The sequence below is a fragment of the Pseudoxanthomonas sp. 3HH-4 genome (genome assembly GCF_006716465.1).
Taxonomy (GTDB): Bacteria; Pseudomonadota; Gammaproteobacteria; order Xanthomonadales; family Xanthomonadaceae; genus Pseudoxanthomonas_A.
Genome location: NZ_VFPB01000004.1, coordinates 426,504 through 482,193, shown reverse-complemented (window position 1 = coordinate 482,193; position 55,690 = coordinate 426,504). Strand labels below are relative to the sequence as shown.

At 65.3% G+C, this 55,690-nt stretch carries 46 protein-coding genes and 1 pseudogene; 18 read left to right on the top strand and 29 right to left on the bottom strand.

The window, feature by feature from the left end:
* The 7 genes and pseudogenes from FB548_RS14380 to FB548_RS14350 all read right to left on the bottom strand — a co-directional run.
* Positions 1–155: pseudogene (locus FB548_RS14380) on the bottom strand (xylose isomerase); the annotation flags it as partial.
* A gap of 42 nt (positions 156–197) precedes the next feature.
* Positions 198–1,691 carry a xylulokinase gene (xylB, locus tag FB548_RS14375; RefSeq protein ID WP_142125453.1) on the bottom strand — a complete coding sequence of 498 codons (1,494 nt, stop codon included), beginning with the start codon at positions 1,689–1,691 and terminating at the stop codon, positions 198–200.
* A gap of 205 nt (positions 1,692–1,896) precedes the next feature.
* The gene (locus FB548_RS14370; protein WP_142125452.1) at positions 1,897–2,595 is read right to left on the bottom strand and encodes a DUF6445 family protein; all 699 of its coding nucleotides are present in this window, start codon (positions 2,593–2,595) and stop codon (positions 1,897–1,899) included.
* An 18-nt stretch (positions 2,596–2,613) separates the two neighbouring features.
* Positions 2,614–4,143 (bottom strand): tryptophan halogenase family protein, encoded by a 1,530-nt coding sequence (locus FB548_RS14365; RefSeq protein ID WP_142125451.1) that lies wholly within the window; start codon positions 4,141–4,143, stop codon positions 2,614–2,616.
* 17 nt (positions 4,144–4,160) lie between these two features.
* Entirely contained in the window at positions 4,161–5,180 is a 1,020-nt protein-coding gene (locus FB548_RS14360; RefSeq protein WP_142125450.1) for a cupin-like domain-containing protein, read from the bottom strand.
* A 4-nt stretch (positions 5,181–5,184) separates the two neighbouring features.
* Positions 5,185–5,943, bottom strand: coding sequence for a SapC family protein (locus tag FB548_RS14355; RefSeq protein WP_142125449.1), 759 nt, complete (start codon positions 5,941–5,943; stop codon positions 5,185–5,187).
* 155 nt (positions 5,944–6,098) lie between these two features.
* Complete coding sequence (locus tag FB548_RS14350; RefSeq protein ID WP_142125448.1) at positions 6,099–9,239, bottom strand: TonB-dependent receptor; 3,141 nt, start codon at positions 9,237–9,239, stop codon at positions 6,099–6,101.
* Between the two features lie 624 nt (positions 9,240–9,863).
* Here FB548_RS14350 and FB548_RS14345 point away from each other — a divergent pair.
* Complete coding sequence (locus tag FB548_RS14345) at positions 9,864–10,937, top strand: LacI family DNA-binding transcriptional regulator (RefSeq protein ID WP_142125447.1); 1,074 nt, start codon at positions 9,864–9,866, stop codon at positions 10,935–10,937.
* A 198-nt stretch (positions 10,938–11,135) separates the two neighbouring features.
* Here the strand turns inward: FB548_RS14345 and fdhD are convergent, their stop codons facing one another.
* Positions 11,136–11,945 carry a formate dehydrogenase accessory sulfurtransferase FdhD gene (gene fdhD, locus FB548_RS14340; protein ID WP_142125446.1) on the bottom strand — a complete coding sequence of 270 codons (810 nt, stop codon included), beginning with the start codon at positions 11,943–11,945 and terminating at the stop codon, positions 11,136–11,138.
* On the bottom strand, positions 11,935–14,244 hold the full coding sequence (locus tag FB548_RS14335; RefSeq protein WP_142125445.1) for an FdhF/YdeP family oxidoreductase: 2,310 nt from the start codon (positions 14,242–14,244) through the stop codon (positions 11,935–11,937). The genes fdhD and FB548_RS14335 overlap by 11 nt, the downstream gene beginning before the upstream one ends.
* A 183-nt stretch (positions 14,245–14,427) precedes the next feature.
* Here FB548_RS14335 and FB548_RS14330 point away from each other — a divergent pair, with 183 nt between their 5' ends.
* Both FB548_RS14330 and hemN read left to right on the top strand, forming a co-directional pair.
* Positions 14,428–15,675: an MFS transporter gene (locus tag FB548_RS14330; RefSeq protein WP_142125495.1), complete on the top strand. Its 1,248-nt coding sequence runs from the start codon at positions 14,428–14,430 to the stop codon at positions 15,673–15,675.
* A 45-nt stretch (positions 15,676–15,720) separates the two neighbouring features.
* Positions 15,721–17,127 carry an oxygen-independent coproporphyrinogen III oxidase gene (hemN, locus tag FB548_RS14325; RefSeq protein ID WP_185742118.1) on the top strand — a complete coding sequence of 469 codons (1,407 nt, stop codon included), beginning with the start codon at positions 15,721–15,723 and terminating at the stop codon, positions 17,125–17,127.
* 10 nt (positions 17,128–17,137) lie between these two features.
* On the opposite strand, the gene FB548_RS14320 is transcribed toward hemN, so the two are convergent.
* Positions 17,138–17,581: a DUF4124 domain-containing protein gene (locus tag FB548_RS14320; protein WP_142125444.1), complete on the bottom strand. Its 444-nt coding sequence runs from the start codon at positions 17,579–17,581 to the stop codon at positions 17,138–17,140.
* 155 nt (positions 17,582–17,736) lie between these two features.
* Between FB548_RS14320 and FB548_RS14315 the strand changes: the two genes are divergently transcribed.
* On the top strand, positions 17,737–18,111 hold the full coding sequence (locus FB548_RS14315; RefSeq protein ID WP_142125443.1) for a DUF4345 domain-containing protein: 375 nt from the start codon (positions 17,737–17,739) through the stop codon (positions 18,109–18,111).
* Between the two features lie 10 nt (positions 18,112–18,121).
* On the opposite strand, the gene FB548_RS14310 is transcribed toward FB548_RS14315, so the two are convergent.
* The 9 genes from FB548_RS14310 to FB548_RS14265 all read right to left on the bottom strand — a co-directional run bounded on the left by FB548_RS14310 (position 18,122) and on the right by FB548_RS14265 (position 28,151).
* Positions 18,122–19,636 carry a transporter gene (locus FB548_RS14310; RefSeq protein ID WP_255470566.1) on the bottom strand — a complete coding sequence of 505 codons (1,515 nt, stop codon included), beginning with the start codon at positions 19,634–19,636 and terminating at the stop codon, positions 18,122–18,124.
* 53 nt (positions 19,637–19,689) lie between these two features.
* Positions 19,690–20,193 carry a hypothetical protein gene (locus FB548_RS14300; RefSeq protein WP_142125442.1) on the bottom strand — a complete coding sequence of 168 codons (504 nt, stop codon included), beginning with the start codon at positions 20,191–20,193 and terminating at the stop codon, positions 19,690–19,692.
* Position 20,194: 1 nt separating this feature from the next.
* On the bottom strand, positions 20,195–20,899 hold the full coding sequence (locus FB548_RS14295) for a C39 family peptidase (RefSeq protein WP_142125441.1): 705 nt from the start codon (positions 20,897–20,899) through the stop codon (positions 20,195–20,197).
* Complete coding sequence (locus FB548_RS19025; protein ID WP_255470565.1) at positions 20,896–21,393, bottom strand: hypothetical protein; 498 nt, start codon at positions 21,391–21,393, stop codon at positions 20,896–20,898. Before FB548_RS19025 ends, FB548_RS14295 begins: the two co-directional genes overlap by 4 nt.
* Positions 21,394–21,434: 41 nt before the next feature.
* Positions 21,435–22,961, bottom strand: coding sequence for a hypothetical protein (locus FB548_RS14285; protein ID WP_221625967.1), 1,527 nt, complete (start codon positions 22,959–22,961; stop codon positions 21,435–21,437).
* A 202-nt stretch (positions 22,962–23,163) separates the two neighbouring features.
* A complete protein-coding gene (gene crcB / locus FB548_RS14280; RefSeq protein ID WP_142125440.1) occupies positions 23,164–23,577 on the bottom strand; it encodes a fluoride efflux transporter CrcB in 414 nt (137 codons plus the stop codon).
* Between the two features lie 22 nt (positions 23,578–23,599).
* Complete coding sequence (locus FB548_RS14275; RefSeq protein ID WP_142125439.1) at positions 23,600–24,967, bottom strand: replication-associated recombination protein A; 1,368 nt, start codon at positions 24,965–24,967, stop codon at positions 23,600–23,602.
* A 47-nt stretch (positions 24,968–25,014) separates the two neighbouring features.
* The gene (gene lolA / locus FB548_RS14270; RefSeq protein ID WP_142125438.1) at positions 25,015–25,638 is read right to left on the bottom strand and encodes an outer membrane lipoprotein chaperone LolA; all 624 of its coding nucleotides are present in this window, start codon (positions 25,636–25,638) and stop codon (positions 25,015–25,017) included.
* Positions 25,639–25,787: 149 nt separating this feature from the next.
* Complete coding sequence (locus FB548_RS14265; protein WP_142125437.1) at positions 25,788–28,151, bottom strand: DNA translocase FtsK; 2,364 nt, start codon at positions 28,149–28,151, stop codon at positions 25,788–25,790.
* Positions 28,152–28,439: 288 nt separating this feature from the next.
* Here FB548_RS14265 and trxB point away from each other — a divergent pair, with 288 nt between their 5' ends.
* The 6 genes from trxB (at position 28,440) to FB548_RS14235 (ending at position 33,092) form a co-directional block, all read left to right on the top strand.
* Positions 28,440–29,393: a thioredoxin-disulfide reductase gene (gene trxB / locus FB548_RS14260; RefSeq protein ID WP_142125436.1), complete on the top strand. Its 954-nt coding sequence runs from the start codon at positions 28,440–28,442 to the stop codon at positions 29,391–29,393.
* Positions 29,394–29,417: 24 nt separating this feature from the next.
* A complete protein-coding gene (locus tag FB548_RS14255) occupies positions 29,418–30,305 on the top strand; it encodes a metallophosphoesterase (RefSeq protein WP_142125435.1) in 888 nt (295 codons plus the stop codon).
* 11 nt (positions 30,306–30,316) lie between these two features.
* Positions 30,317–31,444, top strand: a complete 1,128-nt coding sequence (locus FB548_RS14250; RefSeq protein WP_142125434.1) for a GNAT family N-acetyltransferase — start codon at positions 30,317–30,319, stop codon at positions 31,442–31,444.
* A gap of 41 nt (positions 31,445–31,485) precedes the next feature.
* On the top strand, positions 31,486–32,232 hold the full coding sequence (gene aat / locus FB548_RS14245) for a leucyl/phenylalanyl-tRNA--protein transferase (RefSeq protein WP_142125490.1): 747 nt from the start codon (positions 31,486–31,488) through the stop codon (positions 32,230–32,232).
* Between the two features lie 87 nt (positions 32,233–32,319).
* Positions 32,320–32,538: a translation initiation factor IF-1 gene (infA, locus tag FB548_RS14240; RefSeq protein WP_055943174.1), complete on the top strand. Its 219-nt coding sequence runs from the start codon at positions 32,320–32,322 to the stop codon at positions 32,536–32,538.
* 191 nt (positions 32,539–32,729) lie between these two features.
* Positions 32,730–33,092 (top strand): hypothetical protein, encoded by a 363-nt coding sequence (locus tag FB548_RS14235; RefSeq protein WP_142125433.1) that lies wholly within the window; start codon positions 32,730–32,732, stop codon positions 33,090–33,092.
* A gap of 68 nt (positions 33,093–33,160) precedes the next feature.
* On the opposite strand, the gene clpA is transcribed toward FB548_RS14235, so the two are convergent.
* Both clpA and clpS read right to left on the bottom strand, forming a co-directional pair.
* Complete coding sequence (clpA, locus tag FB548_RS14230; RefSeq protein WP_142125432.1) at positions 33,161–35,440, bottom strand: ATP-dependent Clp protease ATP-binding subunit ClpA; 2,280 nt, start codon at positions 35,438–35,440, stop codon at positions 33,161–33,163.
* 150 nt (positions 35,441–35,590) lie between these two features.
* Positions 35,591–35,911, bottom strand: coding sequence for an ATP-dependent Clp protease adapter ClpS (gene clpS, locus FB548_RS14225; protein ID WP_142125431.1), 321 nt, complete (start codon positions 35,909–35,911; stop codon positions 35,591–35,593).
* A 98-nt stretch (positions 35,912–36,009) separates the two neighbouring features.
* Here clpS and FB548_RS14220 point away from each other — a divergent pair, with 98 nt between their 5' ends.
* Genes FB548_RS14220 through hflD form a run of 4 tightly spaced genes read left to right on the top strand, consistent with a single transcriptional unit; the run spans position 36,010 to position 38,677 of the window.
* Positions 36,010–36,492, top strand: coding sequence for a hypothetical protein (locus tag FB548_RS14220; RefSeq protein WP_142125430.1), 483 nt, complete (start codon positions 36,010–36,012; stop codon positions 36,490–36,492).
* Positions 36,493–36,954: an NUDIX hydrolase gene (locus FB548_RS14215; protein ID WP_142125429.1), complete on the top strand. Its 462-nt coding sequence runs from the start codon at positions 36,493–36,495 to the stop codon at positions 36,952–36,954.
* A complete protein-coding gene (gene mnmA / locus FB548_RS14210; RefSeq protein ID WP_142125428.1) occupies positions 36,951–38,069 on the top strand; it encodes a tRNA 2-thiouridine(34) synthase MnmA in 1,119 nt (372 codons plus the stop codon). Before FB548_RS14215 ends, mnmA begins: the two co-directional genes overlap by 4 nt.
* Entirely contained in the window at positions 38,066–38,677 is a 612-nt protein-coding gene (gene hflD, locus FB548_RS14205) for a high frequency lysogenization protein HflD (RefSeq protein WP_142125427.1), read from the top strand. Before mnmA ends, hflD begins: the two co-directional genes overlap by 4 nt.
* 57 nt (positions 38,678–38,734) lie before the next feature.
* Here the strand turns inward: hflD and acnB are convergent, their stop codons facing one another.
* From acnB to FB548_RS14190, 3 genes are read right to left on the bottom strand one after another with little or no spacing between them, the layout of a single operon-like run.
* Positions 38,735–41,326: a bifunctional aconitate hydratase 2/2-methylisocitrate dehydratase gene (acnB, locus tag FB548_RS14200; RefSeq protein ID WP_142125426.1), complete on the bottom strand. Its 2,592-nt coding sequence runs from the start codon at positions 41,324–41,326 to the stop codon at positions 38,735–38,737.
* 52 nt (positions 41,327–41,378) lie between these two features.
* Positions 41,379–41,780, bottom strand: a complete 402-nt coding sequence (locus FB548_RS14195; RefSeq protein ID WP_142125425.1) for a type II toxin-antitoxin system VapC family toxin — start codon at positions 41,778–41,780, stop codon at positions 41,379–41,381.
* Positions 41,777–41,983 (bottom strand): AbrB/MazE/SpoVT family DNA-binding domain-containing protein, encoded by a 207-nt coding sequence (locus tag FB548_RS14190; protein WP_142125489.1) that lies wholly within the window; start codon positions 41,981–41,983, stop codon positions 41,777–41,779. Before FB548_RS14190 ends, FB548_RS14195 begins: the two co-directional genes overlap by 4 nt.
* A gap of 228 nt (positions 41,984–42,211) precedes the next feature.
* On the opposite strand from FB548_RS14190, the gene acnA reads away from it, so the two are divergent.
* Together acnA and FB548_RS14180 are read left to right on the top strand one after the other, a co-directional pair.
* Positions 42,212–44,980: an aconitate hydratase AcnA gene (gene acnA / locus FB548_RS14185; protein ID WP_142125424.1), complete on the top strand. Its 2,769-nt coding sequence runs from the start codon at positions 42,212–42,214 to the stop codon at positions 44,978–44,980.
* Positions 44,981–45,215: 235 nt separating this feature from the next.
* The gene (locus tag FB548_RS14180; protein ID WP_142125423.1) at positions 45,216–45,695 is read left to right on the top strand and encodes a hypothetical protein; all 480 of its coding nucleotides are present in this window, start codon (positions 45,216–45,218) and stop codon (positions 45,693–45,695) included.
* On the opposite strand, the gene FB548_RS14175 is transcribed toward FB548_RS14180, so the two are convergent.
* Positions 45,696–46,088 (bottom strand): nuclear transport factor 2 family protein, encoded by a 393-nt coding sequence (locus FB548_RS14175; RefSeq protein WP_221625966.1) that lies wholly within the window; start codon positions 46,086–46,088, stop codon positions 45,696–45,698.
* Positions 46,089–46,252: 164 nt separating this feature from the next.
* Between FB548_RS14175 and FB548_RS14170 the strand changes: the two genes are divergently transcribed.
* A complete protein-coding gene (locus tag FB548_RS14170) occupies positions 46,253–47,932 on the top strand; it encodes a long-chain fatty acid--CoA ligase (protein WP_142125421.1) in 1,680 nt (559 codons plus the stop codon).
* Positions 47,933–48,197: 265 nt separating this feature from the next.
* Positions 48,198–49,064, top strand: coding sequence for a crotonase/enoyl-CoA hydratase family protein (locus tag FB548_RS14165; protein WP_142125420.1), 867 nt, complete (start codon positions 48,198–48,200; stop codon positions 49,062–49,064).
* A gap of 181 nt (positions 49,065–49,245) precedes the next feature.
* Here the strand turns inward: FB548_RS14165 and FB548_RS14160 are convergent, their stop codons facing one another.
* From FB548_RS14160 to prfB, 4 genes are all read right to left on the bottom strand, one after another.
* On the bottom strand, positions 49,246–51,438 hold the full coding sequence (locus FB548_RS14160) for an ATP-binding protein (RefSeq protein WP_142125419.1): 2,193 nt from the start codon (positions 51,436–51,438) through the stop codon (positions 49,246–49,248).
* Positions 51,439–51,441: 3 nt separating this feature from the next.
* Positions 51,442–52,581 (bottom strand): two-component system response regulator, encoded by a 1,140-nt coding sequence (locus FB548_RS14155; protein WP_142125418.1) that lies wholly within the window; start codon positions 52,579–52,581, stop codon positions 51,442–51,444.
* Between the two features lie 356 nt (positions 52,582–52,937).
* Positions 52,938–54,449, bottom strand: a complete 1,512-nt coding sequence (lysS, locus tag FB548_RS14150) for a lysine--tRNA ligase (protein ID WP_142125417.1) — start codon at positions 54,447–54,449, stop codon at positions 52,938–52,940.
* A 102-nt stretch (positions 54,450–54,551) separates the two neighbouring features.
* Positions 54,552–55,677, bottom strand: a protein-coding gene (gene prfB, locus FB548_RS14145; protein WP_142125416.1) for a peptide chain release factor 2 whose coding sequence is annotated in 2 segments (ribosomal slippage) — positions 54,552–55,601 and positions 55,603–55,677 — 1,125 coding nt in all. Because the reading frame shifts where the segments join, the coding sequence is not laid out codon by codon here.
* Between the last annotated feature and the right edge of the window lie 13 nt (positions 55,678–55,690).

Sequence of the window (55,690 nt, the reverse complement as noted above, 5' to 3'; positions counted from 1 at the left end):
AAGCGCAGGTGCTCCTGCATGGTCTTGCCGCCGATGGTCTTCTGCGCGTCGTAGACCTTGAACGCCAGCGGGTTGTCCGAGCCACGGCCTTCGAACGGGATGCGGCCGATGCCGGGGAAGTATTCCTGGGCGCCGATGAAGGGCTGGGTGCTCATGGTGCGGGGTCCTGTGGTTGTGCGTGATGTACGTGGGGGACGTCAGCCGCGCTGCAGCGGCGTAAGGGCATCGAGGTGCTGCAGGAAGCGGCGGTAGGCCGCGGCATAGGCCTGCGTGCGGGTGGGATCGGGGGTGACGGACAAGGCCGGGTCGGTGGCGACATGGGCGCGTGCGATGTCCGCGATGGACGCGGCATCGTCATTGACACGGCCGACCGCCCACAACGCCTGCAGTGCCGCACCGAAGGCCGCACCCTCGGCCTGCACGGGCACATCGACCGGCAGGCCGAACACGTCGGCCACCAGCTGGCGCCAGGCCGCGCTGTTGCTGCCGCCGCCGGTCAGCACGATGCGCTCGAAGCGCATGCCAGCGCGCACGAAGGCATCGAAGCCGTACTTCAGGCTGTAGGTGGCGCCCTCCATGGCCGCGCGGTAGACATGGGCCGGGGTGAAGTTGCTCGTATCCAGGCCGGCCAGCACGCCCTTGCCCCGCGGCAGGTCCGGGGTGCGCTCGCCGTTGAGGAAGGGCAGCATCACCAGCCCGTCCGCACCGGGCGACGTGGCGTGCAGGTGCGCATCGCCGTCACGCGTGCTGAAGCCGAACAGCATGCCCACCTGTTCGGTCGCCACGGTGCAGTTCATCGTGCAGATCAGCGGCAGCCAGCCGCCGGTGGAGGAGCAGAACGCGGCCCAGGCACCGTCCGGGTCGACCACGGGAGTGTTGGAGTAGGCGAACAGCGTGCCGGAGGTGCCCAGGCTCATCGCAAGCCTGCCCTCTTCCACGCAGCCGGTGCCGATGGCCGCCATCATGTTGTCGCCGCCACCGACGGCGACCTTCGCCGTCGCCGGAAGGCCCAGTCGCGTGGCTGCGGTGGGATCGATGTCGAACAGCGCATCAGGCGCGGCGAACGGCGGCAGGCAGGTGGCCAAGTCGCGATCCGCATCGGTCGCGCGCAGGAGTTCTTTCGACCACGTGCGCGTGCGCACATCGAGCCAGCCGGTGCCGGAGGCATCGCCGTACTCGCAGAAGCGCTCGCCGGTCAGCACGAAGTTGAGGTAGTCGTGCGGCAGCAGGATGGTCGCCAACTGCGCGTAGGCGTCGGGACGATGTGCCTTCGTCCATGGCAGCTTCGAGGCGGTGTAGCCGGCGAGGATGGGATTGCCCGCAAGCGCGATCGTCGCTGCCGAACCGCCCACGGCGTCCATGATCTGCGTGCACTCGGCCGTGGTGCTGGTATCGCACCATAGCTTGGCGGGAGCGAGTACTTCGCCCCGCGCATCCACCGGCACGAAGCCATGCTGCTGGCCCGATACCGATAGCGCGACGATGCGTGCACGCACGGCGGGATCGATGCGGTCGAAGCAGGCCTGCATCGCCGCAACCCAATCGGCCGGGTGCTGCTCGCGGCTGCCATCTTCGCCACTGATGAGGTCCAGCGCTGCACTGGCCGTAGCCACGAGGGTGCGCGCGGCGGGGTCGTAGACCACCACCTTCAGGCTCTGCGTGCCTGCGTCAATACCGGCAGTAACAGCCATCTCCCCCGACCTCCAACACATGAAAAGTTAGCGCTAACATTCTGTTCGCTAAAAAAAGGGAACCGCTCAACCGCTCCCTCTTCCTCCACGGCAACGTCGCCCGTTGCCGTGACGGCGCCACTGTAACCAGCACCTGAAAAAAAAGCGTGCTGCACCGCAAAATCCCATTCGAAACAACGATTTGGACCCGAGACAGCAACCTCGCTCAGGTCGCCACATCGATGAAGGCGTTGATCGACAGTCGCCCCTGCAGCGGGTCCGCGGGCAACACCCGGTCGTCGCCGATCCTGCCCGAGTGCAGCGCGTTCCTCCGGTACACGATGAGCCGGTTGAACACGCCCTCCACACTGGCGACCCGCTCGAACAACGGCGTGTCCCCGTCGATGTAGCCAACTCCCGGCATGGCGTCCTGATCGCTTTCCTGCGCCAGTCGATCGAAGTACGCCGCATGGCGGCCCTCGTCGACATACTCGAACCCGGTATGGCGATGCCGGTAGAAATCCGTACCGCCCCACGCGCCGCGGAACAGGTAGTGCACTGTCGCAAGACCTCCGCTGCTCACCGAATCGATGTGCGGCACGCGCTGCAGGAAGTGCAACGTGGCCGGCGGCTGCGTGACCAGCGAGAAATGGCACATCGGAAACACGAAGCGACCCGGCGCCAGATCGAAACATTCACGCAACAGAGGATTGAGCGTCGCCTCCAGAAACGATTGGTAGGAAACCGGCGCGGGCGCACGGATGCCGGGAAACATCGACGATTGCTTCACGTACTGCCGCGTGGCCGCTTTCCGCAGCATCCGCTCCGGATCGGCCAGCAGATTGTCGATGATCAGCAGTGGCGTACCCTCGCGCCCGACCATCTGGCGGGTTACCCGGATATCCGGATGGTGGGCCAACAGCATCGCCGTCCCTGCGTCCGGCTAGCGCGGCACGGGCCGGTTTCCCCACACCTCGGGACCGGCCTTGCAGTAGCGATCGATGAAGGCTTGCTGCGATGGCATCCCGGCAACCGCGCGCTCGATCGGCTGGCGGATGGAATCCAGCAGTTTGCGCAGGTCGTCGTCCGCGAGCGCGCGCGCCAACGGATGCGGTGGCCCCGGCTGGATGCCCTGCCCCAGCATTACATGGGTCCACGAATCGACACGGAACAGTTCGTCAGGATCCTGCCAGGCATGCGCGCGCTCGCGCCATGCGCGCAGGCGGATTTCCAGCGAATCCGGCAAGGGCATCTCGCGGCACGCCTTCCACATCGGTTCGTCGCGCTGCGTGGCGTGGTAGTGGAGGATGATGAAGTCGCGCACGTGCTCCATCTCCGCGCGACTCACCTCGTTGTACAACTCGACCAGCGACGAGGCGATGCCGTCGAAGGGAAACAGCTGGACCAGCCGCACCACTGCGCTGATGGCCAAGTGGATGCTGGTCGATTCGAGCGGCTCGATGAAACCGCTGGCCAGGCCCAGCGCAACCACATTCTTGTTCCACGCCTTCAACCGGCGTCCGGTACGGAAGGGCACCAGCCAAGGATCGCGGATCGCCGGTGCTCCGACATCGCGCAGCAGCTTGGCGCGTGCCTCGTCGTCGGACATGTGGCGACTGGAGAATACGAGGCCACACCCCACGCGATGCTGCAGCGGGATATGCCAACGCCAGCCGGCCTCGTGCGCAATGGCGCGGGTGTATGGCACGGGCGGCCCGACGGATTCGGTCTGCACGGCGACCGCCCGGTCACTGGGCAGCCATTCGTTCCAGTCTTCGTAGCCCGTACCCAGCGTCTGCTCGATCAGCAGCCCGCGGAAGCCGGTGCAATCGATGAAAAGGTCTCCTTCGATGACCTGCCCGTCTTCCAGCACCAGTGCCTGCACCGCACCGTCGTCCGCGCGCTGCCGGACTTCGCGGATCTTGCCTTCCACACGTCTGAGACCGTAGCCCTCTGCGATGCGGCGCAGGTATTTCGCGTAGAGGCCGGCATCGAAGTGGTACGCATAGTTGACCTGCGGTTGGCTCTGCAGCGAGAACTGGTCGCCTCGCGAGGCGAGCGTCTCCAGGCAGAAGTCGCCGAGCTCCGATGGCATGCCGCGACGCAGACTGTCCAGCCAGAAGTGGTGGAACGCCGCCGCCCACGTGCCTTGCCCGGTGATGCCGAAGGGATGGATGTAGCGCTCGCCGGGACGGCGCCAGTTCTCGAACGAGATCGAGAGCTTGAATGTGCCGGCCACTGCACGCAGGAACTCCTGCTCGTCGATCTGCAGGAAGCGATGGAAAGTGCGGATGGGCGGCACGGTGGATTCACCCACGCCCACGGTGCCGATCTGCTCGGATTCCACCAGGGTGATGTCCAGCCGGTCGCGGAACTGGTTCGATAGCGCGCAGGCGGCCAGCCAGCCTGCGGTACCACCACCGGCGATGACCACCTTGCGGATCTGTGCTGCTGGCGTGTTGGGAGAGTCCACTGTGGTTGCTCCAGGTTTCAGCGGTTGAGGCGGCCGATCAGCATGGCGCGGATGCGCCGCGCCTGCGTCTCGTCGATGGGTCCCAGCATGTCGCGCGCCTGCGCGGGCAGATGTTCCCCCGCTTGCCCGGCGGGACCAAACACGTAGTACGCGAAGACCTTCGCCCACGCCCGCTTCTCGCGTTCCGGGAGGTCGCGCAGCGTCCACAACGCATGGTGCAGCGCCGGCAAGGGCGAAGACAGGAACGCAGGCGAGCTGCGCCACCAGTAGTTCACCAGCACGTTGAAGGGTGCGAGGCTGCGCACGTGGTGCCACCACATGCTGGGGATGAAGATGGCGTCGCCGGGTTCCAGGAGGGCGGTCTGCGCGGCGGCCAGCGCCCGGCCGAATCGCGGATAGCGCTCAAGGTCGGGATGATCGAAATCGACCACGCTGACGACCTGCCCGCCTGGCGTGGGCTCGAATGGGCCCGGGTAGAGATTCTCGATCTGCTCGGGTGGGAACAGGGTGAACTGCCGCCGGCCCACCGCGCAGCAGGCCAGGTTGTCGGGTGCGTCGAAATGGCAGGACGCAACCACCCGGTTGCCGATCCAGATGCCGGGTGGCGCGTCGATCCCGTATCCGGCCAACCGCAGATCATTGTCCTGCGCGAAACCCGGAAGCGCGCGATCGACCAGCAGCGATGCCACGTAGTAGGTCGGCGGTCGCGCATCCTCCAGGTGGTGTGCAATCTCGTCCAGCACCTGCGCGAGCAGGCCGCGCCGGACTTCGACGTTGAGCTGCGTGAAGTCCTCGTTGTAGAAGGGACGGCCTGCGATGTCCGGGTCGCCGAACGAATACTGCACGGGAACACCGGCATCGAAGCCGCGCAGATAGTCCATCGCCTCGTGGGTGGACCGCAATCCGGCGTGCACCAGTCCCCAGTCGCGCGCAATGCCCTTCAGCACCACGGGCTGGCCATCGGCCATCAACGCGTCCAGCGGCAGCGCATCGGCGCTGAGGTTCTCCAGCGTGCGCATCGCCGTGCCGTCGGCCATGGCGTCAGTTCTTGCCGGCCGGAACGGCGGCGTCCTGCGCGCGCAGGCGACGCTGCTTTTCGGCCATCAGGCGACGCACGTTGTGCAGCGATGCCAGCATCAGGTACGCACCTTCCAGATAGCCCGCGCGGTTCAGTTCCAGCAATGCATGCCCGTCCAGCACGGCCAGACGCTCCCGGTCGATCCCGTGCAGTCCGTTGACGGACACGCGATGCCGCTCATCCAGTTGCACATCGAGATTGACGGGCTGTATCAGGCCTTTTGCCTCCAGCGCGGCAAACATCGCCGCACCGTAGGTGCTGCCGTCGCGGATGCCGCGCAGGACGTTCGCAACGTGTTCGAGGTAGGGCGTATTGCCGCCCTGCGGCAGGAAGACGGGCTCGCCCGCAGCGAAGTTGACGCGCGGATGATCCAGGTCCACGTGCATCACCGCTTCCTGCACGAGTTCGCCATCGATGCGCTGCTCCTGGAAACCGATCAGGAACGGCCCCCTGGCGGCCGCACCCGGGAGATAGGACGCATTCCACCGGCCGTCCCGCAGGAACAGATTCTCGCGCTGCTCGAAGCCCAGCAGCGCGACGGACTGCCACTCCCCCGTATCCGGGTCTTTCCGCAGGAAGATCGGATACTCCCGCTGCAATTCCGAGAACTCGCTCGGGAACGCCGGCACCATGCCCACGTCATCGCCGTACTCGGGGCCGAAGCCGGTGGCGATGCGCATGTCCTTGTGTGAAACGTTGTTGAGAAGTTCGTAGCGGGCCATCTTCTCGCTCGGGTCGGTCGGGAGCCATCCCACAATATAGCGCTGGCGGAAGCTCTTCGAGACACCTCTTCGGGCTGCACGCCTCGATAAAAAGGACCGCTGCTCACGCAGCGGTCCCGCTCGGCGACATCCGGAGAGGGCGGCTATCGCCAAGGTCAGAACTTGTAGCGGACACCCACCATGTAGCGCGGACTCTGGTCGGCCAGCTTGACGATCATCTGATCGGTGCGGGCGTGCCAGCGCACGTCCTCGCCCGTCAGGTTGATCGCCTCCAGGCCGAACGACCAGTGGTCGTTGAGCGTGTAGTTCACGCTCAGGTCCCACTGCTCGTACTCTTCCACGTAGTACGGATTGCGGCTGGCGCCCTGGTTGGCGAGGATCAGGTACTCGTCGCGCCAGTTCCAGGCCAGGCGCACCGACCAGCCGTACTTCTCGAACATGAACATCGCGTTCGCCGTGTCGCTGAGGCCGGTGAGCGCGAACTGGTCGATGCCCGGATCGCCGGCGTTGTTGTATCCCACATCGCCGTTGACGACCGTGTAGTTGGCCAGGATGCCGAAACCGCTGTCGCCGAAGAAGTATTGCCCACCGATCTCCCAACCGCTCAACTTCGCCTGGTTCTGGTTGACCGGACGGTTGACGTTGAACAGGTACAGCGGGTCATCGGCTTCGCCCACCAGGTTGTAGGCCGCTTCCGTCGCCAGCGCCTGCGCTCCCGTACCGTCGAACGCAGCCAATCCGGCAGGATCATTGCGCAACAGCGCCAACGCGGTGAACAGCGAGGTGTCGTTGCCTGAGCAGGCGGCCGCATTGGCCGGGCCCACCTGGACTGCACAGGCGGCGCTCTGGAGGAAGGCCAGTGCCGCTTGGGCATCCGGGCCGGACGTCGGGTCGGTCAGGCCATACAGCGATTGCTGGTTCACGCCATTGCCGATGAAGTTGGCGACCGACTTGTTCCAGTACGTCACCGACAGGTAGCTCGCATCCGCGAAGTACCACTCCAGCGCCAGATCCAGGTTGTCCGATTCCAACGGCTTCAGCATGGGATTCTGATCGTTGCCGCTGGCGCGAACCGAGGGGTCGAGCAGCACCGATCCGAACGGCTGCTGGGCGGTGCCGGGGCCGGCATAGAGGTTGCCGTACGGCGCGCGTGCGATGCTCTTGCCGAACGAAGCACGGCCCTTCAGTTCGTCAGTGAAGTCGATGCTGAAATCCAGATTGGGCAGCACGTAGCTGTAACTGGCCCTTTCGCTGAATGGCTGCTTCTCATCGGACAGGACGATGCGGAAGTCATTGTTGGCCGACCACTCGATGGCCTCGGGAATGGCGATGACCGAGCTCGATACCACCTTGGTCGTCTCGTAACGCACGCCCACGCGGGTATTGGTACGCATGCCACCCAGTTCGCCCTCGAACTCCACCTGCACGTATGCGGACTTGGTGTCTTCCTCAACCCGGTCATCGGCCGAGTTCTGCGGACTCACGCCGATACCCGCGCCATAGTTGTCGGCGGCCCACTGCGCCAGTTCACCGGCGTCGCCCCGCCATGCACCATTGCTGCTCCCGACGCTGTAGTCGTCGAACAGCCCGGCGATGTCGTAAGGCTTGATCAGATCCATCAGCCCGTCGGCGACATCGCCATTCACGTTGCCTACGCCCCAGTCGCCCAGGGTCGAGTAGTTCTCTGCGGCCTGCAGCCGGTGCGTCGAGGACTTGGAGCTATCGACACCGAACTGGAAACGGCCGCTGTCGAAGTTCCATTCGCCGTCTATGCGGCCCTGCTTGATCTCGCTGACCTGGGTCTGCGCGTTGATGCGCAGCACCTGCGAGCCGATCTCGCCTTCGACGAAGCCCGGATTCACCACGCCGTTGGTCCCGGCGATGGCATCGGCGTTGGTCGGATACCAGGTTTGCGTGCCGAACGGCAGGCCGTTGTTGAACTGCAACTCCTGCACCCAAGTGCCGCCGCAATGCGGCCCGGTGGTGCAGTTGTTGGTGCCCGCGATGCTCATGAAGATCGAACCACCACCGGTCAGCGGATCGTTCGGCCGACTCTCGTTCTTCGAATTGTGCGCGTCGAAGCTGAGGCGGAACCGGTCGTTGACGTCCCACACCGCGTTGAGGCCCAGCGAACCCAGCTTGTACTTCTGCATGGTGCGCTGCTGCTCGAGGCCGAAATCCTTGGTCCCGGCGATTTCCCGGATGTAGATCGGCGTGGCGACCGCACCGCTGGTGTCGAACTCGACGTCGGTGTAGTTGCTGTTCTGCAGCCACATCGCCTGCTCGCCGCGGTTCTCGGTGATCTCGTTGGTCGAGTAGGTGTAGTCCAGGGTCAGGGTCAGGCTGTCGGTCGGGGCGAACTGCACCACGGCCTGGCCGTTGACGCGGTCGCGCTCGAACTCGGAAAAGGCATAGCGCAGGTCGTTCGGTCTCGCATACAGATCGCCGACGCCAGGCGCGTTGACCACGGTCGGGTTGCCCGGCATCGTCCCGGTCCACGGCTGCACGTTCCAGTAGTTCTCGGTCGCCTGCACCGAACCGCCCTTGCGCTTCTGCTGGCTCGCGCTGAGGCTGACACCGAACGTCTTGTCCGGGTTGGTGTAGCTGAAGATGCCGGAAAGCTCGGGCGTCAGATCGTTCTCGAACGGTTGGCTCCGGTCGGAGACCAGCTTGGCCCCGGCGTTGGCGACGAAGCCGTCGTAATTGAACGGTCGTGCGGTCAGGATGTTGATGGTGGCGCCGATGCCGCCACTCGGAACCTGCGCCTGGCTGGTCTTGTAGACCTCGATGCCATTGATCGCCTCAGCCGCGAGCTGTGCGAAGTTGAATGCCCGCGTGCCACCATCCACGCCACCGATGGCGACCTGTCCGGAAGCACCGAACGCATCCGCGCCCGGCATCTGCCGGCCGTTGAGCGTGACCATGTTGAACTGGGGACCGAAGCCACGCGCCGTGACTTGCGCGCCTTCGCCGTCGCGGCGCTCGATCGAGATGCCGGTGATGCGCTGCAGGGATTCGGCGAGGTTGGTATCCGGGAACTTGCCGATGTCTTCGGCACTGATCGCATCCACGACGCCTGCAGAATCGCGCTTGATGTCCATCGCCTGGCTGAGGCTGTTGCGCAATCCCGTGACCACGACGGTGTCCAGCGTTGTCGCGTCCGGCGCGGTCTGCTCCTGTGCCTGTTGGGCGGCTTGCGCCTGCGTTTCCTGCCCGAAGGCGGGGTTGATGACCAGTACGCCACCCACGAAGGTGAACATGGCCGTTGACTTGAACCTCGCCAACTTGCGACTCATCAGCATGTCCTCAGGTCTGGAATTGAAGGGCCAACGGCAACGCGGAATTCATGTGGTCGCGCTTCCGCAACTGCTTGGGCCTCGCTCGGTGCGCGGCATCGGAACCTGCACTCTTTCATGTGGTCTCCCCTCTCACGTTCGATCAGTGGATGTATCGCCCTCCCCAAGGGCCCCTCGCGGGCGCAGACCCGCGCTTCCTGCCGGGCGCGGTGGCAGCGCCCGTACTGCATTGCCGTTGGAAACGCCTTTCCAGGCGGGTTCCAGAGTCGCAAGGCGACAAAGCGTTCAATCAACTTCCAGGACAGGATCGATGGCGAACCGAGCAAATGTGGTAGCGCTACCATCGAGTTCGGCGCAGACTAATCACGCGGCCCCGTGCTTGTCACCATGCACCGCAGCAATCCCGGGCGGGCCAGGGTGTGCACCACCCGATGCGGGCAATGCGGCAAGACGATGGAAGCGATTTCAGCGGCAGTTGAAGGGGAAGCGCTATGCAATCGCGATTCCGGCGCGGCGTATTGGCTGGCACATCGCAGGTGCTTTGTTTGCCCTTGCATGCGACGCTCGGCGCGCATGCGGCATCCACCCACCCCGGACGATGGGGATCGGAGGAGACAGGACAGAATGGACAAATCGAGCAGGTCATTCCGGCGAAAAGGCGGCGCAATCACGATAGACGAGGTCGCGATCCGCGCAGGTGTTTCGCCGATGACGGTATCGCGCGTGATCAACGGGCATGGCGGGGTACGTGACGCTACCCGGGAGCGCGTCATGCTGACGGTGCGTGAACTCGGGTACAGGCCCAATCTGGCGGCGAGTTCGCTCGCCGCGGCACAGCACACGTGCATCGCACTGATCTACACCAATCCCAGCTCAAGCTACTTGCGTGAACTACTGGTGGGTGCCCTGCGCGGTTCGGCGCGTGCGGCGGCACAGTTGGTCATCGCGACCTGGGATACGCTGGATGCGGACAGCCAACGCAGCGCGGCGCGCGAGCTGACGAAAAGCGTGGCGGGCGTGATCCTGCCACCACCGCTGTGCGAGTCCAAGGCGATTGTCATGGAATTCATCAACGCCGACGTGCCCGTCGTCTCGATCGCCTCGGCCCGCTTCAGCGACATGATCTCCTGCGTCCGCATCGATGACCATCGTGCCAGCCACGACATCACGGCACATCTGATCACCCACGGACATGTACGGATCGGCTATATCAAGGGCGATCCAAACCAGACTGCCAGCGCCCATCGTCTTCAGGGCTACCAGGATGCATTGGCAGAGGCAGGCCTGGCATACGACGAAGCACTCGTCCAGCCGGGCTACTTCACCTACCGCTCGGGCCTGGATGCGGCGGAAAGCCTGCTGGCGTTGCCCCAGCCACCTACCGCGATTTTCGCCAGCAATGACGACATGGCCTCAGCCGTGGTCTCGGTCGCGCATCGCCGCGGCCTGGACGTGCCGCGGGACCTGTCCGTTGTCGGCTTCGACGATACGTCAGCGGCCACCATGGTCTGGCCGGAGCTCACGACCATCCATCAGCCGATCGCCGCCATGGCTGATGCCGCGATTGATATCCTGCAGCGGGAAATCCGGCGCCCCCACGCGTCCGCGCGGGGCGTCGTCAACCATATCGTCCCGCACAAACTGGTGACACGCGCCTCGGTCGCGGTCAAACGGCAGGGAAGATCCAAACGCCGGTAGCGTGAGTGTTCGCCCGGGATGGATGCCGGAACCCTGCACCGCCAGCGCAGGCGGCTACTCGCAGAGCGGGACGGCATTCCCGGCCGACTACGGCTGACGCACGCGTACCGTTTGCTCTTGTCCAGCAGGCCTTGCATCGTTCCTGCGGCAAACTTCCTTGAATCGCACCCTTGGCAGTCCGAGGAAACAGCCGTTCGCTCAAGCTGGTTCAAGCCGCCACGGATGGCTGTAGACCACGTGCCTGCTGCCACGAAGAAAGCCCACCAATGTCAGCCCGCACGTTCCTGCCAGGTCCACCGCCAACGCAGTTGGCGCCGACATCGCCGCCAACAGCGGCATGCCCGCGACTGCAGCCTTCGCCGCCATCTCGTAACTCGCGCGGCTGGTGATCAGTGCGAAGCCAGCTCCAGCATCAACGCCTTCGCGTTGCATCACGCCGATCAGCTTGTCGAGCGCGTTGTGTCGTCCGACATCCTCTCGCACCAGCATCACCTTCCCGTCCGCCCTCGCCCATGCCGCCGCGTGTATCGCGCCGGTACCCGCATTCAATGGCTGTCGCTGTTCGAGTTCCAACAATGCGGCATGCAAGGCGGACGAGGCGATGGGACCTCCATGCCCGACGGACGCTGGCTGCTTGATGACGTCTTCCAGACTCCGGTTGCCGCAGATGCCACATCCACTTCGCCCTGGCAGCCAGCGTTGATGGCCCGTGGCACGTGCAGGCAAAGGATGGCGCGTGCGAAGGTCGAGCTGGATGCCTTCCAACAATGTCTGCACAGCTATCGACACAAGCTCGTCGGCGGCAAGACCCAGCTCAGTCAGCGCAAATCCATACGCGAAGTCGTCCAGGTCGCACGGCGACACCATCATCACCGCCAGCGGTTCGCCGTTGCAGTGGATCGCCAGCGGGATTTCCTCCGCCAGCTGATCCTGCCGCACCGTCGATACACCACCGTCCACATCGACGACCTCGCGCTCCGCCACGCCTTCGATGCGTTCAGCCGGCATGGGTATCCGGATCGCACAGCTTCCGCACGACGATGGGAATCGACTTGTAAGCCGGCGTCCCCGATTGCGGATCGTGGCTGTCCAGTGGCACCAGCCGATTGCCTTCCGGGTAGTACATCGCGGCCGAACCGCGCGGCAGGTCGTACTCGACCGCGATGAAGCCTGAGACCTTGCGCGTCGCAGCGCCCTCGCCAGGCATCCGCGATGCCACCTCGATCCTGTCGCCCTGCTCCAGTCCGCGCGATCGCATGTCCTCGCGATTCAGGAACACCACATCGCGCCGGCCACTGATGCCCCGGTAGCGATCATCGAAACCGTAGATGGTGGTGTTGTATTGATCGTGCGAACGGATCGTCGTCAGCGTCAGCAGTTCGCGCCGGTCGATGCCCGGATCTTCGTCGAGGCCGGGGGCGACCAGGAAGCGCGCCTTTCTGCCGAGACCCCAGTCGCGTTCGGATGCGCCGATGTACAGGCGGAATCCTCCCGGCTCGCGCACACGGCGGTTGAAATCCCTGAAGATGGGGAACACCGCTTCGATGTCGTCGCGGATGCGGTTGTAGTCGCCGACCAGCCCGTCCCAGTCCACCTTCGTCTGCGGCAGCGTCGCCTTGGCGATGCCGGCCACAATGGCGGGTTCCGACAGCAGGTGTTCCGATGCCGGGGGCAGTCCGCCCTGCGATGCGTGCACCATCGACATCGAATCCTCTACCGTCACCGACTGCAGGCCGCTGGCCTGCACATCGCGCTCGGTGCGGCCCAGGCATGGCAGCAGGAAGGCCTGCTTGGCCGGAATCAGGTGCGAGCGGTTCAACTTGGTGGCGATATGCACGGCCAGATCCAGGCTGCGCATCGCGGGGATCGTCGTGTCCGGGTCGGGCATGGCCACGGCGAGGTTTCCACCCATGCACACCAGCGCCCGTGAACGGCCGTCGCGAATGGCCCGCACCGCTTCCAACGCATCGTGTCCGTGCGTGAGCGGGAACTCGAACCCGTAGGTCTGCTTGATCGCATCGACCAATGCCTGAGTGGGCTTCTCGGTGATGCCGACCGTACGGTCTCCCTGCACATTGGAATGGCCGCGGATCGGTGCGATGCCGGCGCCGGGCTTGCCGATGTTCCCGCGCAGCAAAAGAAGATTGGCCATCTGCTGCACGTTCTGCGTGCCACGGCGATGCTGGGTCATGCCCATGCCGTAGCAGAGGATCACGCGCTCGGCCTGGGCATAGAGCTCCGCGGCGGCGGCGATGTCATCGCGCGACAATCCGGAATGTTCGACGATCTCGTCCCACGTCGTACGTGCAAGATCCTCGCGCAAGGCATCCAGCCCTTCGGTGTGTTCGGCGATGAAGGCGTGATCGAGTACACCCTGCCCACCGGCGGCAAGATCCGCCGCATCGGCGTCCACCAACCATTTCATCATGCCTTTCAGCAACGCCAGGTCACCGCCGATCCTGACCTGGTAGTAGGTCTGCGCGATCGGCGTGGCGGTGTTGGTCAACATCTCCGCCGGATGCTGTGGCGAGGTGAACCGCTCCAGCCCGCGTTCGCGCAACGGATTCACCGCCACGATCGGCACGCCACGTTTCGAGACCTCGCGCAGCGTGGACAGCATGCGCGGGTGATTGGTACCCGGATTGTGGCCGAAGCTGAAGAGCGCGTCGCAGTGCGCGAAGTCGTCCAGCGTCACCGTGCCCTTGCCCACGCCGATGGATTCCGGCAGGCCGACGCTGGTCGCCTCGTGGCACATGTTCGAACAATCGGGGAAGTTGTTGGTGCCGTATTCGCGCACCATCAGCTGGTAGAGGAAGGCGGCTTCGTTCGATGTGCGACCGGAGGTGTAGAACTCGGCCATGTCGGGATGCGGCAAGGCTTGCAGCGCCTGGCCGATGCGCGCGAATGCTTCGTCCCAGCTGATCGGGACATAGCGATCCGCATCAGCATCGTAGGCCATCGGATGCGTCAGGCGGCCTTCGTCCTCCAGCGCGTGGTCGCTCCACTCCCAAAGTTCGGACAGGGTGCGCTGCGCGAAGAACGCCGGCGTCGCGCGCTTGCCCGTGGCCTCCCACGACACCGCCTTGGCGCCGTTCTCGCAGAACTCGAAGGACGACGTATGGCGCGGATCGGGCCACGCACAGCCGGGGCAGTCGAAGCCGGCGGGCTGGTTGACGCGACGCAGGGCCGAGGTCTCGCGGCCGACGGCCATCTGGCTCTTCACTGCGCGTGCGACGGCAGCCAGGGCCCCCCACCCGCCCGCCGCGCCCTCGTAGTCGTCGATGCCCGGGACCTTGCGCTCACTCATCGAAGAACCTGCCCTTGTCGTGCCGCAGACGTACCTGGGCAGGATACCCGATGGCATGACGCGACACGGACAGGGCGCACCCACAGCGCGTGATGCAGGCGTGTGAAACGGACGCTCAGTATCGGGTTGCTAGCATGCAGGGCATTCCCTTTCCGGTACCGCGCGCGCCCTGTGTTCCGCATCCTGCTTCCCCTCACCGCCCTGCTCGCCAGCATCGCGCTGCTACTGGGCGGCAACGGACTGTTGGGCACGCTGCTGGCCGTGCGCAGCCAGGTGGAAGGTTGGGGCGAGCGCACGACCGGGCTGGTGATGTCGGGGTATTTCGTCGGCTTCTTCCTGGGCACGTTCACAGCGCCACCACTGATACGGCGCGTGGGCCACATCCGCGCATTCGCATTCCACGCCGCACTCGCGGCGGCCGCTGTGCTGGTTTATCCGCTGTGGATGGAACCGGTCGGCTGGATGCTGTTGCGCGTGGTCACCGGCATGGCGCTGGTCGGGTTGTGCACGGTAATCGAGAGCTGGTTGAACGCACAGGCCGCGCCGGAACATCGCAGCCGCGTGTTCGGGGTGTACATGGTGGTGTCCCTGCTGGCCCTGGCCGCCGGCCAGTTTCTGCTGGACCTGCAGCCGCCGCGCAGCCCGGTACTGTTCAGCGTGGTGGCGATCCTGTTCGCGCTGGCCATCCTGCCCGTCAGCGCCACGCGACTGACGCCGCCAGTGATGACCGTGGCACCGAAAGTCCATCTGCTGCAGATCTGCCGCGCCGCACCGAGTGCGGCGGCCGGCGCACTGCTCGCGGGCCTCGCGCTGGGGGCGTTCTGGGGCATGGGTGCAGTGTATGCCGCATCGCTCGGCCTGGATCGTGCGGGCATCGGCACGTTCATGGCGGCGACCATCATTGGCGGTGCCGCGCTGCAACTGCCGATCGGCCGTCTGTCCGACCGGGGCGACAGGCGCAGCACGCTGGCGCTGGTGGCGGCATGCGGCGCCGCGACGGCACTGGTGGCGCTGCGCTTCGACCCGCAATCGCATACCGGGGCGCACGCGCTGTTCTTCCTGTTCGGCGGCCTGGCGTTCGCGCTGTATCCGCTGGCGGTCGCGCACCTGCTCGACCGGCTGCCGGCCGATCAACTGCTGGCCGGATGCAGCGCGTTGCTGCTGCTGAACGGTGTCGGCGCCGCCATCGGGCCTGCCGCGGCTGGCGTACTGATGCAGGCGTTCGGCCCGGTGGCGCTGCCGCTGTTCTTCGCGGCCACGCTCGCGCTGCTGGCCCTGGTGGCGGGCGGACGGCGTCTGTTCAAGGCACACCGGCTGCTGCACCCGGCGCGCTTCCACCCCATGCTGCGCACCACGCCTGCCGCACTGGAAATGCTGCCGGAGATTCCGGATCCGCCCGAGGCGGCGAGTCATGATCCTGGGGTGAATTGATCCCGATCAATGCGGTGCCGGCCGACGGACCCTAGCCTGTGCGCCATGGGCATCGTCTCCCCTTCCCCGCTGTTCGATGCGGACCTGCTGCGGCGCTACGACACGCCGGGGCCGCGCTATACCTCGTACCCGACGGCACCGCAGTTCAGCGCCCGCTTCGGCGCGGATCAGCTTCGCGAACATGCCAGTGCGACCAACCGGCAGGACCACGCGCGCCCGCTGTCGCTGTACGTGCATGTTCCGTTCTGCACCAGCCCGTGCTTCTACTGCGGCTGCAACCGGGTGATCACGCGCGACAAGGCGCGTGGCGAGCTGTACCTGGACTACCTGTACCGCGAGATCGCGCGGATGGCGCCACTGTTCGACAGCGGTCGGCCGGTGGTGCAACTGCATTTCGGCGGGGGCACGCCGAACTTCCTGTCTCCGTCGCAGATCGCCGATTGCGTGGCGGAGCTGCGCAGCCAGTTCAGCTTCGCCGCGACCGGCACGATGGATTTCTCCATCGAGCTGGACCCGCGCTTCGTCACGCCTGCGGATATCGGCGAGCTGGCGCGGGTCGGGTTCAATCGCGCCAGCCTAGGGGTGCAGGATTTCGATCCTGCGGTGCAGAAGGCGGTCAACCGCGTGCAGAGCGTCGAGGAAACGCTTGCCATCGTGGCTGCGTGCCGCGAGCACGGCATGCGGTCGGTCAACATCGATCTGATCTACGGCCTGCCGAAGCAGACGCGCGAAGGCTTCGAGCGCACGCTGGACATCGTGGTCGACGCACGGCCGGACCGCATCGCGGTATACAGCTACGCCCACCTGCCGCAGCTGTTCAAGCCGCAGCAGCGCATCGCGCTGGAAGACCTGCCCGATCGGGAAGCAAAGCTCGCGTTGCTGCAGTGCGCGATAGAACGCCTGGTCGCAGCTGGCTACGTCTACATCGGCATGGACCATTTCGCCCTGCCCGGCGACGAACTGGCACGCGCGCAGGAACGCGGCGACCTGCATCGCAACTTCATGGGCTACACCACGCATGCCGAGAGCGACCTGATTGGTCTGGGCGTCAGTGCGATCAGCCATATCGGGGACAGCTTCAGCCAGAACCCACGCGACATCGCCAGCTGGGAGCGCGCCATCGACGATGGCCGGATGCCGGTCTGGCGAGGCATGCCGCTGGACCGCGACGACGTGCTGCGGGCCGAAATCATCCAGGAACTCATGTGCCATGGCCGATTGGACTACGCCCGCATCGGAAAGCGCTTCGGCATCGAGTTCACCGAATATTTCGCCGATGCCCTGCCCCGTCTGCAGGCCCTCGCTGACGATGGGTTGCTGGCCTTCACGCGGGTCGGTTTCCAGGCCACGCCGAAGGGCCGGCTGCTGTTGCGGGTGATCGCGATGTGCTTCGACCGCTACCTACCCGCGACGCCTGAGCCTGACGCACACCGCTTTTCGCGCACGATCTGACGCCCTGCTCTCAGCGGCAGGCGTCGTTGACACGGTCGTCCAGTTTGCGGCTCGCCGCGAAGTCGCGCTTCAGCCCCAGCCGCGCGTAGGCCTGGTCGCGGGCTTTCTTCGCACGTTCGCAGGCGGCAGCATTGCGATGCATCGAGATAACCGCGCCCTGCGCGGCGGTCTTCTGCCGGCGTGCTGCCGTACGTGCGCGCGGACGGGAACTGTCCTTCGCTGGCGCCGCGGAGGTCGCGGATGTCGCGGGGCTGGCGGCAGACGGTGGATCCGGCGGATAGTCCCGTACCCATTCCGTGCGTTGCGCCGATGGACACGGCGTGGCCTGGTAATGCGGCTGTCCGTCCGCGCCCCGGCATTTGTAGACGGGGTCGCTGCCCCAGGTGGACGTGCCACCAGCGACGAGGACGCAGGCCAGCAGGATGCGCCATGCGCACGACGAAGACCGGTACATGGCAGGCTCCTGTGGGTGGGAGTCTGCAGCATCCGCCGATGCGCCATCCCTGGGGATCGGCCCATGTCGCGTCGTCACGTCGGATTTCCCCCACCTTCACCGCGTCATCACCGGCTACCCTGCAAGAACGACGTTCCACTTCCCGGAGATGCGCGATGACGTCGGCCTATCTGTACCTCAATGCGGTGGCCTACCTGTTGCTCGCAGGCTGGTGCACGCTGGCGCCGGCGCGCACCGCCGCGGCGGTAGGGTATGCCTCGCTCACCCGATCCGGGCAGACGGAGTACCTGACGATCTACGGCGGCCTGCAGTTGGGCCTGGCGTTCCTGTTCGCGTGGTTCGCCTGGACGCAGCAGACGCGCACGGGGCTGGTGCTGGCGATTGCGCTGTACTTGCCCATCGTGCTGTACCGCAGCGTCGCGCTGCTGCGCTGGTGGCCGGTGGAAACCACCACCCTTGCGCTGGCGGTGACCGAGTGGCTGATGCTGGCGGCGGCCGTGTGGCTGTGGTGGCAGGGCCGCGCCGGCTGACGCGGGGTGATCAGAAGTTGATCGGCAAGCGCGCCGTGAAGGTCACGTCCGGCGTGTCACGGGTGACGCCCACGCCCAGCGCTACGTTCAGCGACATACGGTCGCTGAAGCGGTAGGTCCCGCCCAGCAGCAGGGTCCCCAGTGTCGTGCGTACTGCACCGGCGACCTCTTCCCCATCCTGCTCGGTCTTGTCGACGATGCTCTGGTCGTAGCCGATGCTGATGGCCGCCTTTTCGTTTAGCGCCAGGCCCATGCCGAGGTTGAAGCCAAGGATGTCGCCGGCCTTGATATCACCCAGGAATTCGGTCTGCCCGCCCAGCACGCGACGTGATACGTCACTTCGCTTGAAATTGTGCAGGTAGCTGAGGCTGCCGAAGAACACGACAGGATCCGAAGGGTACAGCCAGGTCACGCCGGGCTGCAGCGAATTGAAACCGCTGCCGGTGGGCAGGTCGAGCGGCAGGCCGGTACCGGTGGTATTGGCTACGCAGCGCGTCACGCAGTCGGTGACGACCTCGAACAGGTCGCGGCCCGTGCGGCTCTTGTAGCGCAGCCATGCGATGTAGAACGGTTTGTCGGCGGCGCCCCGGTTGAGCTGGTAGCGGCCGGTGAGTTCCACATCGCCCATCCCGCTGCCGCGCGCATTGAACACACGGTCCTGGGCGGAGCCCGTGAAGATTTCGCGGCTGACCGTATCGCTATGGATATAGACGTAGGGCAGTTTTGCTTCGACTTCCATGCGTCGGCTGAGGCCGTAGCGCCCGGTGAGCGTGGCGACAGCGGTGGTGGTTTTCACCTGCCGCACATCGATCAGACCGATCAGGATGGCGGGAATGATGGTGTAGCCCACCAGCGCGACACGGTCGTTGGCCGAGTAGCCGTACTGCAGCGACGGCTCCAGTACCATCTTGCCCTTCGGTGTCAGCACACCGGGCTGATCGAATATCTGCGCGACCTCGGGCGGCCGCGAATCGCTTTCCGGTGCCCGTCCTACGCGTTGCGGCGCCTGCGTTTCTGCCTGCTGCGCCTGTTGGTTTGCAGGCGGTGAAGTGCCCTGTGCGGAGCCGGACTGCGCGACCTGCGTGCCTGTGTGCGCGCCGTCGGTACCCGACGGCAGCTGCGGGGATGCCTGCGGTGTCGGACCGGTCACGATGTAGGTCTGCGCCGGCGGAGGGGAATCGCGGAAGGTCGGCGCCTGGTTCAGCGCAGGCACGATCACCGGTGCGGGCGCGCCACGGGCACGCGCATTGGCGAGGATTTCTTCGTTGAGCGCATTCTGCAGATTGAAGATCTGTTGCTCCTGCGCCTGCATGGCATCACGCATGGCCTGCAGCCGCTGTGTCTGCTCATTGAGTTGGCGCTGCAACGTATCCAAACGCGCATCGGCCGTGATCTCATAAGGCTGCGCCGGCACCGGCGGCGGCACCGGCATCACCGACTCCTGTGCCCGCGCCTGCCCCGCATGCACCCCCAGGCTGACTGCAAGTGCCAGCGGCGCAACTTCTATCAGTGACGTCCCTTTCATGCTGTTCCCCTTGTCTTGTGCGTGGGCGCGGTGATCCCGGTCCTGCGTCGATGTCATGGGTTGCCGGGTGCGCGGATCAACGCGTCCGTGAGCGCGCCGTTCGCATTGAGGGCCTGGTAGGCCCCGAGCGTGTCGACACCCACGTCGATGCGGGTGACTGTGCGGATATCCTGATCATCCAGCGTGTTCTGGATCACCAGGCCGCCGGCGGTCTGTGTGGGATCGAAGCGATTGCCCTCGCCGATCTGGATCACCAGTCCGCGATTGAAGTCGGCCAGCGCCTGCGCTTGGTCTGGCGTGATGCGCGCCACGTCCGGAACCCGCACGGCGATGCGCGCCGTCAGCTCACCGTTGAGGAAGACCACGCGCTCGATGCCGAACGACAGCATCATGCCCGAGGGCATCTGGAAGCCACCGCGCATCTCTGCGAGGCGCGCGGGATCGACGGGTTGCCATTCCGTGCCCAACTCTCCGCCCTGCCCCCGCGCGCCAACTGGCGCCAGCAGCACGGCCAGCATGACTGTGCCGCGGCAGACGCCCTGCCTGATCCTGTCCATGTCAGATGTCTCCCGAACCGCGCCTGGGCACGGTGACGTTGCGCAGGCCGTCGCGCTGGATTCCCATGTCGAGCGGCGCCGGAGGTGCGGTCTGCCAATCGCGGGCCTGGTTGAAGCGGGCGCGTTCCCGCTGGTTGTGCACGACGAACATCACCCGGTTGTCCCACAACGCCTCGAAGCGCGAGCGCGGCATCGCGCGCGTGCCGCGCGCGGGATCGCCCAGCAGCACGCGACCATTGCGCAGGCCCTTGACGACGACGAAGTGCCGGTAACCGCGATCATTGAGCAGTACGATCGCGGGCACGTTCTCCTGCTGCAGCTTGTCCAGCGGCAGTTCGAAACCATCGGCTTCATACCCTTTTGAGCGCAGGTAGCGGCGCATGTCCAGCAGCGAGAAGCCTTCCTTGCGGATACGCGCCTGGTCGCCGTTGTTGTACATCTGCACGAACACATCCACTTCGCTCACGGCGTGGCCGTACTGGTGCGTCAGCAGCGTCGCCGTCGCCGCGGAGCCGCAGCTGAAGTCGTACTGCTGCGGCAGCGTGGTCTTGAAACGTGCTTCCTTCAGACTGGTCACGCGGACGCTGTAGGCACTGCCCGGCACGCGGACGTCACTGGTCGCCGCCGACGCGCCACCCAGCGCGACCAATGCGCAAGCGAGCGCGGCACATCGCGACCACCGACGCTGCCGGACACGGTGTTTCATTGCGGTCCGCCGGTGAAGTCGATGGTCACGATCATCGCGTTCTGGATCAGCACGTTGCTGCCAGTGTTCTGGATGACGGTATTGATGCCGTTGGCGTTGCCGAACGCGCCGTCAGCGATGCTGTTGGTTCCACTGGTGATGTGGTGCGCCGTGTTGCCATCCACGGAACCGTCCACATCGATGAGGTTCTCGGTCTGGCTGCTGTCGCCACCTCGCAAACCGGACAACCGGTCCACCGCGATCGCGCGTCCCAGTTCGCTGACGGCCACGACCGGCACGTCCGGAACCGATGTCTCGAAAGTGATGGCGGGCGTCCATCCGGCGCGGGCAAAGGCGTTGTCTTCCGCCGCGGCCCCGAACGCGAGAATGAGCAGTCCCCAGGTTGCGATGCGCAACCCGGCCTGTTGGTGCGTGTGCATGGTCAGTCTCCCTTGCCATGCGTCCATCGCGCAGCCGTGGGGCGTCCCGCCGTGAAGCGGGACGCCTGCGTCCACGCGGAGTGCCTGGCCGGCTGGGCCATGACACTGCGGAACGCTTATGGGCCTACGGTCAGGTTGGCTTGAACGGTGATGCCCTGCTGGATCAGCGAGGCCATGCCGCTGTTCTGGGCCGCGACCATGATGCCGGCCGCCGACTGCCCGACGCTCGTCATGTTGTTCGACATGTCGAACGCACCTGCATCGACCGCAACGGAACCGCCTGCGCCGCCGGCACCACCGGTTGCACCGTTGCCGACGCCACCATTGCCGTCACCGCCATTGCCGTCGCCTCCGTTGCCGACGCCACCCGCACCACCGGTCGCACCGACCGCGCCGCTGGCGCCGTTGCCGGCCGTCGCATCGCCATTGCTGGCGGTGGAGGACGCACTACCGTTGCTGGCGTCGCCATTGCTGGCATCGCCACCGTCGCCGCCGTCGCCTGCGGTCGCCGTCAGCGTGCCGCCTGCGCCGCCCATGCCGGAGCCTGCGCCGCCCGTGGCGGTCGCGTCGCCGCCCGTCCCGGAGCCAGCGCCGCCCGTGCCGGAGCCGTCACCGCCGGTACCGGTCGCGTCACCCGACATGCCTGCACCTGCAGTGGCGCTGCTTGCTCCGCCCGTTGCAGTCGCGTCACCTGACGTGCCTGCGCCACCGGTTGCCGTGCCGTCGCCGCTGGTACCGTCGCCTGCGCCACGTTCGCGCACGTTGCCGCTGCCTGCTCCGGCGTCGCCGCCGGAAGCACCCGCGATCGAACCGGTGTCGCCGCTCGCGCTTCCGGCATCGCCGCCGGAGGCGCCCGTGGCACCGCCACCATCGCCGCCCCAGCCGCCGGCGTCACCGCCCCGGCCACGTCCGTTGCCGGCCGTCGCGTTGCCGTCGCCGCCCCAACCATTGCCGTCGCCGCCGTTGGCGCCGCGTGTATCGTTGGCGTTTCCGCCACGACCACCGTTGCCCGCCGTGGCGTCGCCGATGGTCGCGCTGCCATTGGACGAATCGCCCGCCGTCGCGCTGCCGTTGTTCGCGTTTCCGCCGCTACCGCCATCGCCACCGTTGCCGCCATCACCACCGTCGCCACCGTTGCCGGTACCGCCCGCAGCGCTGCCGCCGTAGCCCTTGCCGCCATAGCCCGCGCCACCCTTGCCACCGTCACCGCCGTTCGCATCGCCCCAGTTCTTGGCGACGTTGCCGATGTCGTGCACGGTCACACCCGAAACGGCGCCGATCAGCTTCGTTTCAGCCACGGCCTTGCTGTGGTTGAATGAGTTGGAGAACGTTGAAGTCGCGGTGCTGCCGTTGTTGGCGGCTGTCGAGCCAAAGCCTTCCGCGGTCGCCCTGCCGCGATTGTCGCGGTTGTCGCCGTCGTGAGTGCTGTTGTCGCTGTGGTCGGAATTGTCAGAGTTGTCCGAATTGTCCGAGTTGTCGCTGTTGTCCGTGTTGGTGCTGTTGTTGCTCATGTCCGCGGCGAGGTTGACCAGGATGTCGTCCCCACGTCCGCTCTCGTTGTTGGTCTGTTGCGCGAATGCCTGTCCCGTCGTGCCGAGCGCCAGCAATACCGCCGATGCGATCAGTGTCTTGCGAATGCACATGTTGAGTCTCCTTGTAGTCGCTCCGGGACCCAGGGGAAGCCCCTAAAAAGCGACGCGAGTCACATTTGCACGGCAATCGTTATCCGCATCCGGGCACAAGGTTAAGAATTTGTTCGCACATGCACCGTTCGTCCGCATGCGCGCGGTGCTGTCATGTCCGCGCGCGCGATGTCCGCCCGCCGCTTCGCCGGACGTTGTGCGGCTACCAGGCCTGTGGGCGGATCGCGCCGGCAACGCGCGCACCCAGCCATACGAGCAGCAGTCCCAGCACCAGAGTGACGGCAAGATAGCCCAGCGCGTTGCCCTGCCGGTCAGATCGCGTGAACAACAGGCATTCGACCATCAGGGCCGAATACGTGGTCAAAGCGCCGAGCACGCCGACCATCAGGAACGCGCGCCAGTAGACCGCCGACGGACCGCGCGCTTCCAGCCAGATCGCGAGGAAACCCGCGGCGAACGAACCGATCATGTTCACCGCGAACGTGCCCCACGGGAATCCGCTGCCCAACTGGCGCAGCAGGACGCCGCCAAGCCAGAAGCGCGCCGCCGCACCCACCGCGCCGCCCGCCATCACCAGCGCCAACTGCTGCCACCACATCCAGGCTTGTACCGGCATGCGTCGTGTCCCGTCGAAAGATTCAGTCGTTGCCGCCGGCCGGTTGGCGCGCCTGCCGGCGCGCCTCGCGCAGGCGGTCAAGCTTTTCCTTCAGCTTGATCTCCAACCCGCGCTCGACCGGCACGTAGTAGGTCCGCTCGCCCATGGCATCGGGAAATGCGGTCTGGTCCAAGGCGATGCCACCCTCCGCATCGTGGTCGTACTGGTAACCGGTGCCGTAGCCCAGCGACTTCATCAGCTTGGTCGGCGCGTTGCGCAGATGCATCGGCACGTCCTGAGTGCCGTATTCCCGCACATCGGCCTTGGCTGCATTGAAGGCCATGTATCCGGCGTTCGACTTGGCGGTGCTTGCGAGGTAGATCACCAACTGTGCCAGCGCCAGGTCGCCTTCCGGACTGCCCAAGCGTTCGTAGGTATCCCAGGCATCGATGGCCATCTGCAAGGCGCGTGGATCGGCCAGGCCGATGTCTTCCACCGCCATCCGTGTCATCCGCCGCGCGAGGTACGCAGGATCGCAGCCCCCGTCGAGCATGCGGGCGAGCCAGTACACCGCGCCGTCGGGATTGGAACTGCGCACCGACTTGTGAAGGGCGGAAATCTGGTCGTAGAACTGTTCGCCACCCTTGTCGAAGCGGCGCGTGCGGTCCGCCAGCACCTGCGCCAGCGTATGCGGCGTGATGTGCCCGCCTTCGTCGGCGGCCAGTTCCGCGGCGATCTCCAGCAGGGTCAGCCCGCGACGCACGTCGCCGTCGGCAGCGGTGGCGATCTCGAGCAGCGACTCGCCGTCGACCTGCACCGCCAGCCCGCCAAGCCCGCGTTCCCCATCATCCAGTGCAGCGCGCAGCGCCTGCCGGATGTCTTCGGGCGAAACGGCCTCCATCACGTGCACGCGGCAGCGCGACAACAGCGCGGAGTTCAGTTCGAACGACGGATTCTCGGTGGTCGCGCCGACGAAGATGATCGTGCCGCGCTCGATGTGCGGCAGGAAAGCATCCTGCTGCGCCTTGTTGAAGCGGTGCACCTCGTCCACGAACAGCACGGTGCGGCGACCGCCCGCGAAACGCTGCGCCGCTTCGGCCAGCACCTGGCGCACCTCGGGCAGTCCTGACAGCACCGCGGAGATCGCCTTGAACTCGGCGTCCGCATAACGCGCCAGCAACAGGGACAGCGTCGTCTTGCCACACCCGGGCGGCCCCCACAGGATCATCGAGTGCACATGGCCGGACTCTACCGCGCGACGCAGCGCGCTGCCCGGCGCCAGCAGTCGGCGCTGGCCGACCATCTCATCCAGGCTGCGCGGCCGGATGCGCTCGGCCAACGGCCTCAGCGCATCGGTGTCGGTACTCAGCAGGTCGGCCTGCGCTTCAAGGGGGGTACGTGTCCTGGCCACGCGTCATTGTAACGTCGCGGCCAATCGGAACTCGCCTGATGGAACGGTCAGGGACCCCCGACCACGTCCACGCCCTTTGCGGGTGCGTACTTGAAGGTCCCGGCTGCGAACGCGGGATTGCGCTTCCAGCCGGAGAAGTCGATCTCGGTGCGCTGGCCGACGGCGTCCTTCACTTCCATCTTCACCAGCGTGCCGCCGGTGAAGGCCAGGCGCGCGGTCTGGAAGCTGGCATCGCCCTCGTTCTTCGGCGTGAGGGTCAGCCACTGCAGGCCGCCCTGCCCGGCCGCCTCGGCTACCTTGAATTGCTGGTCGAGCTTGCCGGGGTCGATCAAGGCGGCGAGCGGGCTGTTCTCTTCCTCGATGCCCTGCTCGCGCACGGTGGCCTGCTGCAGATCGGGGTCGTAGACCCACACCTGCTTGCCGTCGGCCACGATCAACTGTTCGTAAGGCTTGTTGTACTCCCAACGGAACAGTCGCGGCGCCGACAGCGCGACGCGCCCATTCGAGGTCTCCTTGAGCTTGCCGCCACCGTCGTAAACCTTCTGCGTGAACTGGCCATCCAGGCCCTTCAGCCCGGTGGTGAAAGTCTTCAGTTCGTCACGCGCGCCGGCGAAGGCGCTGGTGGCAAGCAAGGTGGTGGCGAGGACGGCGTAGCGTGCGGTACGGAGCATGGTGCGTTCCGGGGTGAGGGACGTTGGGCCGGAGTGTGGCCGGGTGAAACTGAACGGGGGGTGGGCACCCGACTGTTGTGGGAGCGACGTCAGTCGTGATCGACCTCCAACGCATCATCGCGACTGACGTCGCTCCCACAGAAGAAGCCTCAGCGCGGCGGAGGCGGTGCGAGAACCTGGCGGTCCCCGTTGTGCTCGGGTGGCGTCACCACGCCGGCCGCCTCCATCGCTTCGATCAGGCGCGCGGCGCGGTTGTAGCCGATCTTCAGGCGGCGCTGCACGCCGGAGATCGACGCACGCCGGCTCTCGGTGACGATCTTGACCGCTTCGTCGTACAGCGGATCGGATTCGTCGCCGCCACCGCCGCCGGATTCCGGCAGACCGGTCGGCCCGACGACGATGCCATCGCCCATGGTCTGGATTTCCTCCAGCACGCCTTCGATGTAGTCGGCGCTGCCACTGGCCTTCAGGTGTTCCACAACGCGGTGCACTTCCTCGTCGCTGACGAAGGCGCCATGGATGCGCTCCGGCATCGCCGTGCCCGGTGGCAGGTACAGCATGTCGCCGTGGCCGAGCAGCGTTTCCGCACCGGACTGATCCAGGATGGTGCGCGAGTCGATCTTCGAGCTGACCTGGAAGGCGATGCGGGTGGGAATATTGGCCTTGATCAGGCCGGTGATGACGTCCACCGAAGGCCGCTGCGTGGCCAGGATCAGGTGGATGCCGGCGGCGCGCGCCTTCTGCGCCAGCCGGGCGATGAGTTCCTCGACCTTCTTGCCGACGATCATCATCATGTCGGCGAATTCGTCGATGAAGATGACGATGAATGGCATCGGTTCCAGCGGGCGCGGTGCCTCGGCCAGGTCCGGGTTGGGCTTGAACAGCGGATCCATCAAGGGCTGGCCCGCGTCCATCGCGTCCTTGACCTTCTTGTTGAAGCCGGCCAGGTTGCGCACGCCGACCGCGCTCATCAGCTTGTAGCGGCGCTCCATCTCCGCCACGCACCAGCGCAGGCCGTTGGCGGCCTCCTTCATGTCGGTGACCACCGGCGCCAGCAGGTGCGGGATGCCCTGGTAGACACTGAGTTCCAGCATCTTCGGGTCGATCATCAGCATGCGCAGGTCTTTCGGCGAGGCCTTGTACAGCAGGCTCAGCACCATGGCGTTGACCGCCACCGACTTGCCCGAGCCGGTGGTGCCGGCGACCAGCAGGTGAGGCATGCGCGCCAGGTCGGCCACGGTGGGGCGACCGGCGATGTCCTTGCCCAGTGCCAGGGTCAGCGGACTGCCGGACTTGTCGTATTCCTTCGAACGCAGCAGTTCGGAGAGGAAGATCATCTCGCGGCTGGTGTTGGGGATCTCCAGGCCGATCACCGACTTGCCCGGGATCACGTCCACCACGCGCACCGACTTCACCGACAGGCCGCGGGCAATGTCCTTGTCCAGCGAGCTGATCTGGCTGACCTTCACGCCGGGCGCCGGCTCCATTTCGAAGCGGGTGATCACGGGACCCGGATAGGCGCCGACCACCTGCACGTCGATGCGGAAGTCCTTGAGCTTGAACTCGATCTGGCGCGACAGGGTTTCCAGGGTTTCTTCCGAATAGCCCTTGGTCTGCGGCTTCGGGTCATCCAGCAAGGACAGCGGCGGCAGGCCGGAGTCGTCGCCACCCGTGCCGTGGAACAGCGGGATCTGCTGCTCGCGCTTGGCGCGTTCGCTTTTCTCGACCACGGCAGGCGCGGGCGGCTCGATCTTCACCGGCTCGCGCTTGGCGCGTGCCACGGCATCGGTCTTGCGGACGACTTCGCGTTCTTCGCGCATCGCCCGGGTCTGCTGCCATTCGTTGGCCTGCTGGCTGCCCCGGCGGAACAGGTCGGGCAGCATCAGCACGTACTTGCCGATGCGCTCCATCACGGCGAACCAGGACAGGCCCGTGGCCAGCGTCACCGAGGTCAGGAACAGCACCAGCAGGAACAGGTTGCCGCCCAGCCCGCCGAACAGTTTCAGCAGCGACTTGCCCACCAGCGTGCCGAGGATGCCGCCGGCGCCATCCGTGAGGGCCTCGGCCGGTACGCCCCGCATGAACAGCAGACCCGTGGCCGAGATGAGGAACGCCACCATGCCGATCAGGCGCAACGCAGGTCCGAGGTCCGCCTGTCCATCACCGTCCGTGTCGAGTCCGAACAGGGCGATCCAGGCGATGGCGCCCAGGATGAAGGGCAGCAGGAACGCCACGTAGCCGAACAGCGACAACAGCAGGGCCGACAGATACGCGCCCGCCAGCCCGCCCATGTTGTGCACCGGTGCGGTGATGCTGCCGGACTGCGACCAGCTCTGGTCCTGCGGCGAAAACGTGAAGAGGCTGGCCAGCAGATACAGCAGCAGCGGTGCGATGGCGATCAGGGCCAGATCACGCCAGAGACGTTGCCTGCGCGGATTCGGAGGCGACGCCTGCTTGCGCGCAGGCGTGTTGCCGCCCTTGGATTTGCCGTTGTCCGGGAGCTGCTTCGCCACCTTTGGACCAGACCTTAGGAAATTTCTGTTAGTGATTGATAGTAAACGAATCATGTCCGCGGCAACAGCCCAGCCATCTCACCGCGACGAACGATTGCCCGACCCCAGACAGCAAAAAACGCCACGTGGCTGCGCAGCGTCTTCATTCGATCCGTCCGGGCTTGCGCATGCACCACCGCATTCCACCCGCGCGCCTTGATTCGCCGGATACGCACCGCCACTCTATGGGCCTGCGGACGATATGCGATAGCGTCGTTGCCAGCCCGAAAACCCCTCACGCGAGTATACATGAGCACTTCCAAGCACTGCCGCCTGTTGATCCTGGGCTCCGGCCCAGCCGGCTGGACCGCTGCCGTCTACGCCGCCCGCGCCAATCTGAAGCCCGTGGTGGTCACCGGTCTGCAGCAGGGCGGTCAGCTGATGACGACCACGGAGGTCGACAACTGGCCCGGCGATACCCACGGCCTGATGGGCCCGGACCTGATGGCGCGCATGCAGGCGCACGCGGAGCGCTTCGAGACCGAAGTGATCTTCGACCACATCCACACCGCCGACCTGTCCAAGCGTCCGTTCAAGCTGATCGGCGACAGCGGCGAATACACCGCCGACGCGCTGATCATCGCCACCGGCGCAACCGCGAAGTACCTGGGCCTGCCGTCGGAAGAAGCCTTCAAGGGCCGCGGCGTGTCCGCCTGCGCGACCTGCGACGGCTTCTTCTACCGCGACCAGGACGTGGCCGTGATCGGCGGCGGCAACACCGCCGTGGAAGAAGCGCTTTACCTGTCCAACATCGCCCGCAAGGTCTATCTGGTGCATCGCCGCGACACCCTGCGCGCCGAGAAGATCATGCAGGACAAGCTGTTCGCCAAGATCCAGGCCGGCAAGATCGAGCCGGTGTGGCACCACACCGTTGATGAGGTACTGGGCAACGATGCCGGCGTCACCGGCATCCGCGTGAAGTCGATGCAGGACGGCAGCACGCGCGACATCGACGTGCATGGCTTCTTCGTCGCCATCGGCCACACACCGAACACCGGCCTGTTCGAAGGCCAGCTGGACATGAGCAACGGCTATCTGAAGATCCGCTCCGGTATCGAGGGCAACGCCACCGCGACGACGATCCCGGGCGTGTTTGCCGCCGGCGACGTGACCGACCAGCACTACCGCCAGGCCATCACCTCGGCAGGCTTCGGCTGCATGGCGGCACTGGATGCGGAGCGCTTCCTGGACAAGGACGGCTGATCCGGGCGACGACCTCTTCCACGGATGGACAAGCTGCTGATCAAGCAATGTCTGTTCTACGGCAGCTGGCTGGTCTGGCCGTTCGTGGCATGGCTGTTGTGGCGGCTGCATGAGCGCAGTGGCCGCTGGCTGATCGTCCTGTTGCTGGCGGGCTGCCTGCTGTTCGCATGGGCCCGCTTCGTCGAGCCGCAGCGCATCCGGGTGCAGGAGACCATACTGACGGGCACCGGCGCGCGGGCCAGGCTGGTATTGGTCATCGACATCCATCTGGGCGTCTACAAAAACAGGGGGTACCTGCAGCGGTTGGTGGATCGGATCAATACCCGGCAGGCCGACGCGGTGGTGATCGCCGGGGATTTCACCTACGAGCCAGATGGCAAGTCGCTGCAGGAGATGTTCGCGCCGCTCGCGGAGCTCCATCTGCCGGTGTATGCGGTGCTCGGCAATCATGACCAGCAGGCCCCGGGCCCCGATATCGATGCAGAGCTCCGCTCCGCTCTGGCAACGCACAAGGTCAACGTGATCGAAGGCGAAACCGTCACCGTGCGCGGATTCCGTCTTGCCGGACTGGGCGACCGCTGGGCGAACAAGGACGATCCCGGCTTCCTGTCCGCCCTGCCCTCGACCTCCCCCACCCTGGTGCTGACCCACAATCCCGACAGCGCGATCGACCTCGATCCGGCCCAGGCGGCGCTGGTGCTTGCCGGCCATACGCATGGTGGGCAGATCCGCATTCCGTGGCTCTACAAACGCGTGATTCCCAGCCAGTACGGCTTCGATCGCGGCGAGCAGTTCCTGCGCACGCCCCATGGCCGCGTGCGCGTGTATACCACCGTCGGTACCGGCGAGATCGGCCTGCCGATGCGCTTGTTCAATCCTCCGACCATCGACGTGCTGGACCTGCGTCCGTAGCATCGCTGCCGATGACTGCAGTCCGTTTCTTCTCCTCTCTCGCCAACGTGCCTGCGCTCGCGTGGGATGCGCTGCACGATGGTCGCAACCCTTTTGTTTCCCATGCGTTCCTGCATGGGCTCGAAGCCCAAGGCTGTCTGCGCGAGGAATGGGGCTGGACGCCGCATCACGCAACGTTGTGGGAGGGAGACCTGCTGGTCGCCGCAGCGCCGGGCTACCTCAAGGAAAACTCGCACGGCGAGTTCGTGTTCGACCACGCCTGGGCGCACGCGTACGCGCAGCACGGACTGGACTACTACCCCAAGTGGCTGGGCGGCGTGCCCTACTCGCCTGTCACGGGGCCACGACTGCTGGCATTGGATCATGGCCATCGCGCGTTGCTGCTGACGTCGATCCAGGACGAGGCGCTGCGGCTGAACCTGTCGTCGGCCCACATCAACTTCCCGACACCCGCCGAGGATGCAGGCTTTCCAGAGGGCTGGCTGCCCCGCATCGACGTGCAGTACCACTGGCGCAACCCGGGACACTGGCGCGACTTTGACGGCTTCCTTGCGGATTTCGACCACAAGCACCGCAAGAACATCCGCCAGGAGCGCGCTAAGGTGCAGCGCGCCGGTGTGACCTTCCGTGTCGTGCATGGCGACGACGCCAGCGAGACCGACCTGCAGGTGATGTTCGGGTTCTACCTGCGTACCTTCCGCGACTACGGCAACTCGCCGGCACTGACGCTGCAGTTCCTGCAACATCTCGCGACCTCGCTGCCGCGCAACCTGGTGTTGTTCCTGGCCGATCATCAAGGACGCACGATCGCAGGGGCGCTGTGCCTGCGTGGAGGGGACACCCTGTATGGCCGTTACTGGGGCGCGGAGAGCGCGCTGCCGGGACTGCATTTCGAGACCTGTTACTACCAGGGCATCGATTATTGCTTGCGCGAGGGATTGAAGATCTTCGAACCCGGCGCCCAGGGCGAGCACAAGATCGCGCGCGGCTTCCTGCCCACTTTCGTGTACTCGCGTCACTGGATCGCCCGTCCGGACTTCTCCGCCGCCCTGGCCGCCTGGTCCAGGGAAGAAACCTTGGCCGTACGCCGCTATGCCCGCAGCCTGCAGGAACATACACCGTTCAAGCATCGCGATTGAACCCGGCGCGTCGCGTCATGAATGCCCCCTACAATCGCGGCATGCGCCAACGGCCGTTTGTCCTGTCTTCCGACCCCCACGCCCCCTTCCCCCACGCGGGCGCCGCCATGCGCGAACCGGACGGGTTGCTGGCGATCGGCGGCGACCTTTCCCTGCCGCGCTTGCTCAACGCCTACCGGCACGGCATTTTCCCGTGGTTTTCAGACGGCCAGCCGCCGCTGTGGTGGTCGCCCGATCCCCGCATGGTGTTTCATACGGACGGCGTGCGACTGCCTTCGCGGTTCCGCCGCGAACTGAAGCGGAGCGCATGGCAGGCCCACGCGGATACCTGCTTCGAGCAGGTCATCACGGCCTGCGCGCAATCGCCGCGGCCGGGACAACGCGGCACCTGGATCACGTCGGGCATGCGGCAGGCCTACATCGACCTGCACCGGCAGGGGCATGCGCATTCGGTGGAAGTATTCGATGGCGACCGTCTGGCCGGCGGCATCTACGGCGTGGCGATCGGCCGGATGTTCTTTGGCGAAAGCATGTTCAGCCACCGATCCGGCGCGTCGAAGGTCGCACTTGCCGCACTGGCGACTCGCTTGCGGGAGTGGGGCTGGCCGTTGATCGACGCGCAGGTGGAAAACGACCACCTTCATTCCCTGGGAGGCTGCCTCGTGCCTCGCGAGACCTTTCTGGAACAGATCGCCGGCCTGGTCGACCTGCCGACGCAGGAAGGTGCCTGGACCACGCGGTTCGGTGTGCTGCCCGCCGCCCTGCTGTCGCAACCCTCGGTGCCATAACGGAATTTTTGCACCAAGAGCCTGGCTGGCGTACAATGCCCGGCTTCATGGCACCCGCCATCTCCTCGCGGCACAGCACAGGCATACATGTCGAAAGACGATTCCATTGAATTCGAAGGCACCGTTGCCGAGACGCTGCCCAACACCATGTTCCGGGTCAAGCTGGAAAACGGCCACGAAATCATCGCCCACATCTCCGGCCGCATGCGCAAGAACTACATCCGCATCCTGACCGGCGACAAGGTGAAGGTCGAAATGACCCCGTATGACCTCACCAAGGGTCGAATCACGTACCGCATGAAGTAATACGCGCAACTATTTGATTTGAAAGCGGCCAATGGCCGCTTTCTGCGTTTATGCGTCCGCGCGGAACACGGGATGCCATGACCTCCGGCACCGGGTCGCTGGTAACGACCACCAACGGCAGATTTGAAACCGGGGACCGATGCGTAGCGTGGCCGTAGCCAATTCCGGCTGCCAACGCTTCGAGCGGTGCCATGAACCCACGTCTTGTTCCCTCCATCCTGTTCGTTGCGAGCTTGGCCCCCTTGGCGGCACTGGCGGGCGAGCAGGTCACCACGTGCGTGAGCTTGGGCAACGATCAGGAAATCATCCGAGCCGGCGGCGGTGAGCAGTTCTATCTGCGTGACGGCCAGAGCCACTACCGGATCGCATTCCGGAACAGCTGTGCCGCCATCACCATGACGCCCACCGTGGAAATCTCCACGAATGGCCAAGTGGGCCAACTATGCCCGCAGGACACCAAGGTGATGACGAAGCGCGGGAACTGCCGCGTCAGCGCCGTGGAGCAGATCACGGCCGATGAGTTCGCTGCCCGCAAGCGACGTGCGCGACAGTAAGGACGCCGCAAGGAAAAGGCGGCCCGGAGGCCGCCTTTTCTGACCTGGTCGCGTGAGCGTCCGGCCGACTACACCGTCGCGGGCAACAGCCGCTCCGGTTCAGCCTGCGCATCGACCACCAGTTCGCCATCGCGCACGTCGATACTGACCCGGCCACCCTCCACCAGCTTGCCGAACAGTAGCTCGTCGGCCAGCGGACGCTTCACCTTGTCCTGGATCAGGCGGGCCATCGGGCGCGCGCCCATCAGCGGATCGAAGCCGTGCTGGGCCAGCCAGTCGCGTGCCGCCGGGGTGGCGGAAAGGCTGACGTGCTTCTCCTGCAGCAGCATTTCCAGCTCGATGACGAACTTGTCCACCACGCGCAGGATGTGCTCGAAGCCCAACCCCTGGAACTGCACGATGGCATCCAGCCGGTTGCGGAATTCAGGGGTGAAACTGCGACGGATCACTTCCATCGCGTCCGTCGAATGATCCTGCTGCATGAAGCCGATGGTCCGGCGCGACGCCTGCGCCGCACCGGCGTTGGTCGTCATCACCAGGATGACGTTCTTGAAGTTGGCCTCGCGCCCATTGGTATCCGTCAACACCCCGCGGTCCATGACCTGCAGCAGGATGTTGAAGATGTCGGGATGCGCCTTCTCCACTTCGTCCAGCAGCAGCACGCAGTGCGGTGTCTTGACGATCTTCTCGGTCAGCAGGCCGCCCTGGTCGAAGCCGACATAGCCCGGGGGCGCACCGATCAGGCGGCTGACCGAATGCGGCTCCATGTATTCGGACATGTCGAAGCGCACCAGCTCGATACCCAGCTGCAGCGCCAGTTGCTTGGTGACCTCGGTCTTGCCGACGCCGGTCGGACCGGCGAACAGGAAGTTGCCGATCGGCTTCTCCGGATTGGCCAGGCCGCTGCGCGCCAGCTTGATGGACGATGCCAGCGTCTCGATGGCGGGGTCTTGCCCGAAGATCACCATCTTCAGGTTGCGCTCCAGGTGCTGCAGCACGTCCTTGTCGGACGAGGACACCTGCTTGGCCGGGATGCGCGCCATCTTGGCGACGATGGTCTCGATCTCCTCGACGTCGATCAGTTCCTTGCGTGTTTCCATTGGCAGAAGGCGCTGGCGTGCGCCGGCCTCGTCGATGACGTCGATGGCCTTGTCCGGCAGCAGGCGGTCTCCGATGTGCTTGACCGACAGATCGACGGCCGCCTGCAGCGCATCATCCGCGTAGGTCACGCCATGGTGCGCTTCGTACTTGGGCTTCAGCCCCTGCAGGATTTCATAGGTCTCGCCCACCGTCGGCTCGACGATGTCGATCTTCTGGAAGCGGCGCGCCAGCGCCCGGTCCTTCTCGAAGATGCCGCGGTACTCCTGGAACGTGGTCGAGCCGATGCAGCGCAGCTCGCCCGAAGCCAGCGCCGGCTTGATAAGGTTCGACGCATCCATCGTGCCGCCACTGGCCGAGCCGGCGCCAATGATGGTGTGGATCTCGTCGACGAACAGGATGGCGCCGGGGATCTTCTTGATCGAAGCCAGTACGCCCTTCAGGCGCTTCTCGAAGTCGCCGCGGTACTTGGTGCCGGCGACCAGCGCGCCGAGGTCCAGCGAGTAGATGACGGCGTCCAGCAGGACCTCGGGCACTTCGCCTTCGACGATGCGCTTGGCCAGACCCTCGGCGAGCGCGGTCTTGCCCACGCCTGCTTCGCCGACGTAGAGCGGATTGTTCTTGCGGCGGCGGCACAGCACCTGGATGGTCCGCTCGATCTCGTCGCCACGGCCGACCAGCGGATCGATCCTGCCCTGGCGCGCCATGTCGTTGAGGTTGCTGGCGAACTCGGTCAGGGCGTCGCCCTTGCCTTCACCTTCGCCCGCCTCGGCCTTGCCCTCGCCTTCCGGCTGGCCTGTCCCTTCGTTGTCCTCGCCCTGTTTGGCGATGCCGTGGGACAGGTAGTTGACGATATCCAGCCGCGTCACGTCCTGCTGATTGAGGAAATAGACTGCGTGCGAGTCCTTTTCGCCGAAGATGGCGACCAGCACGTTGGCGCCGGTGACTTCTTTCTTGCCCGACGACTGCACATGGTAGACCGCGCGCTGCAGCACGCGCTGGAATCCGAGGGTCGGTTGGGTGTCGCGGCCGTCGTCTTCGGCCAGCCGCGAAACGGAGGCTTCGATGGCCTGCTCCAGATCGGCTCGCAGGCGATTGGCGTCCGCGCCAGTGGCCTTGAGGACGGCCTGCGCCGACGGGTTTTCGAGCAGCGCGAGCAACAGGTGCTCGACCGTCATGAATTCGTGCCGTGCTTCGCGGGCGCGCTTGTAGCACTGGCCGATGGTTTGCTCGAGGTCTTTACTGAACATGATTGCCTCCGGGGCCTATGCCGACAATATGCGGCTTGGCGGGCGGTTTTCCATCACCCTACCGGATTTCAGTGTTCAGGGATCGTTGCCTTGTACTCCTCAGCGGCGCCCCCACACCGTTTCCGTCCCGGCAAGCCCACGCCGGACCCCTCAGGACTTCTCCATCGTGCACAGCAGGGGATGCTGGTTCATACGGGAAAACTCGTTGACCTGGGCCACCTTGGATTCGGCCACCTCACGGGTGTATACGCCGCAGACTCCACGTCCACGGGTATGCACGTGCAGCATCACCTGGGTCGCCTTCTCCAGGTCCATGGCAAAGAACTGTTGCAGGACGGTCACCACGAAGTCCATCGGCGTGTAGTCGTCGTTGAGCAACAATACCTGGTATAGGGGCGGTGGCGCGACCTCGGGCCGGCTGGTCTCCACCATCAGGCCATGGTCGCGTTCGTTTTCGTTCTTTCGGGACATGAGCGAATTATAGGCGTGGAAGCCGGCCCTCGCCGCCCGCATGGACGCCATGCGTGGCCCCGGCCACAATGCGCCTTCCAAATACTGCCGAGCCGACCATGAAACCTGCGCTGTCCCGATTGTCCTCCGCCGCCCTGCTGTGCGCCACCGCGATCGCGACACCCGTGCTCGCGGCCGACGCCTCGGTGGACGCCCGGCTGACGGCGCGCGGGATCCAGTTCGAAGTGGACGCCGACGGCGACTACAAGGTCACCTACTCCTACAAGCAGGAGAATCGGACCCAGCTGGTCTTCGTCTCCGGCCGCACCGAACACGTCAACGGCATCAGCATCCGCGAGGTGTTTTCCCCGGCCGGCCGCGTCGCCGCTGACGGCATCGATGGCGCCAAGGCGCTCACACTGATGGCGGACAGCCGCGCCAAGAAGCTGGGCAGCTGGGAGCTGTCGGGGGACGTGCTGTACTTCGTCATCAAGCTGCCCGACAGCGTGGACGGCGCGGCGCTGGAAGCCGCGATGGACATCGCGGCGGAAACGGCTGACAACGAGGAAATCGAGCTCTCTGGCGAGAAGGACGAACTGTAAGTGAGCTATCGCGAGGGACGCTTCTGGCAGCCTGACGTGACCGTGGCCACGGTGGTGGTCCGCGACGGCAGGCTGTTGATGGTGGAAGAGCGTGCGCAGGGTCGCCTTGTGTTCAACCAGCCCGCTGGCCACCTGGAACCCGACGAAAGCCTGCTGGAGGCCGCCCGCCGCGAGACCCTTGAGGAAACCGGCTGGGAGGTCGAACTGACCGCCTTCGTGGGTGCCTACCAATGGAAAGCGGAGACAGGTCGGCACTACCTGCGCTTCGCCTTCGCCGCAGAGCCGGTGCGCCATCTCCCAGACCACCCGCTAGACGACGGCATCGTGCAGGCCGTGTGGCTGACACCGGCCGAACTGCAGGCGCGATCCGACCGCCACCGTAGCCCGCTGGTGTGGCAGGTCGTGCAGGACTTCCTCTCGGGACGGCGCTCGCCCCTGTCCACGCTGCAACAGATCGCATGAACCCGCCACGCGTCATCGTGGGCGTCTCGGGCGGCGTGGATTCGTCCGTCGCTGCTCTTCAACTGGTGCGTCAGGGCGAATCCGTCGCGGGCTTGTTCATGCAGAACTGGGCCGATGATGGCTCCGGCGATTGTCGCGCCGAGGACGACCGGCGCGACGCGGTCGCCGTCTGTGGCCGCCTCGGCATTCCGTTCCACTTCCGCGATTTTTCGAGCGAATACTGGAAAGGCGTCTTCGAGCACTTCCTGGCCGAGTACGCCGCAGGCCGGACGCCCAACCCCGATGTGCTGTGCAATCGCGAAGTGAAGTTCAAACACTTCCTGGATGCCGCACGCGACCTGGGCGCCGAGAAGATCGCCACCGGCCACTATGCACGCGTGCACCAGCGGGATGGACGCTGGCGCCTGCTGCGCGGTGTCGACCGCGGCAAGGACCAGAGCTATTTCCTGCATCAGCTCGGCCAGGCACAACTGTCGGCTACGCTGTTTCCGATCGGCGAGCTGCAGAAATCGGACCTGCGCCGCATCGCACGCGACGCCGGCCTGCAGACGCACGACAAGAAGGATTCCACCGGCATCTGCTTCATCGGCGAGCGCGACTTCCGCGAGTTCCTCGGCCGCTACCTGCCCGCCAGGCGCGGCGAAATGCGCGATCCGCAGGGCCAGATAATCGGCGAGCACCCCGGCGTATTCTATTTCACACTCGGTCAGCGTGAAGGCCTGCAGATCGGCGGTGTTCGCGGTCGCCCGCAGGCACCCTGGTATGTCGTGGGCAAGGACGTCGCCCACAATGTCCTGTATGTCGACCAGGACACCCAAAGCCCGTACCTGATGTCCACGCGCCTGTGGACAGAATCGGCGCACTGGGTCGCCGGCAACCCGCCCGCCGGCCGCTTCACCTGCACGGCGCAGACCCGGTACCGGCAGCCGGACGAATCTTGCGAAGTGCTGGTGCTCGACGACGGCACGGTCGCGGTGGAATTCACGGCGCCACAGCGCGCCGTCACGCCCGGACAATCGCTGGTGCTGTATGCCGGCGACGAATGCCTGGGCGGCGCGGTCATCGCGCGCACCGACGCACCTCTTGAAATGAAACTCGCGGAGCAAGCAGCTTGAGCAATAGATATTCCGACCGCGTCCTCGCCCTCGCCGGGTTGGCGCAGGCGCTCCATCAGGTGCGACGCATCGCCGAAACCGGTCAGTCCGAGGGATCTGCCGTGCAGGCCGCACTGGACAGCGTGTTCCGCATCGATGCCGCGTCGCCTGCAGAGGTCTACGGCAGCGTGTCCGGGGTCACGCCCGGCCTGCGCGTCCTGCGCAGCTATCTGGCGAAGGATGCCCACGACGAAGCCCTGCCCCGCCTGGCGATGGCGGTGCTGCAACTGGAGCGTCGCTTTGTGCGCGAGAACGACACGGTGCATGCGGTCACGCGCGGACTGGGCGAGATCGCGCCCCGCGCCGGACAGCAGGGCAGCACGCATCCGGATGTGCTGTCCGCGCTGGGTGGGCTGTACGCCGACACCATCAGCCACCTGCGCCCGCGCGTGATGGTCCAGGGCAACCCGCATTATCTGGGCCAACCCGGCGTGGTGGCCGAGATCCGCGCGATCCTGCTGGCCGCGGTGCGCTCGGCCGTGCTGTGGCGGCAGTTGGGCGGGTCGATGTGGGATTTCGTACTTGGCCGTCGGCAGATGCTGGAGGCGGTGGAGGACTGGCTGGCCTGACCCTGTGGACCGCGCAAGAAAAAGGCCCGGCATTGCCGGGCCTTTTTTGTGTGCCGATCAGGCCGCGACGGTCTTGGCCACGTCCTGATATTCCTCGATCTGATCGAAGTTCATGTAGCGGTAGATCTCGGCACCCTTCTCGTTGATCACGCCGATGTCGGCCATGTACTCGGCCTTGGTCGGGATCCTGCCCAGGCGCGAACAGATCGCGGCCAGCTCGGCCGACCCCAGGAACACATTGGAGTTGCGGCCCAGGCGGTTGGGGAAGTTGCGGGTCGAGGTGGAGAACACCGTCGCACCCTCGCGCACCTGCGCCTGATTGCCCATGCACAGCGAGCAGCCCGGCATCTCCATGCGCGCGCCGGCGGTGCCGAACGTGCCGTAGTGGCCTTCCTTGGTCAGCTCGGACGCATCCATCTTGGTCGGCGGCGCGACCCACAGGCGGGTCGGGATGTCGCGCTTGCCTTCCAGCAGCTTGGCAGCCGCGCGGAAATGGCCGATGTTGGTCATGCACGAACCGATGAAGACCTCATCGATCTGGGTGCCGGCGACATCGGACAGCGTCTTCACATCGTCCGGATCGTTCGGGCAGGCCAGCAGCGGCTCGTGCACCTCGGCCAGATCGATGTCGATGACGGCGGCGTACTCGGCGTCGGCATCCGGCTCCAGCAGCTGCGGATCGACCAGCCACTCCTCCATCTTCTTGATGCGACGGGCCAGCGAACGCGCGTCGGCGTAGCCTTCGGCAATCATCCACTTCAGCAGCGTGATGTTACTGGTCAGATACTCGATGATCGGTTCCTTGTTCAAGCGCACGGTGCAGCCGGCGGCGGAACGCTCGGCCGAGGCGTCGGACAGCTCGAACGCCTGCTCCACCTTCAGGTCCGGCAAGCCTTCGATTTCGAGGATGCGGCCGGAGAAGATGTTCTTCTTGCCCTGCTTGGCCACCGTCAGCAAGCCCGACTTGATGGCGTAGTACGGGATGGCGTTGACCAGGTCGCGTAGCGTGACGCCAGGCTGCATTTCGCCCTTGAAGCGGACCAGCACCGATTCCGGCATGTCCAGCGGCATCACGCCGGTGGCGGCGGCGAAGGCGACCAGACCCGAGCCGGCCGGGAACGAGATGCCCACCGGGAAGCGCGTGTGCGAGTCGCCGCCGGTGCCGACGGTGTCGGGCATCAACATGCGGTTGAGCCAGCTGTGGATCACGCCGTCACCCGGGCGCAGCGAGATGCCGCCGCGGGTGGAGATGAATTCCGGCAGCGTGTGGTGGGTCTTCACGTCCACCGGCTTCGGATAGGCCGCCGTATGGCAGAACGACTGCATGACCAGGTCGGCCGAGAAGCCCAGGCAGGCCAGGTCCTTCAGCTCGTCGCGGGTCATCGGACCGGTGGTGTCCTGCGAACCCACCGAGGTCATCTTCGGTTCGCAGTACGCGCCCGGACGCACGCCCTGGCCTTCCGGCAGGCCGCAGGCGCGACCCACCATCTTCTGCGCCAGCGAGAAGCCCTTGCCGCTGTCGGCCGGCTGCTGCGGCTGGCGGAACAGATCCGTCGCCGGGAGCTTCAGCGCTTCGCGCGCCTTCGCGGTCAGGCCGCGGCCGATGATCAGCGGGATGCGGCCACCGGCGCGCACTTCGTCGAACAGCACGTCGGACTTCACCTGGAACTCGGCGATCACTTCACCGTTCTTCAACGCCTTGCCGTCGTACGGACGCAGCTCGACCACATCGCCGTGGCTCATCTGCGACACGTCGAGTTCGATCGGCAGCGCGCCGGCATCCTCCATGGTGTTGTAGAAGATCGGGGCGATCTTGGAACCCAGGCAGACGCCGCCGAAGCGCTTGTTCGGAATGAACGGGATGTCCTCGCCAGTGAACCACAGCACGCTGTTGGTCGCCGATTTGCGCGAGGAACCGGTGCCGACCACATCGCCGACGTAGGCGACCAGGTGGCCCTTGTTCTTCAGCGACAGGATTTCCTGGATCGGACCGCGCTTGCCGTCTTCTTCCGGCACGAACGGCGCGTCGGGGCGCTTGTTCTTCAGCATCGCCAGCGCGTGCAACGGAATGTCCGGGCGCGTGGTCGCGTCGGGCGCCGGCGACAGGTCGTCGGTGTTGGTCTCGCCGGGCACCTTGAAGACCGTGATGGTCAGGCTCTGCGGCACTTCCGGCTTGCTGGTGAACCACTCGGCGTCGGCCCAGCTCTTCAGCACGGCCTGTGCGTGGGCGTTGCCCTGCTCCGCCTTCTCCTGCACGTCGTGGAAGCTGTCGAACATCAGCAGCGTGTGCTTCAGGCCTTCGGCGGCGGTCGCACCCAGCTCTGCGTTGTCGAGCAGCTCGATCAGCGGGTGGATGTTGTAGCCGCCCAGCATCGTGCCCAGCAGCTCGGTGGCGCGCTGCGGGGTGATCAGCGGGGTCTTCTCGGTGCCGAAGGCCACGGCGGCCAGGTAGGACGCCTTGACCTTGGCGGCATCGTCGACGCCGGCGGGCACGCGGTGGGTGATCAGCTCGACCAGGAAGTCTTCTTCACCAGCCGGCGGGTTCTTCAGCAGTTCGATGACCTCGGCCGTCTGCTGGGCCGTCAGCGGCAGCGGCGGGATGCCCAGCGCGGCGCGCTCGGCTACGTGGTGGCGATAGGCTTCCAACATGGATGACTCCGGTCGTTCGATGGTGCGGTGGAAAGGGAAAATGGGGTGCTGCTTATTCGTTCGCGGGCACGATCAGTTTCAGGCCCTTGAAATAGTCGCGATGGAAGGCGGTGTCGAAGGTGATCAGGCCGTCGCACTGCAACAGCGCATGTGCACCGACCAGGAAGTCGGCGATCGGTCGCGCCTCGCCGGAACGCTGGCGGTGTCGGCGCTGCATCTCGCCTGCCCGCACGGCGGATTTGGCTTCGACAGCATTGAAGTGGACGCCCATTTCCTCGATGGCGGCCAGGGCATCCGCACCGTTGCGCAGGGACGCGCACAGCTGCGCCAGCGCGGCATCGCAGACCACCACCCGGCCGCTGCCCAGACTCTGGCGCAGGCCGGCCTCCACGGCGTCCGCGCGCGGGCCGTCGGTCAGCAGTTCGATCAGGACGGGGGCGTCAACGGCGATCATTCGCTGGGCGTGTCCTTGGCGGCTTCGCTGTCAAGGGCGAACTTGCCGCGCACGCGCGAGATCGCGTCGTCGACGCTCTTCCGCAACACGATGCGACTACCTTCCAGTTCGACCTTCAGCACGCTGCCCTTGGTCAGGCCCAGCGCGTCCCGCACAGCCTTCGGGAGGGTGATCTGTCCACGCTCGGCAACGGTGGCTTCCATCGTCACGCCCTCTTGAGTATGGACGAATTATACATACTTTCTCTGGCATACCCCAGCACAGGAGTTCGCCCCGCCCCCCCGTCACCGCCCGTCCCGCCCTTCGGCTTTGGTCGGGTCACGACCGTCTCAGTCTTGGCGGATAATCCGGGCAAGCATCGACAAGACGCGAAGGAACGGCGGCCTATGCTGCTCCTGCGCCCCTTCCCCATAGCTACAGGAGCCTCTGCGATGAGCGATTCCTTCGCCACCCGCCGTTCCCTGGACGTCAACGGCACGTCCTACACCTATTTCAGCCTCCCGGCCCTTGCCGAGCGACTGGACCCGGCGGGCGGCTTTGCCCGCCTGCCCTACTCGCTGAAGATCCTGCTGGAGAACCTGCTGCGCTGCGAGGACGGCGTGACCGTGCTGCCGGAACACATCCAGGCGATTGCGCAGTGGGAGGCGACCCGCGAACCGGACACCGAAATCGCCTTCATGCCTGCGCGCGTCGTGCTGCAGGACTTCACTGGGGTTCCCTGCGTCGTCGACTTGGCGGCCATGCGCGACGCCGTAGTGAAACTGGGCGGCAATGCCGACCAGATCAACCCACTGATCCCCTCCGAACTGGTCATCGACCACTCGGTGCAGGTGGACTTGTTCGGTAGCGCCGACGCGCTGGACCTCAACGGCAAGATCGAGTTCGACCGCAACAAGGAGCGCTACAGTTTCCTGCGCTGGGGCCAGAAGGCGTTCGACAATTTCAAGGTGGTGCCGCCCAACACCGGCATCGTCCACCAGGTGAACCTGGAGAACCTCGCACGCGTCGTGATGACGGGCGAGAAGGACGGCCAGGCCATCGCCTATCCCGACACCGTCTTCGGCACCGACAGCCACACCACCATGATCAATGGCATCGGCGTGCTTGGCTGGGGTGTGGGCGGCATCGAGGCCGAGGCCGCGATGCTGGGCCAGCCGTCGTCGATGCTGATCCCCCAGGTGGTCGGCTTCAAGCTGACCGGCAAGCTGCCCGAAGGCGCCACCGCCACCGACCTGGTACTGACCGTCACCCAGATGCTGCGCAAGCTGGGCGTGGTGGGCAAGTTCGTCGAGTTCTATGGCGACGGCCTGCAGCACCTGCCGCTGGCGGATCGAGCCACCATCGGCAACATGGCGCCGGAATACGGTGCGACCTGCGGCATTTTCCCGATCGACACCGAGTCGTTGACCTACCTGCGCCTGTCCGGACGCAGCGAGGAGCAGATCGCGCTGGTCGAGGCCTATGCCAAGGCGCAGGGGTTGTGGCACGACGCCAATAGTCCGCACGCCGAGTACAGCGCCACGCTGCACTTGGACATGGGCGATGTAAGGCCGTCGCTGGCTGGCCCCAAGCGTCCGCAGGACCGCGTGCTGTTGCAGGACATGAAGCAGAACTTCCGCGACAACCTGACGCCCTTCGTCGACGCGCGCCGCAAGCGCATCGACCTGGTACAGGAGGATCGCCTGAAGAATGAAGGCGGCGGCGGCACCGCCGTCGGTGCACACGAAGCTGCGCATGAATCCTCGCCGGACAGCGGCGGCGGCTGGAGGCTGCAGGATGGGTCGGTCGTCATCGCCGCCATCACGTCCTGCACCAACACTTCCAATCCCGCCGTCATGCTGGGGGCCGGACTGCTGGCCCGCAATGCCGTGGCCAAGGGATTGAAAGCGCAACCCTGGGTCAAGACATCGCTGGGCCCGGGTTCGCGCGTAGTCACCGACTACCTGGAAAAAGCCGGTGTGCTGTCCGACCTGGAGAAGCTCGGCTTCTACGTGGTCGGCTATGGCTGCACTACCTGCATCGGCAATTCAGGCCCGTTGCCCGACGACGTGTCGGCCGCCATCGCCAAGGACGACCTGGTCGTGGCGTCGGTGCTGTCGGGCAACCGCAACTTCGAGGGTCGCGTGCATCCCGAAGTGAAGATGAACTACCTCGCAAGCCCACCCCTGGTAGTGGCCTACGCCATCGCCGGCACCACCGATATCGATCTCACCACCCAGCCGCTGGGCACCGGCAGCGATGGCCAGCCGGTCTACCTGAAGGACATCTGGCCCACCAACAAGGAAATCGGCGACTTCATCGCGCGTACGGTGGGGCCTGAGATGTTCGCGAAAAACTACGCCGACGTGTTCAAGGGCGACAGCCGGTGGAACATGATCGCGTCGCCGGATGGCGCGCTTTATGCATGGGACGGCGGCTCCACCTACATCAAGAATCCGCCCTACTTCGATGGCATGTCGATGGACGTGGGCAGCATCGACGACGTGCATGGCGCACGCGTGCTCGGACTGTTCGGCGATTCCATCACCACCGACCACATTTCGCCGGCAGGCAACATCAAGAAGGACTCGCCGGCGGGCCGCTTCCTGCAGCAGCGTGGCGTGCAGCCTGTGGATTTCAACAGCTACGGCAGCCGTCGCGGCAACGATGACGTGATGGTGCGCGGCACCTTCGCCAACATCCGCATCAAGAACCTGATGTTCGGCGGCGAGGAAGGCGGCAACACGCTGTACTTCGGCAGCACGCCGCCCGAGAAGATGTCCATCTACGACGCCGCAATGAAATACAAGGCCCATGGCGTGCCGCTGGTGGTGATCGCAGGCAAGGAATACGGCACAGGCTCCTCGCGCGACTGGGCCGCGAAGGGCACCAATCTGCTGGGCGTGAAAGCGGTGATCGCGGAGAGCTTCGAGCGCATCCATCGCTCCAACCTGGTCGGCATGGGCGTACTCCCGCTGCAGTTCGTCGATGGACAGAACGCGCAGTCGCTCGGCCTGGATGGTTCGGAGACGTTCGATGTCACCGGTTTGCAGGACGGCGCCGCCAAGGTCGCCACGGTCAGCGCACGCAAGCTCGACGGTACCGAGCTGAAGTTCCAGGCCAAGGTCCTGCTGCTGACGCCCAAGGAAGTGGAGTACTTCCGCCATGGCGGGCTGCTGCATTACGTCCTGCGCCAGTTGGCTGCACGCAAGGCTGCCTGACGCACCATCGACGGGTTCCAGCGACAGAGAAACGGGGCCGCCCTGAGGCGGCCCTGTTCATGAGCAGGAGCGCCTTCGGACGGGACTTCGCGTCCCTGTCCCCTTGCTCGAATCTGTCCGGCGTGGACCTCGCCTCCGCATGCGCTTCGGCAACGGCGTTCGACACGTTGCCGGTCGCACACGCGGGTTGCGTTGAACCGGAGAGAGCCTTCGTTCGACGTCGGGAGCCAGCGACATGAACATCATGATCCTTCGCCTGTGTGTGTTGCTGGCGTCTACCTGCCTGGCAGGAGCCACGGCGCCCATCGTGCTGGCAGCATCGCCTGACGCCGAACAAGCCAGGCGCATCGCCGAGCAGTACGTCACCGGCAAGCAGTCGGCAGGCGGAAATCCACAGGAAGGCTATGAGGCGGGCGATGTCGTGGTGACAGACCTCGACGGCGATGGCCAGGACGAAATCGTCGTTCTGTGGACCATGTACGGCCCCACCTACTGGAACCATGGCGTTGCAGTGCTGGCAAAAAACGGAGCGCGCTACATGCCGGCAGGAGAAACGCTGGAGCCCTTGGGCAGCGTCGAAGCCATGACGGTCCGCCAAGGCGTGGTGGAACTCAAGACGAAGTGGCCTGGTCCGGATGATCCACGCTGCTGTCCCAGCGTCGCCAAGACGCTCCGCTACCGATGGACACCTGGAAAACTCACGCCTGTGAAGTGATCACCGGGCGTCCTCCCACTGCGCGTGGTAGACGCGCCAGTCTCCGTCCTCGCGATGCCAGGCCGTCGTTACCTCGTAGGTGCTGGCCTGCCCGGGCAGCAATCGACCGTTCCCGCCCGTCAGCAATACATGGAATGCAACCGAAGCACTTTCGCCATCCACCCGTACATCGAGCGGACCCGTGGTAGCGCCGATGCGCGCATTCGCCAACGTGTGCATCTTCAGGAGGTTGTGCAGCGCAGCATGATCCATGCCGCCATCACCACTGAAGTCTCGACTCACACCGTCCATGAAATCGCCGACACGGCCCTCTTCCGCGGCCGCCTGCATGTCGTCGAACCGTTGCCGCAGCTGCGCCTCGGGAGTATCGGTCGTGCACGCGACCAGGCCCATCATCAGCGCCAGGAGACACCCGACTCCCTTCCACCTCAATGTCGACATCGAAACCTTCGCCTTTTCCATCCGGAACGGTATGCTCCCGACAGGCGCCCGTGACCGGGCGCTTGCCCACAGTTCGCCGCAAGGCAGCCCGAAGACCCTGGGGAGGGAGCAGAACGATGAGTCAGGAACGTCCGTGGTTCAAGAGTTACCCGCAAGGCGTGCCGCAGGAAGTGGACCTGGAGCAGTACCGCTCCATCGTGTCCGTCTTCGATGAGGCGATCAGCAAGTACCGCGACCGCCCCGCGTTTCGCAATTTCGGCAAGACCCTGACCTACGGCGAGATCGACAAGCTCAGCCGCCAGTTCGCGGCTTACCTGCTCGGCGAACTGAAGCTCAAGAAGGGCGACCGTGTCGCCATCATGATGCCGAACTGCCTGCAGTACCCCATCGCCATCTTCGGCGTGCTTCGCGCGGGACTGACGGTCGTCAACGTCAATCCGATGTACACCCCGCGCGAACTGAAGCACCAGCTTGTGGACTCGGGCGCCAGCGTGCTGCTGGTCGTGGACAACTTCGGCAAGACCGCGCAGGAAGCCCTGACCGGCACGCAGGTCAAGCAGGTCATCACCACGGCACTGGGCGACCTGGTCGGTTTCCCCAAGGGTGCCATCGTCAACTTCGTGCTGAAGTACGTGAAGAAGATGGTGCCGGATTACGACATCCCCGGCACCGTACGCTTCAAGGACACGCTGACACTGGGGCAGTTGCATACACTGCCCGAGGTCGACATCGATTCCGGCGACATCGCCTTCCTGCAGTACACCGGTGGTACCACCGGCGTGGCCAAGGGCGCGATGCTCACGCACCGCAATCTCGTGGCCAATATGCAGCAGGCAGGTGTATGGGTCGGAACCGGCCTCGACTACGGCAACGAAGTGATCATCACCGCGTTGCCGCTGTACCACATCTTCGCGCTGACGGCGAACTGCCTGGTCTTCATGAAGCTCGGCGGACTGAATCACCTGATCACGAATCCTCGCGACATGCCGGGCTTCGTCAAGGAACTCAAGGCCAACCGCTTCACCGCGATAACCGGCGTCAACACGCTGTTCAATGGCTTGCTCAACACGCCCGGTTTCGATGAAGTCGATTTTTCCAATCTCAAGATGACGCTCGGTGGCGGCATGGCCGTGCAGCGTGCGGTGGCCGAGAAATGGAAGAAGGTCACCGGTGTAACGCTGGTCGAGGCCTACGGCCTGACCGAAACGTCGCCTGCGGCCTGCATCAACCCGATGAACCTGCACGATTACAACGGCGCCATCGGCCTGCCGGTGCCCTCGACCGATGCCTGTCTGAAGGACGACGATGGCAACATCGTGCCCGTCGGCGAGGTCGGTGAACTGTGCATCAAGGGCCCGCAGGTGATGAAGGGCTACTGGCAGCGTCCTGAGGAAACCGCGAACGTCATGGACGCCGATGGCTGGCTGCATACCGGCGACATGGCGAAGATGGACGAGAACGGCTTCTTCTACATCGTCGACCGGAAGAAGGACATGATCCTGGTCTCCGGCTTCAACGTGTATCCGAATGAGGTCGAGGACGTCATCGCCGGGCTGGAAGGGGTGCTGGAAGTCGCTGCGATCGGCGTGCCGGATGACAAGTCGGGTGAGGCCGTGAAGGTCTTCATCGTGAAGAAGGATCCCAACCTCACTGCCGAACAAGTGAAGGCGTACTGTCGCGACAACCTGACCGGTTACAAGCAACCGCGCCACATCGAGTTCCGCACGGAACTGCCCAAGACCAACGTCGGCAAGATCCTGCGCAAGGAATTGCGGGAGCCCGCCAAGGCATCCTGAACCCTGTTCATGTATCTGAAGAAGGCCGGCCTTGTGTCGGCCTTTTTCTTTTTGTTCAGGACTTTAGAGGCAGATTCTAGACGCGCATCACAAATTTCGATGCTGGTATGCCATTAGCGCGCTTTCCCTCGCACAAGCGCGCGCGTGCACTGGATTTTAATTATTCGTTCAGGTGTAGGATCGGCGCGTGATGCCACCTGCGTCACATAAATCCGTCACCCGCTTCCCCTGCCGCGCGGGCAAGAAACCCTCCATGGAGCTCCTCATGAACAACGTCGAAAAACTGCAGCGCACCCGTGCCTTCCCGACCATCCGCGTCGAATCCGAACCCAGCGGTGATGCCCACTGGCTGTACATGCATTCCGATGCGGCACCCGGCGTGCGTCCTTGCTTCCGAAGCCAGATGCTCGACGACGTGCTCAGCTTCACCAACTCGATCACCTTGCGCGAATCGCAGCGCCAGCCCGGCAAGCTGCGTCATCTGGTGATCGCATCCGATGCGAATGCGTTCAACCTTGGCGGCGACCTGGAACTGTTCTCGCAACTGATCCGCGAGAACAACCGCGACCGCCTGCTGAGCTACGCGCGTCGCTGCATCGATGGTGTCCACCACCTCAACACCGGCCTCGGCGGCGACGTCCGCACCATCGCATTGATCCAGGGCGATGCCTTGGGTGGCGGCCTTGAGATCGCGTTGTCCTGCCACACCATCGTGGCCGAAGAAGGCGTGGACATGGGACTGCCGGAAGTACTGTTCGGCCTGTTCCCGGGCATGGGCGCCTACTCCTTCCTGTGCAAGCGCGTGTCGCCGCAGGTCGCCGAGAAGATCATCCTGGAAGGCAACATCTACACCAGCGACGAGCTGTACAGGATGGGCGTGGTCGATGTGCTGGTGCCGAAGGGCCAGGGCGCCGCCGCCGTGCAGACCATCATCGACAAGCAGCGTCGTTCACCGCACGCGCACCTGGCGCTGAATGCCTGCCGCAACCTGGCCCAGCCGGTTGGTTACGACGAACTGATGGGCATCACCGAAGTGTGGGTGGATACCGCGCTGACCCTGGGCGACAAATCGTTGAAGATGATGGAACGCATCGTCCGCGCGCAGGAGAAGCGGTCCATCCGCGCCGCCTGAAAGCACCACCCGTAGACTGCTGCGAACCGGCAGGGAGAATCAGGGGGTTGAAGCGCGCCTGCGCGTCTTCAAGGGCGAGTCCGGGTCACCGTACTCGCCAGGGACCATCCATCCCGTGGATGTCCGAGGTCTTGCGCTTCACCACTGCATGCCGCCGCATGAGCTGCGGCGGATCCGCGCGTCACGACGAAGTGCCCTCGCCGCCTTTCTCGACGGCACCACGCACGCGTTGCCGCGCATCCAGCGCCGCGCGACCATGGCTCAGATGCGAGTTGAGCGCCGCCAGACGGTGCCGCCATTCACGCGTGATCTGCCAGTCGGCCAGGCTCATCATTTCGCCCGCGGCGGCCGCAAGTTTTACCAGCCCAAGGTTGCTGGCCACGCCTTTCAGCGCATGCGCGTGTTCGCGCAGGTGTTCGCCATCGCCCCGCTCCATCGCATGGGCCATGGCGCCGATGCATCCATCCGCATCGTTGAGACACTGCTCGATGAATTCGCGTTCGAAAGCTTCGCCCATGCCGAGCGCGGTGAGTTCGTCCAGCACGCTGACATCGAGCACACCGTCAGACACTTCAGCACGTGCGGGCGTGGCCACCGTCGCGGTCGCGGAGACACGACCCGACGTGGCGATGTCCGCCAGCGCGTCCAGCAGTCGGGTGGCGACCACCGGCTTGGCCAGGAAAGCACGGGCACCGGCCTGTTCGCAGCGCTGGATCGACTCCGGCGTGACATCGGCGCTGAGGATGAGTACCGGCGTGCGACTGCCACTGCCGGCTTCCATCACGCGAAGTTGCTTGAGTAGATCCAGACCGCTCAGGCCAGGCATGTGCAGGTCGCAGATCACCGCGTCGTAGGATGCCGATTCCAATGCGTCGAGCACTTCTTCGCCGCCATTGACGCAGGTGATGCGATGCCCCGCCTTCTGCAGCAGGCGTTGCACGACCATGCGGTTGGCCTCATGGTCGTCGGCCACGAGGATCTGCATGCTGCGCACGCGCGCACGATGGCGCAGGAACGGATCGGAGAACGCAATGATGTTCTCTGCACTGGATGCTTCGGGTTCCTCCTGCAGCCATTCGGCATGGCCGTGCACCGCCGGCACCATGACGCGCTCCGGCACCGCTTCGAACGGCAACTCGACCCAGAAGCAGCTGCCGCGCTGTTCATTGCTCTCGAAGCCGATGGTGCCCCCCATCGCTTCGGTCAACCCCTTCGCGATGGTCGTTCCCAAGCCCGTGCCGCCGTAGCGCCGCGACAGGCTGCCGTCCGCCTGTTCAAACGCTTCGAACAACCGTTCGCGCAAGGCCACGGGAACGCCGATACCGGTATCGGTGACGGTGAAGCGCAGGCGCATGTGTTGCCCATCCACCATCATCGGTGTGACCGCCACCCGCACCTCGCCCTCATCGGTGAACTTGACCGCGTTGCCGGCAAGGTTGAGCAGCACCTGGCGCAGGTGGCCAGCATCACCGCGAAGCTTCAGCGGGATGGCATCGTCCACGTGTCCTTCGTAGCGGACCTGCTTGCCACGCGCCTGCGGCATCAGGATCAGCCCGATGCTCTCCACCAGTTCGCGCGGCGCGAACTCGACCACGTTCAGCTTGACCTTGCCCGCCTCGATGGCGGAGATATCCAGCACGTCCTCGACCAGGCCCAGCAGCGTACGCGTGGACGCCTGGATCGTGGACAGGCATTCGCGCTGTTCGGCATCCAGGCGCGTGGTCGCCAGCAGTTCCGACATGCCCGCCAGGCCATTGAGCGGCGTGCGGAATTCGTGGCTCATGTTCGCCAGGAACCGACTCTTCGCCTCGTTGGCGCGGCGCGCCTCGTCGGTGGCACGGGTCAGGTCGCGCAACAGGCCGGAGAGGTACATGGGCACGGCGATCAGGCCCAGCACCAGACCGACACCCAGGGTCATATTGCTGCGCCAGTAGTCATTCATCGCCACTACGGTCGCAAAGGCGGCGCTTGCCATGGCAACAGCGACCACCAGGTAGCGGTTGCCATAGCGCAGGCCATTGCCCACCGTGATCCACATCAGCACGACGTACGCCCACGAAAGCGGCTCGCCCATGCCGATCATGGCAGCGGCAAGCAGTCCGTAGTCGGCGATCATGCCCAGCCCGCGACGGACATGGGACTTGCCCGGCTGCACCAGCAGCCAGGCGAAGATGCCAAGACTGTTGACCAGGCCCGATGTGATGATGGTCAGGACGATGGTGTATTCGTCCGCCTGGAGTGCAGCGCGCGAGGACGGCAGCAGCGCATAGGTCAGGATGATGGAGATCAGTGCGACGCGGATCAGGGCCTGGCCGTGTTCGCTGTCGCCACGATGCGCCAGGCGGGATTTGATCCATGCAAGGACATTGGACATGGCTTACTCCATCCCTGGACGGCTCTGCACCGTCGAGTAGCGTTCGCAGATGTCGTCCAGCCGCGCCCGCCCACGGATCAGCGCGTCGACACATGCGGGATCGAACAGGCGGCCGCGCTGGGCATACAGATAAGCCAGCGCTGCGTCCTTTTCCCAGGCCTTCTTGTACGGGCGCGGCGAGATCAACGCGTCGAAGACATCCGCAACCGCCACTATCCTCGCTTCCAACGGGATCTGCTCACCCACGAGGCCATCGGGGTAGCCGCTGCCGTCGTAGCGCTCATGGTGGCGCAATGCGATCAGGGCACCGGTCTGGATGAAGCGGTTCTGGCTGCCCGACAGCAACTGGTGGCCGATCTTCGGGTGGCGACGCATGACATCGGTTTCTTCCGCCGTCAGCGGGCCGGCTTTCATCAGCACCGAGTCCGGGATGGCGATCTTGCCCATGTCATGCAGCGGGGCGGCCATTTCGATGGTGCGTACTTCGTCTTCGGGCAGGCCGAGCTGTTCGGCGATCAGGCCGGCCACATGGGCCATGCGCTCCAGGTACGCACTGGTGCCGCTGTCGCGATATTCGATGGCACGCGCCAGCCGTGACAGCGTTTCGCGCTCGCGTTCCTCGACCTCATGCATGCTGGACAGCAGGCGCTGCTCCAGCGAGAGCGCACGCTGCTTGACGTTCTCGGATTGCTGGCGGAGCTGCAACAGGTTGCGGCAGCGGGCGCGCAGCTCGCGCGGACGCACCGGCTTGACCAGGAAATCTATGACACCCGCCTCGAGGGCGGCCTGGCGGATGGGTTCATCGCCCACCACGGTAATCAGGATGATCGCGATGTCGCGGTGCATCGGCAGCCGCCGGAAGCGGCGGGCGAATTCCAGCCCGTCCATGCCCGGCATGCGGTAGTCCAGCAGCAGCAGGTCGGTGCGGTTCTTCTCGCACCACTCCAGCGCGGCCAGCGGATCGCCGAAGTCGTGGACGGTCAGTTCGGACGCGATGTCCTCGATGACATGGCGCAGCATGGTGCGCGCAGACGTCTGATCGTCGACGATGACGATATTCAAAGCGTTACCCACCCCTTGAGGCCACATCACGTGGCTGTCGGGCAAGGATACTCCGGCGGTGGCAACGCTCGCATCTAGCATGTCGGCAGTCCTGTTCGGCGGCGCGGACCCGGGCAGGGTCCGTGATCCACGAAGGGAACCGATGCGAATCCCGGGGCCCCCTCCCCTGATCTCTATCGGCGCAGGCGGCGGAAAATTGACCGGCCTGCGCGTGAATCGTCGCAGGAAACGTGCCAGCCGTGGCCAGGGAGTATCAGGACAGAACATAGTGACCTCCGTCACGGAATGAGGCCTTTCCGTCCGTCCTTGACGAGGGGTACAGCAGAGTGAAAGGCCTGATGGCGACTCCATCGCCGGCCCGTGGCCCCGCCGCGTCATGCAGACGGGAGCCCATTCTGCCCCTGAGCGTCACTCTCTTGACGCTTGGGGCGTGCCCATCAGCCTTGGCTTTCCGGGCGCATGTAGGGGAACAGAAGCACGTCACGGATGGAGTCCGAACCGGTCAGCAGCATCACCAGGCGATCGATGCCGATGCCCAACCCGCCGGTCGGTGGCAGGCCGACTTCCAGCGCCCGGATGTAGTCGGCGTCGAAGTGCATGGCCTCGTCGTCTCCGCCCTCCTTCGCTTGGACCTGGGCCATGAAGCGCGCCGCCTGGTCCTCCGGGTCGTTGAGCTCGGAGAAGCCGTTGGCGAGTTCCTTGCCGTTGATGAACAACTCGAAGCGGTCTGTATAGCCGGGGTGGTTGTCGTTGGCGCGGGCCAACGGCGACACCTCGACCGGGTGGTCGGTGATGAAGGTCGGCTGGACCAGGGTGTGTTCCACGGTCTTCTCGAAGATCTCCAGCAGCAGCTTGCCCCAGCCATAGGACGGCTTGACGTGGATCTTCAGACGCTCGCAATGCCGCGCCAGCGCGTCGCGGTCGGTACAGTCGGCGACGCTGATTTCGGGGTTGTGGTGGCGCACGGCCTCGTCCATGCGCCAGCGGCGGAACGTCGGCTCCAGGTCGATGTCCTGCCCGTCCCACGCCACCTGGCCGGTGCCCAGCACCTCGTGTGCCACGTCCCGGATCACGCCCTCGGTCAGGTCCATGATCTCGGTATACGTGGCGTAGGCCTCGTACAGCTCGAGCATGGTGAACTCCGGGTTGTGCCGCGTGCTGACACCCTCGTTGCGGAAGTTGCGGTTGATCTCGTACACGCGCTCCAGTCCACCGACCACCAGCCGCTTCAGGTACAGCTCGGGCGCGACGCGCAGGTACAGGTCCAGATCCAGCGCGTTGTGATGCGTGGTGAAGGGCTTGGCCGCCGCGCCGCCGGGGATGTAATGCATCATCGGCGTTTCCACCTCCAGGAAGCGGCGCGCATCCAGCCATTCGCGGATCGCGCGGATGATGCGCGAGCGCTTGATGAAGACATCGCGCGCCTCGGGCGTGACGATCAGGTCCACGTAGCGCTGGCGGTAGCGCTGTTCCACGTCGGACAGGCCGTGCCACTTGTCCGGCAACGGGCGCAGCGCCTTGGTCAGCAGGCGGAAGGCGTCGGCCTTCACGGACAGTTCGCCGGTACGGGTCCGCGTCAGGCCGCCTTCAACGCCGACGATGTCGCCGATGTCCCAGCCCTTGAACGCATCGTAGGTCTCGCCCAGCGCATTGGACTGCAGGAACAACTGGATGCGGCCGCTCTCATCCTGGATCTGAACGAAGCTGGCCTTGCCCATCACCCGCTTCGCCATCATGCGTCCCGCGAGCTTCACGCGCCGGCCGCCACGCTCGAGTGTCTCTCCGTTCCACAGCTCAGCGTCCTGGTACTGCACCTGCAGGTCGCCCGCGTAGTCGGTGCGACGGAAGTCGTTCGGGTACGCGATGCCCTGCCCGCGCAAGGCCGTCAGTTTGGCGCGGCGCTCGGCGATGAGGCTGTTCTCGTCCTGCGGAAGCGTGTGGTCTGTCATGGGGTCGTATCGTGTCCTGGGACGTGGGAGCGACGTGAGTCGCGAACGAGTGCCGGAAGAGCTCGCGACTTGCGTCGCTCCCACAAGTGATTCGTGGGCGGATCAGGCGTCGATGCGTTTCGAGCCCGCTTCCAGGCCCGACTTGAGGCTGGCCTCCACGAACTCGTCCAGGTCGCCGTCCAGCACCTTCTGCGTGTCCGTGCGTTCGATGCCGGTACGCAGGTCCTTGATGCGGCTCTGGTCCAGCACATAGTTGCGGATCTGGCTGCCCCAGCCGATGTCGGATTTGGTGGCTTCCACCGCATCGCGCTCGGCGTTGCGCTTCTGGATCTCCAGCTCATACAGCTTGGCGGCCAGCATCTTCATCGCGTTGTCGCGGTTCTGGTGCTGGCTGCGGCCGGTCTGGCAAGCCACGACAATCCCGGTGGGCACGTGGGTGATGCGCACCGCCGATTCGGTCTTGTTGACGTGCTGGCCACCGGCGCCGGAGGAGCGGTAGACGTCGGTTTTGAGGTCGGCCGGATTGATGTCGATGTCGATGTTGTCGTCCACTTCCGGCGACACGAACACCGAGGTGAAGCTTGTGTGGCGGCGGTTGTCGGAGTCGAACGGCGACTTGCGTACCAGCCGGTGCACGCCGGTCTCGGTCTTCAGCCAGCCATAGGCGAAGTCGCCTTCCACGCGCAGCGTGGCGGATTTGATGCCGGCCACGTCGCCGCCGCTGGCTTCCATCAGCTCGGTCTTCCAGCCGCGCGACTCGCACCAGCGCAGGTACATGCGCAGCAGGATTTCCGCCCAGTCCTGCGCCTCGGTGCCGCCGGCACCGGCCTGGATGTCGACGAAGGCATTGGAGCTATCCATCTTGCCGGAGAACATCCGCTGGAATTCCAGCTTGTCCACGTGCGCGGCATAGCGCTCGACGTCGGCCACCACGGCGTGCGCGGTGTCCTCGTCGTTCTCCATCTCCGCCAGTTCGAGCAGCTCGCCCGCGCCGGTCAGGCCTTCCTCGATGTCGCGGATGCCGTTGACCGTCTTGTCCAGCAGTGAGCGCTCGCGACCCAGCTGCTGCGCGTACTCGGCGTTGTTCCAGATGTCCGGGCTTTCCAGCTCGCGGTTTACTTCTTCCAGGCGTTCGCGCTTGGCATCGTAGTCAAAGATACCCCCGGAGCGAGGCCAGCCTGTCCTGCAGGTCGGCGATGCGCTGGCGGATGGGATTGAGCTCGATCATGGGGACTGTGACG

Coding starts and splice junctions, on each gene's coding strand:
- clpS (WP_142125431.1), bottom strand. CDS start 35,911: ATGTCCCGAAAGAACGAAAACGAACGCGACCATGGCCTGATGGTGGAG.
- xylB (WP_142125453.1), bottom strand. CDS start 1,691: ATGGCTGTTACTGCCGGTATTGACGCAGGCACGCAGAGCCTGAAGGTG.
- FB548_RS14335 (WP_142125445.1), bottom strand. CDS start 14,244: ATGAGTGAGCGCAAGGTCCCGGGCATCGACGACTACGAGGGCGCGGCG.
- FB548_RS14320 (WP_142125444.1), bottom strand. CDS start 17,581: ATGTACCGGTCTTCGTCGTGCGCATGGCGCATCCTGCTGGCCTGCGTC.
- FB548_RS14285 (WP_221625967.1), bottom strand. CDS start 22,961: ATGTGCATTCGCAAGACACTGATCGCATCGGCGGTATTGCTGGCGCTC.
- infA (WP_055943174.1), top strand. CDS start 32,320: ATGTCGAAAGACGATTCCATTGAATTCGAAGGCACCGTTGCCGAGACG.
- FB548_RS14250 (WP_142125434.1), top strand. CDS start 30,317: ATGACTGCAGTCCGTTTCTTCTCCTCTCTCGCCAACGTGCCTGCGCTC.
- clpA (WP_142125432.1), bottom strand. CDS start 35,440: ATGTTCAGTAAAGACCTCGAGCAAACCATCGGCCAGTGCTACAAGCGC.
- FB548_RS14170 (WP_142125421.1), top strand. CDS start 46,253: ATGAGTCAGGAACGTCCGTGGTTCAAGAGTTACCCGCAAGGCGTGCCG.
- FB548_RS14370 (WP_142125452.1), bottom strand. CDS start 2,595: ATGCTGTTGGCCCACCATCCGGATATCCGGGTAACCCGCCAGATGGTC.
- FB548_RS14310 (WP_255470566.1), bottom strand. CDS start 19,636: ATGAAAGGGACGTCACTGATAGAAGTTGCGCCGCTGGCACTTGCAGTC.
- FB548_RS14295 (WP_142125441.1), bottom strand. CDS start 20,899: ATGAAACACCGTGTCCGGCAGCGTCGGTGGTCGCGATGTGCCGCGCTC.
- trxB (WP_142125436.1), top strand. CDS start 28,440: ATGAGCACTTCCAAGCACTGCCGCCTGTTGATCCTGGGCTCCGGCCCA.
- acnA (WP_142125424.1), top strand. CDS start 42,212: ATGAGCGATTCCTTCGCCACCCGCCGTTCCCTGGACGTCAACGGCACG.
- FB548_RS14175 (WP_221625966.1), bottom strand. CDS start 46,088: ATGGGCCTGGTCGCGTGCACGACCGATACTCCCGAGGCGCAGCTGCGG.
- lolA (WP_142125438.1), bottom strand. CDS start 25,638: ATGCTCCGTACCGCACGCTACGCCGTCCTCGCCACCACCTTGCTTGCC.
- FB548_RS14160 (WP_142125419.1), bottom strand. CDS start 51,438: ATGTCCAATGTCCTTGCATGGATCAAATCCCGCCTGGCGCATCGTGGC.
- FB548_RS14315 (WP_142125443.1), top strand. CDS start 17,737: ATGACGTCGGCCTATCTGTACCTCAATGCGGTGGCCTACCTGTTGCTC.
- lysS (WP_142125417.1), bottom strand. CDS start 54,449: ATGACAGACCACACGCTTCCGCAGGACGAGAACAGCCTCATCGCCGAG.
- FB548_RS14355 (WP_142125449.1), bottom strand. CDS start 5,943: ATGGCCCGCTACGAACTTCTCAACAACGTTTCACACAAGGACATGCGC.
- FB548_RS14195 (WP_142125425.1), bottom strand. CDS start 41,780: ATGATCGCCGTTGACGCCCCCGTCCTGATCGAACTGCTGACCGACGGC.
- FB548_RS14180 (WP_142125423.1), top strand. CDS start 45,216: ATGAACATCATGATCCTTCGCCTGTGTGTGTTGCTGGCGTCTACCTGC.
- acnB (WP_142125426.1), bottom strand. CDS start 41,326: ATGTTGGAAGCCTATCGCCACCACGTAGCCGAGCGCGCCGCGCTGGGC.
- FB548_RS14300 (WP_142125442.1), bottom strand. CDS start 20,193: ATGGACAGGATCAGGCAGGGCGTCTGCCGCGGCACAGTCATGCTGGCC.
- FB548_RS14155 (WP_142125418.1), bottom strand. CDS start 52,581: ATGCTAGATGCGAGCGTTGCCACCGCCGGAGTATCCTTGCCCGACAGC.
- FB548_RS14255 (WP_142125435.1), top strand. CDS start 29,418: ATGGACAAGCTGCTGATCAAGCAATGTCTGTTCTACGGCAGCTGGCTG.
- hemN (WP_185742118.1), top strand. CDS start 15,721: ATGGGCATCGTCTCCCCTTCCCCGCTGTTCGATGCGGACCTGCTGCGG.
- FB548_RS14350 (WP_142125448.1), bottom strand. CDS start 9,239: ATGAGTCGCAAGTTGGCGAGGTTCAAGTCAACGGCCATGTTCACCTTC.
- mnmA (WP_142125428.1), top strand. CDS start 36,951: ATGAACCCGCCACGCGTCATCGTGGGCGTCTCGGGCGGCGTGGATTCG.
- fdhD (WP_142125446.1), bottom strand. CDS start 11,945: ATGCCGGCTGAACGCATCGAAGGCGTGGCGGAGCGCGAGGTCGTCGAT.
- crcB (WP_142125440.1), bottom strand. CDS start 23,577: ATGCCGGTACAAGCCTGGATGTGGTGGCAGCAGTTGGCGCTGGTGATG.
- aat (WP_142125490.1), top strand. CDS start 31,486: ATGCGCCAACGGCCGTTTGTCCTGTCTTCCGACCCCCACGCCCCCTTC.
- FB548_RS14345 (WP_142125447.1), top strand. CDS start 9,864: ATGGACAAATCGAGCAGGTCATTCCGGCGAAAAGGCGGCGCAATCACG.
- FB548_RS14220 (WP_142125430.1), top strand. CDS start 36,010: ATGAAACCTGCGCTGTCCCGATTGTCCTCCGCCGCCCTGCTGTGCGCC.
- FB548_RS14165 (WP_142125420.1), top strand. CDS start 48,198: ATGAACAACGTCGAAAAACTGCAGCGCACCCGTGCCTTCCCGACCATC.
- FB548_RS14190 (WP_142125489.1), bottom strand. CDS start 41,983: ATGGAAGCCACCGTTGCCGAGCGTGGACAGATCACCCTCCCGAAGGCT.
- FB548_RS14360 (WP_142125450.1), bottom strand. CDS start 5,180: ATGGCCGACGGCACGGCGATGCGCACGCTGGAGAACCTCAGCGCCGAT.
- FB548_RS14235 (WP_142125433.1), top strand. CDS start 32,730: ATGAACCCACGTCTTGTTCCCTCCATCCTGTTCGTTGCGAGCTTGGCC.